A 57,671-nucleotide genomic window follows, 5' to 3' on the forward strand; every position below is an offset into this window, starting at 1 on the left:
GCCGACAACGCAGCCGTCAGCAGCAGAGACAAAATCATCGAACCCGCTTTCTTCTTACGTCCTCTTTTCACATCCATCACCCTTCTCTAAGAATCGATTCGCTGTCCATTATGCCGCCTAATTCTTAGAAATCGCTTAGAGAAGAAGACTCGCGTTCTCTCTGCCGCCTAACCGTTCCCAGCCGGCAACATGACTATCATGCGCGTGCCGGCGCCCGGCTTGCTTTCCGCGCGAATTTTGCCTTTGTGACGCTCAACGATCCATTTGGCGATGGCAAGGCCGAGCCCCGCTCCGCCTTCCTTGCGCGTTCGCGCCTTGTCGCTTCGGTAGAAGCGGTCGAATATGCGGGGCAAATCGTCCGGATCGATGCCGATGCCGGAGTCTTCCACTTCCAATTGCACGGAGTGGGCCAGCTTGCGGGCAACGACACGGACCAGACCGCCGTGGGGCGTATATTTGATCGCATTGTCGATTAGAATCGTAAGCAGCTGATGGATGCGTTCTTCATCCGCGCGCATCTCCACCTGCGAGTCGATTTCCGTATGGAGGATAATATTTTTGACCTCCGCCAGCATCCGCATCTTGTTCGCGCATTCTTGAACGACAATATCGAACCGGACCGGCTTCATCTCCAGCTCGATCCGGTCCGAATCCGACCGCGCAAGCGTCAGCATGCCGTTAACCAGCTTGCTCATCCGCCTCGCCTCCGACAATACGGTCGAAATATGCTTGCTGTCCTGTTCGATCGTGTGGTCCGGATGGCGCAGCATCAGCTCCGAATGCGCTTGAATGACGGAAAGCGGCGTTCTCAGCTCATGCGACGCGTCGGACATGAACTGCTGCTGTTGTTCCCACGATTGTCGGATCGGAATAAGCGCTCTTTCGGCCAAATAGTGTCCGGCGACGCCCGCAATGATCAAACCGAATCCGCCGCCGAACAGAAGTATGTACAGCAAATTTCGCAGCATCCCGATTTCCGCGGAAACGTTGGCGAACAGCTGCATCGCTTCGGGAGCATACCGTTGCGTATTTCCGACGATAATGACGACGTTCGGTCTCTTTAACAGCAGGACGCGAAAATGCTGATCGCCGATTTGCACCGTTTGCGGAGCATCCCCGAAGTTCGACGGACGCAGCAGCCGCAGCTGTTCCTGAGTGAATTCCTGGGTCCCCGGCGTAGGAAACGGCTCGCCGGTTTCTTTCCAGAATAATTGTAATATCGGCCGATCCGACTGGTTCAGGCGCAAAACCGACACCTTCTGTGCTGGCGCGATCAAATTGTCGCCGTTATTCGCCGTCCACATCAACGAATTGTCGACTTGGGCAAAAAGCATCTGTTCCATGAATAAATAAACCGATACGTTGAGCGATATCAAAATAACGGACAACACGGCGGCATTGCGGACGGTGAGCTGAACTCGGGTCCGGGTGAACATTACGCCTTCTCCTTCAACATATACCCGACGCCGCGAACCGTGTGTATGTACCGGTCGCATCCGGACACGGCCAGCTTTTTTCTTACATAGTGCACGTATACGTCGATTACGCCTGGCCCCGCATCCGAATCGATCCCCCACACCCTGTCGAGCATCTGCTCTTTCGTTAAAATCTGCTCCCGGTTAAGAAGCAAATACTCAAGCAGCTCGAATTCTTTCAGCGTCAACTTGAGCGGTTTCCCGTCGGCATACCCTTCCATCGTTTGCCGCCTCACGCCGATTTTCCCGTATGCAAGCTCCCCGTCAAGCGCCGCTTGCGACTGCCTGCGAATGAGCGCCCGCGTTCGCGCCAGCAGCTCCGGAACGGCAAACGGTTTGACCAAATAATCGTCGGCTCCGGTATCGAGCCCTTTCACCCGGTCTTCCACACTGTCTCTTGCCGTAAGCAGCAAAATCGGCATCTTTATTCCTTTGCCCCTCAGCTTTCGCAGCACCGACAATCCGTTCATGCCCGGCAGCATGATATCTATGATCATCATGTCGTGAATGCGCTGTTCGGCCATGTAAAGCCCGTCGATCCCATTCTCAGCTTCGTCGACCTGGTACGCTTCTTCCTTCAGCACCGTAACCACCGCATCAAGCAGCGGCCGGTCGTCTTCCACCACAAGGATTTTCAAAATGGCACGCCCCTTTACACTTCGTTCCTGCGGCACCATTTTACTCCATAAACCTTAAATTTAGCTTAGAGGCCGGCACAAATAAAAAAAAGACACCGTTCAAGGTGTCTCATACCACACGATATCTTCGAACATCTTATTTACCCGGGGCACGAAGCCTTCCTCCCAATCCTCATTATATTGGACAGTGACGCGATAAACACGGTCGCCGTGCTTAAATATGGAGACGATTCCCAAGAGGTGGTGTCCGTCTTCATTTTGCTTTGTGATAAAGAATTCGATATCGGACATGGCAAAACTGTTCGGTGAGTCACCGGTTCTCTCGCTAATCTCATAGCCTTCGCTCTGGAGGGATTGCTTCGCCTCCTCCGTTTGTTCCTCCACTGTCGTCCGCGTTCCCTTGCTCGGTGAGAAAAATTGTACTTTCGCGTCCTCGTTTTTCTTTCCGGCGAAATTCGCGATTACGGTCAACGAATCCCCGTCCTGGCCTGAACCGGCCCCTTCAACAAGAAGATCATTCGAAATATACGTTGAAAATTGCAGCGCCGGATTGTCGTGAAGCGTAAACTCTAACTTTTCCGGCATTCCCTCCAGTTCGATTGTGTCGGTTTTCGTTTCGGGCCGGTTTTTTGCAGCGTTGTCGCTGTCCGCGGCGCCGGTTGAACCGTCTTCGCCGCCATCGCCTTTGCCGGAAGACACCGTTTCATCCGGGTTATCTGAAGTTTGTCCGTCCGTCTGTTGTTCGTCATTGTTTGCAGCCGGTAGCTCGTTGCCGGTTGCCTGCTTCTCGTCTCCGGATTGGGCCTGCTCCGCATTCCCTGTGCCGCCCTCATTCCCCGTATTCCCCAGGCAACCGCTCAGTGCGATCATCAACATTATCAACGTAATGATCCATGCAATGTTCTTCACCTGAAGCTCACCCCAAATCATTGATCTGCTGCCTTACAATGTTGAAAACGACTTTGGCGAGGAAAAGGTTGCATGTTTAACCTGGTATTTTCTGGTTTTATTTACTTTCTCTTATCGAACCGTTTCGCCGGATTGAATTTCAAATTGGGCCGCACCAAATCGGCGACCGGGCTCACCCGCGAACAAACTAGAATACCGCCTTGCGGCCGTCACCGGTTCGAGCACTATCGGAATATTTCGGCTAGCAAGCCTTTTATGCGCTGTTTCGGGCTTCCGAAATTATTACGCTGATTCCCGTACGCACACTCTCCCCTAGCCTCAGACCGTCTGATTCTTCGTTCTGATGCTCTCCCCGGCTTCACCTTCCGTATTCGCCCCTTGCGCACACTATCCCTGTTACTCATAGGTGGATCGACCGTACATTCCACGGAATAGGCATCACTTATTTGCAGGCTTATTGGGACGAGTTTTGCTTTCGGCTCAATCAGACGTATCGCAACAATTCGGTCATAGACGCTTTGTTCGCGGTCTGTATGTCCTCTCAGGCGGGGAGAAACTAGATCGTCACTTGGTTTCGCGCTGCCTCGTTTCTGGCAGCAACCTTTGCATTTTCTGAACGACAGGGATAGTGTCCGCAAGGGAGAGAGTGTGTGTGTATGTGAGTTAGAGAGAGTCTGTGTGTGTTAGAGAAAGAGTGTGTGTGAGTATGAGTTAGAGAGAGTCTGTGTGAGTAAGAGAGAAAGAGTGTGTGTGGCTGTGTGAGTTAGAGAGAGTACTGTGTGTGTGTTAGTATTGCGAGGGAGCCGCCGCCAATTTGCTGTGGGGCATAGGGATAGGACTGCAAAGGGGAGTCGAAAAAGAAGTCATTGCCCATTCGGTCAATCGCCTTAACTGAACCATGGGGATAGCGCTCATAAGGGAATTCGATACGGATATCACGGCGGATACGCTTATCACGAAAAAAAAAGCGGCACCCGGAGCACCCCCGGATACCGCACCTTAAACCTGCAAATTACTCGTAAAGCACAGCTTTGATTTCTTCGCTGTCGATGTTCGACTTGTCGTACCAGAAGAACCCCGTGTCGATCGACTTCGGTACTTCTTCGCCTTTGACCGCTTGAACGGCCGCCTTCACCGTCTCATAGCCGATGCCGATCGGATTTTGCGTGATCGCGCCGGCCATCGTACCGGCCTTGATCGCGTCGATTTGCGCTTTGCCGGAGTCGTAGCCGATAACAACTACCTTGCCTTGCATTTGCATCTCGGTTACAGCGTTCAACACGCCGATCGCCGAGCCTTCGTTTGCGCCGAAGAATCCTTTCAGATTCGGATGCGCCTGCATAATCGCCTTCGCCAAGTCGGTCGATTTCAGGTGGTCCCCGCCGCCGTATTGAATGTCGACGACTTTAATGTTCGGATATTTCTCTTTCATCGTGTTGACGAATCCGTCGCGGCGGTCGATACCCGTGCGGCTCGTTTGGTCGTGCACGATAACCGCCACTTCACCTTCGCCCCCGATCAATTCCGCCATCTTGTCGGCTGCAAGGCCGGCGGCGGCAACGTTGTCCGTAGCGGCGGTTCCGAGCGGAATGTCGCTGTCAACGCCGGAGTCGAACGCGATGACCGGAATGTTCGCATCCTTCGCTTGCTGCAGCAGCGGGATGGACGCCTGGCTGTCCAATGCCGCAAACCCGATAGCGCTCGGCTTCTTGTCAAGCGCGACTTGAAGCATCTCAAGCTGCTTGTCGACTTGCTGCTCCGTCTCCGGACCTTCGAATGTGATTTCCACATCGAACTCTGCAGCCGCCTTCTCCGCGCCCTGCTTCACCGCTTGCCAGAACTGATGCTGAAACCCTTTGGAGATGATCGGAATATACAGCTTATCGCCCGAGCCGCCATCATTGGAGGCAGTTTCACTGGAACTCGAACCCGATTCCGAACCGGACCCGGATGACGCGTCCGAGTTACCGGACGTGGCCGCCGAACCGCACGCGCTCAACGCGACGATCGCCATCAGAAGCAGAAGCACTATTGAAAGCTTTTTCATTTGTAAACTCCCCCTGTAAAATGTGTGTTTTGTATATAATCTCCGCTTGGGAGACCATACCGCGTGTCAAACAAGCATCAAGCCTTCTTACGCCGCAAAATGTCCGCATACACCGCAAGCATGATGACGAACCCGACAACGACCGTCTGCCATTCTTGCGGCACCGAGAGGATGCGCAGGCCGTTCGTCAACACGCTCATGATCAATGCTCCGATCACGGTGCCGACGATCGTGCCTTTGCCGCCGCTGAGCGACGTTCCGCCGATGACGACGGCCGCAATCGCTTCCAGCTCGTAGCCCATGCCGAGCGCCGGCTGCGCCGAATTCAGCCGCGAAGCCATCAGAAGGCCCGCAATCCCGGTAAACGCACCGGTAATCGTGTAGATGACAATCTTCCAGTAGTTCACGTTTACGCCGGACAAGCGGGCGGCTTCTTCGTTGCTGCCGATCGCGAAGTTGTTCCGGCCGATGATCGTCTTCGACAAGATGACGCTTCCGATAATCGCAAGTACGAAGAATATAAGCACGGCGTTCGGAATCTTAAAGCCCGGAATAATCTGTCCGATAAACGAACCGAGCGAAATATTCGAAAATCCCGGAGAGTTCGTGAAGTAAATCGGCTTCGTGCCGGAGATGACCAGCGCCAACCCTTTGGCAACCATCATCATGGACAGCGTGGCGATGAACGGCGGAATTTTCATCTTCGCCACGGCCAATCCGGAGATCAGCCCGCACAAAGCGCCGGTCAATATGCCGCCGAGTATGCCGAACGGCACGAACACCCCGAATACGTCGATGAACGCCGGCACTCCCCATTGGGTGATGATGACCCCCGTCATTACGGCGCTTAACGTCATCACCGTGCCGACAGACAAATCGATGCCGCCCGTAATAATGACGAACGTCGAACCCAACGCGAGCACTCCGATGACGGCCGTTGACAGCAAGATGCCCATGATATTTGAAAATTGGAAAAAGTTGCCCGAAGATAGCGAAAACACGAGAATCAAAATTATTAAGCTGCCGAATGCGAGAAATTGTTGGAACAACCCGGACCCGGACCTGATAGACACAGGTTTTTCGACTGCGACGGTTTTCATCTGGCTCCCCCCTGCTTTTTCACTTAACCCACCCGCTGGGTGGCGTAGCTCATAATCGTCTCTTGGGACACGTTGTCGTTGACCATCTCCCCGGTCACTCTGCCCTCGCACATGACAAGAATGCGATGGCTCAGCCGGAGAATCTCGGGCAATTCCGAGCTGATCATAATGATCGACTTGCCTTCCCGCGCCAAGCTGTCCAGCAGCTTGTAAATCTCGCTCTTCGCCCCGACGTCGATGCCCCGCGTCGGTTCGTCGAAGATAAGAATGTCGCAGTCGCGCGTCAGCCATTTGCCGATGATCACTTTCTGCTGATTGCCCCCGGACAAAAACTTGATCGGTTGATGAATGCCCGGCGTCTTCACCTTGAGCTCCTCAACCACCTTCTCCGCCACCCGCGAAATACCGCCGTCGTCCATCCATCCGGCGCCGGCAAATCTCCGCAGCGACGCCACCGCCACGTTCGCCTTGACATCCATATCGAGCAGGCAGCCGAATTGTTTCCGGTCCTCCGACAAATATCCGATGCCGTGCCGAACCGCATGGTGCGGACTGCCGATTTGCACCTTCTTGCCGTGCACGAATATTTCCCCGGCATCGATCGGATCCGCCCCGAAGACGGCCCGTGCCGTTTCCGTACGTCCCGCTCCGACAAGACCGGCAATGCCGAGAATTTCGCCTTTCCTCAGCTGGAAGCTGACATCCTTCAACACATTGCCCCGGCTGAGCCCTTTTACCTCCAGCACAACTTCTTGGCTTCCGCTCCACTGCTCGGCGCTCGAAGTATGGTAGATCGCCCGCCCGACCATCATCGAGATGATTTGGTCGACCGTAACCTCGTTCGTCATGACCGTATCGATGTAGCTTCCGTCCCTCATCACCGTAATGCGGTCGCATATGCGCTTCAATTCCGCCATACGGTGGGAGATGTACACGATGCCTACTCCCTTGTCGCGCAGCCGCTCGATCATCCGGAACAGTTCTTCAATCTCCGCGTCGCTGAGCGCCGCCGTCGGCTCGTCCATGATCAGCACTTGCGACTCGTACGAAATCGCTTTCACGATTTCCACCATCTGCTGCTTGGCGACGGTCAAGTCACCCACCAGCGCGCGCGGGTCCAGATCTAAGTTCATCTGATCAAACAACGCTTTCGCTTGTTCGTTCATCTTTTTCTCGTCCAAAAATAATCCGAACGCCGTTCTCGGCTCGCGGCCGAGAAAGATATTTTGTGCGACCGTTAAATCCGGAGCCAGATTCAGTTCTTGGTGAATCATGCCGATTCCAAGCTGCTGAGCCGATTTGGGATCCGCGATATGAACTTCATTGCCTCTATAAACGATCCGGCCTTCATCCTTCTGATACACGCCGGTCAACACTTTCATCATCGTCGATTTACCGGCGCCGTTCTCGCCGACAAGCGCATGAACTTCGCCGGAAAGCAGTTCGAATTTGCAATTCTTCAACGCATGCACGCCGGCAAAACGCTTCTCGATCCCCTCCATGCTTACTAAAACCTCTCTCATCGGGTCACCTCTCCCTCCAGCTCGAGTTGCGCGTCGCAGTATTCATTTTACTAGGCTATTGTAAGGGCTTACATAGAATATTTTTTTGAGATGGTCGAAAATTTTACGATTTTGTGTCTGAAAAAAAACTACTGATCCACAAAGGGAAACAGCAGCTTCTGATTTTCTTCGGTATATATGTTGTCTTTGGATATCATAATGGACCCGGTGTCGATGACCGGCGGCACCTTCTCGCCGTTGAGCGCCTGCAAGGCGGTTTTCACGCTCAAGTACCCCATGTTGAAAGGCCGTTGGATAACCGTAGTCTGCATGATGCCCTCTTCAAGCAGCTTCACCTCGTCAACGGAGCTGTCGAAGCCGACCAGCTTTACGGTGCCCGCGAGCCCCAATTCGCGAATGGCCTTGCCGGCTCCGACCGTCGACGCTTCATTCAACCCGACGATGCCCGAGAGGTCCGGATGTTCGGTGAGCAGCCGCTTCATCGTTTCGTACGCCTTCTGTTCAATGCCGTCACTGTAAAAGGTGCCCACGATCTCGATGTTGTCATAAGCGCCAAGCGCCTCCCGCACGCCCCGCTCCCGTTCGATCTGGGTCGACGTGTCTTTCACGTAGCTGCTGATCGCCACCTTCGAAGGGCCGCTGAGCAAGTCCGCCATCGCTTGGCCGGCTTTCTTCCCGGCTTCGACGTTGTCCGTTGCGATTAAGCTGAGCGGCACATCGCTCTTGAGGCTCGAGTCGACGGTCAGCAGCACGATTCCGGCATCTTTTACTTTCTTGGCGACGGGAACGAGCAGATTCATATCCGTCGCGGCCAACACGATGGCGTCGGGCTTCTCCTCGATCGCTTGCTCCACTATGGCGATCTGCCCTTGAATATCGGACTCGGACGGCGGACCGACGACATCGGCCTCGACTCCGAACTCCTTCGCGGCTGCCCGGACGCCGTCTCCCAGCACCTGCCAAAACTCCATGCTGTCCTCCGTAACCTTAATGACGACGGCAATTTTCTTCGGCTTCGTCACCAGCTGATCGCGGAACACCTTCGTACCAAATACCGCGGCTGCCGCAATCAGCACGGACAGGCATGCCAGAATAATCGCGCGCCTTTTTAGCATCCGTCCGGCCATAACTCTCCCTCCTCTCGTTATTCAACTTTAGGGAAGCGGATAACGACGGTCGTTCCTTCCCCCGGAACGCTTTCGAAAGACAAGCCGTACTCGGGTCCGAAATACAGATGCAGCCGGCGATGCACATTCCGGACGCCGACCCCGCGCCCGCCGTCTTGTTCCGGTTCCGCAACGAGCAGCTTGCGGAGCTTCTCTTCATCCATGCCGACACCGTTATCGGTTACGATCAACCGGATGTCCCGCTCCGTCTCTTCCGAACGGATCGTAATCGTGCCCGGACCTCGCTTGTTCTTTATGCCGTGATAAATCGCGTTCTCCACGATCGGTTGCAGCACGATCTTAATCGTCTTGTAATGCATCAATGCTTCCTCGGCGTAAATATGGAAATCCAGTTTGTCTTTGTAGCGCATTTTTTGAATCGTCAAGTAATTGAATATATGCTCCATTTCCGTCCGGACCGGAACAAGCTCTTCCCCTTTGCCGATCGATGCGCGAAACAGCTTGGCGAGCGCGGACGTCATGAGCACGACCTCCTCCGATTTCTTGCTCTCGGCCATCCACACGATCGAATCCAGCGTATTGTACAGGAAATGCGGATTGATTTGCGCCTGCAGCGCGTTCAGCTCGCTCTTTCGTTTAAACTCCTGCTCCCGCACGATTTGCGACATGAGCTCCTTGATTTTGCCGACCATAATGTTAAACGCTCTGGCCAGGCGGGCGATTTCCTTCGTATTTCCGACCGGCACCTGGATGTCGAAGTTGCCTTTCTCCACCTCTTTCATATGCTCCTGCAGCTGTCTGATCGGCTTGGACAACAGTCCCGACAGGAAGACAGAGAGAAGAATAGCGACAATAATGCAAAATGCCCCCAACGCAATGAACAACGTCCGCATTTCCGCTTTATTGCTGACGAGCTCGTCGATATACGACACCCCGACGATTTTCCAGCCGAAGCCGGAATCACGCACCGTGTACATCCGGCTGTGACCGCCTTCGTCGGTCATAATGCTGCCGTTGCCGACGGCCAGCACCTCATCGATCAATTCCGTCTTCAAATTGCTGTAAATAAGCTGCTGCTGCGGATGATACACGATGTTGCCGCCGCGGTCGACGATGAACAAATAGCCGCGCTGCCCGAGATTGATGTCGCTGAATATGTCGTTGATAACGCTGAAATTCAAATCGACGAGCAATATTCCGAGCCTGCGGTCCCCTTCTCTGCTCTTGAGCTCTCTGCTTAGTGAAACGACCCATCTGTATTCGTCTTGAAAGATCGGCTGCACATGCGATGAAGAAATGACGTTCCCGCCTTGAGTCTCCTGCGCTTTGCGGTACCAGGACAGCGAAGAGATGTCGACATGCGGATTCAGCTCGGCGTCTTTCCTGCCTAACACGTACTGGCCGTTATATCCGAACACGTTGATGGAGGCGATATCGGTGCGCGATACGAGAATCGAATGGAAAAATTCCGATATTTTCTCCTCGTAATTTTTTTCTTCCGTCAAGCTGCCGAACTTCCTCTTCGACAAATACTCCTGAATGTCGCGGTTGTTCGCGGCCAAGTCGGAAATGTCCTCCATGCTTGTCACATACGTCCGTATATTCGCGTTGACCTGTTTAATCAGTTCCGACGTATACTCTTCCGCATTTTTCTGGACCGACTCCTCGTACAAATAATACGAAACGAAGCTCATCGTGAGTATCGTTAACAAGATAAGCAGCACGAAGGCGAGCGCGATATGGGATTGAATGCTTTTAAAGCGCCAGCCGTTCACGTTTCATCACTCGCGGACAACCTTCCGGTTGCCTCCTCTCCAATGGTTTTTTGCCGGAATTCCGTCGGCGTGTCGCCCGTATACTTCTTGAACGTCAGACTGAAATAATGCGGGTCGTTGAATCCGACCTGATATGCGATTTCGTAGCTTTTCAATTGCGTCAGCTTGAGCAGCTCCTTCGCTTTCTCCATCCGCACTTGAGTCACGTATTCGATAAATGTTTTCCCGGTATGGCTCTTGAACAGCGTGCTGAAATAACTGGTGCTCATCGACACGTGCTTGCATACCGTCTTCAAGGACAATTCGGCGTCTTGGAAATTTTGTTTCACATACTCCTGCGCTTTGGCCACCTGATCCGTGCTGAAATGTTCCCTCACGCTCATCACGGTTCTGACCGCTCTTCGGCAGACGTCCTGCATCCACCGCTCGATTTCATCCAGCGTCAAATACTTATTGACGTCTGTGAGCGGATTCGTTCCCGGGCCGAACACCGCGGACACGTCCCCGTCCAGTTCGTTCACGGTGTGCATCAACGTGAGCACCAGCCGCTGAATGTAGATCGTGCACGTTTCCATCGTGTAATAATTTTCCCTCAAAGCGGCAAAAATACGTTCGATCAGTTCCTTGATCTCATGCTCGGTGCCGGTTTTCACTTTCGTGCTCAATTGTTTCTCCCACTCCACGGCGGGGAGCGGCGCGGATTTTTGCCGTCTTTCCATATCCGTAATGCTGATCACTTCGTTCTTCCCGAGCAGGAACCGGTAATCGAGCGCCGACAACGCCGATTGGTGAGCGTGAACGATATTGTCCAGAGTGTGGCAGCAGTGGCCGATGCCGACCGAGACCGTGAGCGGAAGATATGATGCGACCGCTTGGCTGAGTCTCTCGCCGATGCCGTACGCAGTATCGATCAGCTGCTCCGGGTTGGCTCCGGACAGCAGCGCCAACACTTTCTCCTCGCGGGTGCGAAAGACGACGGCGCCCTTCAATTCGGCTGCGATTTCTTGAGCGATGTTGTATACGGCGAACCGGAGAAGCTCTTTGCTTTTCTCCGTCGGGGCTTGGCCGTCCATTGCAAAATCGTCGATATCGACCGCCAGCTCCACGAAATACGGACCGGCCCATTCGATGCCGAAAAACTCGAACCGCTCGTCCATTTCGGCCTTCGCCACCGGCGAGGTGACCATTCGTTCCAAAAACCGCTCCTTCAGCAGCGGAAGACTTTCATTCAATTGTCTTCTCAGCAAGTCGAAATCTTTCTTCGTCTTGAATTCCTGATCCATTTCTTCTTTGACTTTGGCGAAAACCTTGCTCAACTCGGAGGCTGTAACCGGTTTCAAAACAAAGTCGCACGCTTTCAACTTAACCGCCTGCTGCGCGTATTCGAAATCGTCGAATCCGGTTAATATGATCACTTTGGTATTCGGATATTTCAGCGAGATTTCCCGCGTCAAATCCAATCCGTCCATGAAGGGCATGCAGATGTCGGTCAAGACGACGTCCGGCCGGAGCTGTTCGACCTTCTCCAGCGCTACCGCCCCGTCCTCGCAATCGGCCACGCACTCAAAGCCGAGCTCCGCCCACTTCATCTGCTCTTTGATCGCTTCCCGAACCAAAGCTTCATCGTCGGCTATAAGAAGTTTGTACATGGCACTCCCTCTCTAATGATGTCGTTGTTAGTAATGTTCCGTCGTACCTTCAACCTAATCCAACCTTCTCTTGTTCGTCAAGTCGGCCGCCGCTTTGGAACTTCTGGAAAAAAGCAAAAACCCGCCTTTCTTTGCGGCGAGTCCTCGTTTACTTTGGAATATTTGGAACATTATTCATAATTCCTTTCATGGTAAAACTTGCGCATGGCATGCCGGGAGAGGTGACAGGATCGTCTCCTACGTACACATAGTTTAATTCATAGCGCTTTCCCTCCAGCAAATATTGCTCCAAGCTGCCCATTTCCGGGTCTATCACCCAATATTCCGGTATTTCAAATCGGGCGTACGTTTTCAATTTATCGAGTCTGTCCCGTTTCAATGTAGAGGGAGATAATATTTCGACCACAACATCCGGCGGTCCTTCGATCCCCCTTCTCGTAATGATGTGTATGCGATCCCTGCGTATTATTACCAGATCCGGCTGGCGCACCTCAGATTGCGACAAAATCAGATCGACCGGGGCATTGAGGATAATAAACTGCGATCCGCAAGAATCAAAAACGGTTCTCTGGATTTCGAAACTGACGAGCTGGTGCCCGACGGACGGCGCGGGGCTCATCAACTCCAGCTTCCCGCCCGCCAACTCATAGCGGTTGCCATCGTCAATGGCAGCGTAATCGTTATATGTCAAGCCATGCTCGCGGACGGCTTCGGGCCGAGGTTTCCGTTCATTCGACATCCCCATGCACACCCTCTCACATTCATTTCACAGCAGAAATATATCTTTGTAAACTTTCCTCGACAGTTTCTGCAATCAATTGGACGAATGGATTCAAGTTTTCGTCTATACTAGCTTCTTCTAAGGCTTCATAGTATTTTATCATGGAGGTATTCTCCGCATCCGGTAACGGCCGGCATTATCATCGTCAATATTCCGAAGAACCAACTGATGGATCGACTTCACCACGTACTCCGTCAACTCAACGTTCCGATTTACAATATCCTGTACATAATTGATGGCTTCCGAGTGATTGATAACCTCAATATGTTCCCGTAACTTTTTACCGCCAATCGTCAATCCTTCTTCTAGAACGAGTTTGGTTTCAAGCAGGGATAGTGTGTTGCCTTCCCCTCCTCCCGGCTCATCTACTACCTCCAGTTTAGCAAACTAATATGATAAAATACACATGATCGAGAGGAGACTGGACATGTGGAATAGACTGATCAAACGCAAACCTTCGAAACAGGAAGAAGCTTTGCACCGTCTGGAACAAACCTGGTTGGAGCAAAGCCAAACGATCGGAGAGCAGCTTGGCAAAATGACCCGCCTGCAATACAAATCTCACCAGGAAACGCAAAGCAAGCTGGACAAGCTAATAGAACAAATAGAAACCGGGCTCGACTGGGAGAAAGCGTTCCGTCTTGCGGAGGCCGAAAGTTCCGAATTGAAAGCGAAGCTAACGCAAGCGGCGGATACGCTCATCCGTTGGTTGGATGATTTGGATGCCGTTCAGTCCCGAATGGAAAGCGAAGAGCACGATGCATGGAGGCAGCTGCTTAGCCAATGGTCGACGCAGTTGATTCACCAGCTGGAGCTGTGGGATATTTGGGAGATTCGAGTGATAGGCCGCACGTTTGACCCGGTGTATTGCGAAGCCGTGGGGACAGCCGCCAGGGACGAGACGAACGCCAACGCCGAACCGTACCAAATCGTGGAAGTCGTGCGCAGGGGATTTCGGCATACCGACGGGAGGCTGCTGCGCAAAGCGCAAGTTATTACACTGGAGGCAAACGAATAATGAACAATATGTCATATCAGGATGCCGCGTTCCGCCCGATTGTCGGAATCGACCTCGGTACGACGAACTCCGCTATTGCGTATATTCGCAATGGCAAGCCCGAAATTATCGCGTCGCCGAAAGGAGAACGAATCATTCCTTCCGTCGTGCTGATCGATCTGAAAGGCAGAGTCGTTGTCGGTCAAGACGCCAAAGACTCGTTAGTCGCCATGCCGGACAGGACGATTGCCGCGGTGAAGCGGCGGATGGGATCGGACGATCCTGTTGAAATTGCAGGACAAGCCCTCCTTCCCCAAGAAATATCCGCGCTTATCCTTAAGGAACTGAAATCGTACGCGGATCGGCTGTTTGGAGACGTAGAGAAGGAAGCGGTCATTACCGTTCCGGCTTATTTTACGGACGAACAGCGAAGAGCGACGAAACAAGCCGGAGAGCTGGCTGGATTTATCGTGGAACGTATTATTAACGAGCCAACCGCCGCCGCTCTTGCTTTCGGATTGGATCATCTGAACGAGGATCGCTATTATTTGGTCTACGATTTGGGAGGCGGCGCATTCGACGTATCCGTCGTAGAAATGTGCTCCGGACTGCTCGAAGTGAAAGCCTCTACCGGCAACCGAATGCTCGGCGGGGAAGATTTCGACTGGAAACTGGTCGATTGGTTTGCAGAACGCATGATCGAAAGGCACGGAGTCGACCCGCGCGGCGATATCCGCGCCAAGGCGCTTCTGAAAGAAGAAGCCGAGAAAACCAAAATCTTGTTAAGCGATCAAGATTCCGTGAACGTCATGCTTCCATTGGTAACGGTAACCGGCAATAAGCCGATCGGCTTGGACATCGAGATCAATCGCGGGCAATTCGTTGGTCTGATCGAAGATATGTTGGGCGAGACGATCGACAGCATCCATGCGGTTATTAAGGAAGCAGGATTATCTTTCAGTGACATTGACGAAGTGCTGTTGGTCGGCGGTTCGACGCGGATCCCCCGCGTTCGGGAACGGATCGCCGGACTGTTCGGCAAACCGCCGCGCAACGACGTTCACCCCGACGAAGCCGTCGCCCTCGGAGCGGCTGTCCAGGCCGGGCTCAAGTCCGGGGCGCTTTCGGACAGCGGCCTGGTGGCGACGGATGTCGCGCCGTTCTCAATGGGAATTGCCGTAATGAAAGATTGGAAGGGAATGGGGGAGCGTCCCGGCGGCTTTGCGGCGGTCATTCCCAAAAACACCACAATCCCGGTCACCCGAAATCAAACGTTCTATACGGCCTTCCCCGGGCAAACAGCGGTATCGATCGAGATATACCAAGGCGAGCACGAGTGGGTGAAGCACAATCACCGGTTAGGCGAATTTACCGGTTGGAGCAAGCCGTGAACGATGCAACCGACCGTCTGATCGATCTCGAAGTTTAGGGAGGATTCCAGTCGTGACCGAGAAAAAAAGAAAACGACGCCCGGCGGGTAAAACAAAAATCGAAAATTATTATAAAGTCCTTGGCGTCCGCGCGAACGCCTCGCCGGAATCGATCAAACAAAGCTATATACAATTGGTGAAGCAGTACACTCCCGAGCAGCACCCTGAGGAGTTTCAACGTATTCGCAGGGCGTACGAAACACTGCGTAATCCCGCAAAACGCAAAGAATACGATTTTACGCGAAAATACGGCGGTTCCGTCGAAGCGATGGCGGATGAAGCGATGGAAGCGGTGGATGCCGAAGATTGGCCGCGTGCGGAAAAGCTTTTCAACAGCATACTTGAAATCTCGCCACAGAACATTTTCGCACGAATCGGTCTTGCGCAAATTTTCTTGCTCCATGACAAGATGCCGGATTTCGATCGTCAGATGGATCTTTTGTATGCCGTTGCCTCCGACAGGGAGGAGCAAGCAAGCGCAACATTTTTAAGAGCAAAAATATTATTGGAAGCGGACCATCCTGGCCAAGCATTAGAGGTGCTGGATCGGTTGCAGCGACAATTTCCGGAGTTTACCGACAGGTATACGCCGCTGCGGGTCCAAACGTTAACCGCACTGGAACGTCATAAAGAAGCGTGGGCGCTAATGAATGCCTCCGTACCTTCCACAGACGATCAAAACCCGGAGAACCTCGGATTCTTTATCTATTGGGTCAACATGATGATTGATCTTGAAAAATGGCAGCATTGGGGCAACATTCAACAACGCTTCAGAAAATTTTTGAAATCGCTGACCGACCCCGACGATAAACAGTTTGCCGTCGACAACTTGATGGATGAATTCGCTGCCTTTCTCGAAGCCAACATGTTTCGTGAAGCGGAGATGTTCGCCGACCTCGCCTATTACATTGATCCGAAGAACGCGGATGTTCAAGAAGCGAGAAAATCGGTTCAGGAAATGGCCCGTCTCAGGAAAGAACTCGATCGCTTGATGAAAGACCAGGATATGTTTCCGCTTGTATCCTTGCATGCAATGCGCTTCTTCTTCGAGGAGACTGGAGACCTCGAGGAGGCCTCAAGCGTATTGGACAGTCTGCCCGAAGAGTTTATGGAGGAACTGCAAGAAATGCGGGAAGAATTCGCCGCCGGCATTAAACGATTGCGCAGCAAGTTCCCTCTTCTCTACAATCGTTTCCGGCAAAATTGGGACAGCTTATATCAGGAACAGACAACCGGCTTGAACCGGCAAGCCCGGAGACGGCTGATGCAATAAAGCACAACTATAAAGGGCTGGGCAGCATGTCATCATCGACGACAAACTGCTCAGCCCAATACATCAAAACTAGAAACTCATTCCGCTATACCCCATCGCTTGATTTCCCTTAATCCGTTTCTTGTACATACTCATTAATATGGGGACCTGTATATCAACATAGTGATATATCTGTACATTTTTCTTATTGCTATGTGTTCGATGCAGCCGTCCTGCGTATCGAAACCGCCTTTAGGAAGAGTATCTTGGTTTGGAAAGAGCCTGTCGTAAGAATCCAAGCTGATCTGATACCTTGATTCCATGGTTTTCGTCAATATAAAACAACCGAGTTTTCTTACAACAGCCGCATTTATCGGTTGATCGAAAAATATCCAAATATGTCCGCCGTTACCGGAGCGGGATCGTTCCAACGCAGCCGGAACATCAAGCTCTTTACATGTTTTCACAGTCGCGTCTTTCTTCCAATTCGCTTTGTCAAAGTCCATAGCAAGAAACCAGCAGGTTTCATCATGCAGCATGGGATAGACTCCAATGGTACGATTCACTTTGGCATCAAGATGCTGAGCGATAAGGCAATTTTTTCGCTCGGAGCAGAGTGATTATGGACAGTTCCCACCGAGGGTTTCACTTCTGGAACCTCAAATCTTTCTTTGGATTCGATCTCGGCTGGTCCGCCGGTAAGCTGCTCAAGTTTCATTTTCAGTTGTCGATTTTCCCGTTTCAACTGTTCAATCTCGAGCAGGGCACGCTCCAGTTGTTTCGCTAGATCTTGTCCCATACTGCCTCCAGGCTAGCTTTTATTGTAGCATATGAATACTCCCGCCACTTACCTTCGCGAACGCTCCGGTTGAAGTAGGGGTTTCTGGTGTATCCATCGTATTACCGAAGGCTTAACACCAGTGGAGTTGACACGTTGACGGTCTGATTACCGTCCAACCCCTCTATCCCATCAGCCGAAGCGTTTGGGACTACTTTTCGCAATATATTCGCCGCACCGTTCACATCCGCATGAATCAGACCCTTCATACTCTGGTATAAGCCGCGTCGGATTCGTTTTCCGGAGAACTTCGGTGCCTTTCCTTCTTCATATGCGGGTAACGGATCGCGATCCAAGAAACTGGCTTGTGACGTATAGGCTTCTTCCGTTACTTGTACGTCCATCCCCTGTTGCGCCGCTTTATACTTGATCATGGAAATCAACAGGTGATGCGGAATATGACAGAACGATTGGTTATTCCGCTTTCCCATATCCGATTCTTGTTTCCATCCCCGATTTTGTCCGACGACGATCGTTCCTATGTTTTGTCCGACAGCCAACCGTACGATTTGGGTGCTCGCTTTATGAAACAGGTCTTTGATTTTTCGGTGTCGGGTTCGATGCAGTCGATCCAATCGCTTGGAAGTATGCGGTCCTTCATGCGGTTGCTTGCCATGACGGAGAATGCTCATAAAATGAGCCTTTCGCTTATTGTAGTACTGATTGATCGCCTTGATCTGCTTGCCCTTCACCAATACCGGTCGTGAACCGGTGGTGGTGACGATGGTTGCAAGATGTTCGATCCCCAGATCAATCGACATGTAACGGTCTTTATCGAATTCTTTCGTTTCCGGCGAACAGGCAAAGATCAATTCAACGACGTATTGCCCGTACTTTGGGAATCACTCGCACCTGACGCAATGTTCCTTGGGTATATCCGAGCTTTCCGATATTCAATCGCAGCTTCGTTTTCGGGAATTTGAGAAACTTTCCGTCTGTAATGACACAATCCTGATTCGTGAACTGGATTTCTTTTTCTTTGTCGCGACAGTATTTCGGAATGCGAGGTTTTCCTTTGTACTTCTCAGGATGCTGGCAGTAGTCTTTGATGCTTGCAAAGAACGATTTCCAATTGTGAAACACGCTCTTGATCACCCATTGACTGCTTTGCGTCGGAAGGGCCCGATAATTCTCGTGTTCCATCACTTTGAACAAACAGTCCAAGAACTCATAATCTACATAAGGATTCTCTTTGGTTGGAAGCTCAAACAACTTACAATGAAGTTCAGGTTGCTTGTCTGCCGGCTTGCGCTGCTTCTTCGCTGCGCGAGACGCATAAGCTTTCTGTTGCCTTTCATTCATCATCTCGATGTATTGAACCAGTGTGTCGAGTACTTCCTTCTGCAAAGGCTCAAGAGGCTTCTGTTGTCGTAACGCGGTGAAGATTTGCCGAACGTAGAAGTTGGTTGTATTATATAAGTTCTTTGCATGCCGGCATGTTTCGTCCAGGTACGTGTATAAGCGATGTCCTTTCTTGATCCAAATCTGAAACGTGTTGTATTGGGCATGCGACATGTTTTCACCTCCACCAACCCAAACATTTGTTCTTATACAGTATAACATATTTTGGGTTATTGGGGTAGGTAATGTATGTTTATCCTTGGCGGTCACCGATTCACCTCGCCACTTAGAAGTGGGAGTCCTCTCGGTGAGGCTGATAGAAATAGGCGCATTGGTGGTTGGGGATACCTGTCCAACTCCTTCTTTTTAATCTGTACCGGTACAGATACCGAAAACGACTGATTTTCGACAACTTCCGCCATGTTTGTACCGGTACAGTTGGTGAGAATCATTCCCAATCAACTGCCAAAAATGTCATCTGTACTGGTACAGATCGCAAGGGAGTGGGTTTTATACACAAAGGGGGAGAGTCAGTGAAGAAGAAAAGAGCCGTTGCCGGCTCCGCTCCGAGAAATAACACGTTCAGTTCCGAGTACTAAGAAAGAAATACCCCGCCGTAACCGAAAGCGCCGACAATGACGAACGCCGGGTGGATTTTGCGAATCTGCATCAAATAGAAGGCGGCCAGCGCAATGCCTGCGCATTGATACACGCCGATCGTCTGCAACGAATCGACCGAGCTGTCCCACGTAGGCAACACCATCATGACGGCGATCACAGGCTGCACGAGCAGCGTAATCCCTTTGATGACCGGGGATTGTTTGTATTTTTGCAGTATTTTCAGCAAAATGACAACCGCCGCCGCAGAGGGTACGACCGTCGCCGCCACCGCAACCAACGCACCGGACCAACCGTACACTTGATACCCGACGTAGGCGTGAATGCGAGTGTAAGCATATATGTATGCGCGCCGCATAAATCGCAAATTGTTTTTTATACCGTATTACAATTATGAAGCCGCCTTGCTTCCCGGAGGAAACGAGAGATTATATCATAGGTTCAAGATTGGAGGTCTGTGTCTATGAAAATTGAGATGATCTCAGCAGCCAAGGGAGAGTTCCCGCTAGATTTGGCGATTACGAATATCAAGCTTGTCAACGTGTTCACCGGCGAAATTTATCCGGCGGCGATCGGCGTTTACAGAGACCGGATCGTCCACGTGACCCAACCCGGAGAGACAGAATTGGAAGCGCGCGCCATCGTCGACGGCAAAGGCAAATACGCCATTCCCGGATTGATTGATACTCATGTTCACATTGAAAGCAGCATGGTTACACCGGGCGCCTATGCGGCGGCCGTCCTTCCGCACGGCACGACTACGATCGTGACCGATCCCCACGAAATCGCAAATGTTTTGGGTGAAGAAGGAATCGCCTATATGATTCAAGCAAGCAAAGGCTTGGATTTGCGCGTTCTCACGTTCCTTCCGTCGTGCGTTCCGTCGGCGCCTGCCGTCGAGACAGCCGGCGCCGATTTCACGGCGGAGGTCGTCGAACGATTAATCGAATGGGACGATATCGACGGGTTGGCGGAGGTTATGAACTATGTAGGCGTAATTGAGCAGCACGAACGAATGAGGGGCATTGTGGAAGCTGCAAGGAAGGCCGGCAAAATCGCTCAAGGGCACGCGCCCACCGTTAGAGGAAGAAGCTTGTCCGCTTATTTGACGGCCGGAATCGATTCCGATCATGAATGCCGCAACGGCGAGGAGGCGCTGGAGAAAATTCGCGCGGGCATGATTGTTGAAATCCGCGAGAGCTCCATGTCTTTCAACGCAGAGGCGATCGTCGCCCATATTCGCGACAAAGGTTATCTCCCTAACGTTACGCTATGTTCGGACGATGTATTTGCCAACGATCTTGTCGCGAGAGGCCACATCAACCATGTCGTCCGCCGCGTCATCGAAGAGGGGGTCGAGCCGGTCAACGCCATACGCTTCGGAACGCTTAACGCCGCCGAACGGCTCGACGCAAAGATTTGGGAGCCATCGCGCCGGGACGCATTGCGGACATCGTTCTATTGGAGGATGTGAGGGCGATGAACGTCTCTGATGTTTTCGCCTCGGGAACGCAGGTCGTATCGGAAGGCAAGCTTATTAAGGAACAGAAAAGATTGGCGCCGCCCGGACATTTTCTAGAAACGGTGATCGTGCCGGAAATAACAGAGGAGGATTTGGCCATCCGCGTTGATGGCCCGGCCGCGGTTTCGGAAGTAAAATGCCGTGTCATTTCCTATCCGGATACGAACAGGCTCCCTACACAATTTAGTGAATTGGTTCTGCCCGTCGTGCACGGCGAGGTCATCCCGGAAAACTATCAGGGGGAAGAGGCGCCTCTTAACTACATAGCGGTTTTCCACCGGCACGGTAAAAACAACAACCGTTCGGTCGGCATATTGAACGGTTACGGCATTACTGCGGGCGCCGTAGTGACGACGATCGCGCACGACAGTCACCATCTGGCCGTATTGGGCACCAACAAGAAGGATATGGCGTTGGCCGCCAACCGGGCGAGAGAAATTCAAGGAGGAATTGTCGCCGCCAAGGACGGGGAAATTGTTGCGGAGCTGCATCTCCCGCTAGCCGGGTTAATGAGCTTGGACACGGCTCACGAGTTCGGACCTAAGTTGAATGAGTTTATTTCAGTGCTGCAAAGTACGGTTCTGCCTCGACAGCATCCTATTATGCGCTTGGTCGGCGTGACGCTGCCTGTCATTCCTCATGCAAAAATAACGGATTTGGGCTATGTTTACGTCGATACGCAGGAGCTTCTCCCGCTGTTTGTGTAGTGTCGAAAAGACCGCTCCGTGCGCGTCGCAACAATCGCGCAGGGAGCGGTTATTTATACCACCCTGCTCATAAAATGCTCCAAAAACCGCTCGGCGTCCACTTCCAGGCAAACATCCATGTTCGGCGGCTTCTTCGGACCGAACCGGCGAAAGGCGACGGTACGGCCTGTAGAATACAATCCTTCGACATCGACCTCCACGTGCAGCGGCTGCGTGCGGCAAAAGCTCGGATCAATAGCCATTCCGACCGCAAGAGGATCGTGCAGGGCGCAGCCTCCGATATCGGGTCTTTTATGCTCATAAGCTTTGATGTAGAAGTCCGTAGCGTCCGCCAGGAAATGCGCCAGCTTGCTGTCCTTGCTTCTCCATTCCTGCAGCCGCTCGCGGGACAGCAGCGTCTTCATCGTAACGTCGAGCCCTACGAGCGTGATCGGCAGCCCGGCTCGAAATACGTATTCGGCCGCCTCCGGATCGCGGTAAATGTTCGCTTCCGCCTGTCCCGTCACGTTGCCGGGCACGGTAACCGCGCCGCCCATGACCAGGACTTTGCCGACAAGCTTCGCAAACTCCGGATCCATCATGACGGCAAGCGCAAGATTGACCAACGTTCCTACCGCGATGATCGTAACTTGTCCCGGCATGCTCCGTACCTGCTCGACCATGAATTTCGCCGCATGCCCAGGACCCGGCTCGCCCTTAGGCAGCGCCGCTCCAAGCGCTCCGCCAAGTCCGTCCTCCCCGTGAATATGCTTCGCGTCGCCCTTCAAATTCCGGCGGAAGAGCGGCTTCCCTTCTCCGGCAATGACAGGAACGTCTTCGCGTCCCAGCAGCTCAAGCAAATATAAAGTATTACGTGTCGCTTCCTCCACGGACACGTTCCCGAAGCAGGTCGTCACACCCAGCAATCGCAATTCCGGCGATTGAGCCGCGTAAGCAATCGCCAGCGCATCGTCAACTCCGGTATCGACATCCAATATAATCGGCTTCATCCGTTCGCTCACCTCGGCTGCATATTTTATTATCGGGCCAGTACTTCCAAGAACCGGTCAATGAACCTGTCTCGGTCGACGCCAACGCATACGGACGCATTGGTCACCGACGGGGGATGCCGAAGATCGGCCAGCGTCGCGCCTCTGGACAGTTCGCCCTTCGTCTCGATCGTGATATAATGGCCCTCCGTGACGACCAACGTCGGATCCTCCGCCACGGCTACGGCGAGAGGGTCGTAAAGAGGGACTTTGTCCTTCAGGCCGTTATGCTTCACATAAGCGTCCGAATAAAACTTCAATATCGAATCGACAAACTCGATCAGCTTCTCTTTCCCTGGACCGGCGGAAGCGGCGAGCTCCTTGAACGTCTCCACCTCTTCATTCAGAAGGAGCGTCTTCATCGTGACGTCCCAGCCGACCATCGTAATGGGCATGCCCGATTCGAACACCCGGTGCGCCGCTTCCGGATCGTCTCCGATATTGGCTTTGTCTATGCCGTTTAGCGCCCCGCCCATCAGCACGAGACGTTTCACCTTCGAAGCGATCGAAGGGTCCTTCGCCAAAGCCACCGCCAAGTTCGTCATTCGGCCCACAAATACAAGCGTGAGCTCTCCGGGCTGCTCGTTGATTTTGCGGACGATGAAATCGGGAGCAAACTCGTCAAGCGGCTTTTGCTTCGGTTCCGGCAGCTCATATTCCCCCAGTCCGTTGTTTCCGTGAATCCAGGGAACCGCCCCCCTCCACTTGCAAAACAACGGCCCGGAAGCTCCCATCGCCACCGGAACCTCATACTTGACGCCTGAGAGCTCAAGTACGGCCAGCGTATTCTTGGTCGCCTGCTCCACGCCTACGTTTCCATAGACGGTCGTAAGACCTTCAAGCCGAATATGTTCGGATTTCAACGCCAGCAATATCGCCAACGCATCGTCAATCCCCGTATCGACGTCGAGAATCATTTTTGTTGTGGGCATTGGTTGGTCGCACCTTCTTTGTATAGTTTGTCAGCCTTTGACCGCACCCGCCGTCAACCCTTCCGTTACATGCTTCTGCAGCAAAACATAAAACAAAACGGTCGGAACGAGCACAATCGTGAAGGCTGCCATTTTCACCGTATAGTTGTTGTCGAATTGTCCGGAGATTAAAGCTAAACCGAGCGGCAATGTTTTCAGCTTCGTCTCGTTGATAAGAACGAGAGCGAACGACAATTCATTCCAATTGTTCAGAAACGTTAGTATGAACGCCGTAGCGAGAGCCGGACGGCACATCGGCAAAATAATTTTGCCGAATATCGTCATGGCCCCGCTTCCATCCATTATAGCCGCTTCTTCAAGCTCTCTGGGGAACGAATTCATGAAGCTGACCAGAATAAAGATGACGAGCGGCAGACCGAAAGCCACATATGGGAAAAGGAGCGTCAACCGCGTATTCAGCAAGTTCAGCGTCTTCATCTCAATAAACAGCGGGACGAGCGTGGCGTGAACCGGAATCAACATGCCCAGCACAAATAACATGAATATAAACGATCTCGCTTTAAATTCAAAGCGGCTTAGAAAGTAGGAAGCTAACGTTCCCGCAATCAATGTTACCAGTACAGATAGCAAACTGATGAACAGGCTGTTGAGAAAATACGCGCCGAGATTAGCCGTCTCCCATGCCTGCGCATAATTGCTCCACAACGGGGTTGAAGGGAGCGCGAACGGATGCAGGTTCAACTCTTGATCGCTTCTTAACGAATTGATCAGTATCCATAGAAGAGGGAACATATTTACCGCAAGCAGAAACATAAACAGTAGCTGCAGCATTCTGTGGGAAGCGGGCGCCTTCATTATCGCAGACATTGATTCCATCACCTCTGCAGCTTTCGTAAGACCAGTCTGCTAATGACAATAAGCAAGAAGCTGATGATGAATACAGCCGTCGAGACGGTGCTGCCGTACCCATATCTCATCGCGGAGAATGTGCTTTGGAACGCGTACGAAGCCATTACTTCCGTTGCGTGATTAGGCCCGCCGTTCGTCATCACATATACATGATCGAACGTGCGCAAGCTGCCGCTGATGCATAATGCGACGGATGTGAATATCGTATCCGATATCATCGGGATCGTGACGCTGCGCAATTTGCGGAACCCGGTCGCACCGTCGATATCGGCCGCCTCCAGTATCTCGTTCGGAACATTTTGCAGAGCCGCCAAAAAAATAATCATGTAAAACCCCGTAAATTGCCAAACGATCGCAATACAAATCATAAATATGGCGATCCCCGGTTCTCCCAGCCAATTGCGGACCCATGCATCCAGTCCGGCGGCGCGCAGCAGGCCGTTGATCAGTCCGATCTCGTAGTTATACATCATGCTCCAAAATACCGATACGATAATGGTGGAGATAACGACGGGAATAAAAAACACCGTCTTGTACAGGGATTTCCGTCTGAGGAGGCGTCCGTTAAGGATGACCGCGAAAAACAGGCCAGCCGGAATTTGAATCAATATCGAAAGGACCGTAATATAAACGTTGTTTTTGAACGAGCCCCAAAATACGCCGTCCCGGATCAATTCCGCATAATTGCCCAGTCCGAGCCAATGGAGCTCGGTGAACCCGTCCCACCGGTAGAAGGAATAATAGAACGAATTGAAAATAGGATAGATTGCAAATACGAGATAGAAGAACAGGGCCGGAAACAGTCCGGCCGCTATCAACCATTTTTTACGGTACAGAATATACATGGGAGTTCTCCTATCGAAGCAGCTTCTGGGCGTCTTCGGCCACTTTGTCCGGAGTCACGCTTCCCAATATCAATCCTTGAAGGGAGTTGTTCACCGCCGTACCTACATCTTTAGGCATGACATTGCCGAATACGGTCGAAATGCCGGTCAGCCGCTGGGTAAGCTCGACCTGCGCTTGGAAATCCGGATCGAGATTGCCAGGGACCTCTACATTCGCAGAAACAAGCGCTCCGCCTTCAAGCAAGCTTGTGAACAATTCGTCGCCGTACATGAACTTGACGAACGTTTTGGCCGCTTCCTTCTTCTTGTCGTCCAGCTTTGCGTTGATTCCGAGTCCTTGATAGGTGGCGGCCGGCAGCGACATCGGGTCGCCTTTGCCTCCTTCGATCGAAGGGAACACGGCCATGCCGAACTCGAAGCCGCTCGCTTTGTTCGCAATGATCGGCTTGATGACCCAGCTTCCGTCAATGTACATGAGGGCTTGTCCGTTGACGAACCGGTCCGTTGCCGCGGCGGCGTCGATATTGTTCGCGTCTTTGTTGAATGCGTTGTTGTCCGCCAACTCCTTAATGATATTCAGTGCGGAGATGAATTCGGGATCGGTCAGCTTCTTCTCTTTGGCCAAAACCTGTTCGATAAAGCCGCTGCCGGCAATCCGGTCCGTTATGACCGACAAGTAAGTAGCCGGGAGGACGGTGCCTGTTTTATTGCCCAGGATGATCGGAGTGATTTTGTTATCGTTCGCGGCCTTGATCAAGGCCAGAAGCTCGGAATATGTTTTCGGAAATTCCGTATAGCCGAGGTCCGCCAGCAGCTTTTTGTTATAGAAAACCATACTCGAGTAGTTGACCTCGGCCGGAATCGCATACTGCTTGCCGTCTACAGCGAATTCCTTCAACAATCCCTCCGGAATCTTCGTGTCTTTCCACTCTCCGATCATATCGTCGATCGGCATCAGCAATCCGGCGCGGGCAAGCGGCTCCAGGAACGTTCCGCCGATAATAAGCTGCATCACGTCGGGGAGTTGGCCGCCGGCGGCCTGGGTTTGCAGCTTTAAGTTATATTCGTTATATGGAATCACTTCCATATTGATCTTAATATTCGGATGCTCGGCTTTGAATTGCTCCATGCGTGCGTAGTATTGCTCCGTGTACGGGTCATCCTTCATCCAGTCCGACCACAATGTAAGCTCGACGGTTTCATTGCTTGGCTCCGATGTGCTTTCGCCGGAACCTGACGTACTTTCACTGGAACCCGATGTGCTTTCGTTGGAACCCGACGTGCTTTCGCTAGAACCCGACGCGCCTCCGCATGCCGAAACGAACACAGTCAACGCCAATACGAGTATTAAAGCCGGCCATTTTCTCTTGTATTTCATAGCAGTTCCTCCATCTCCCGTAGTAACGTAGTTATTTTAGTAGAAAGCGTTATGTTCCGGTTACTTTTACTTTTTTATAGCTGTGTACCTCTCTTTTCCTTTACCTCCCTCACCTACCTGCCTTTTCCACCAGATTCCCATTGTATGTGATGTATTCTATCTCACACCTACGCTATACTGCATAATATTATATAAAACTATATTCATTGCATCGTTTCGTGTAAAGAAACCTATCATAATATTGTCGCAACCGATAATTTTATATCATTCTATTGTGCATAATGCTAGCCGTACGTACACTATCCCTTAGTTTCAGACCGTATGATCCTCCGCTCTGATGCTCTCCCCCGACTTCACGTTTCGTATCCTCTTGCGCACACTATCCCCGTAGCTCATAACACTGTAAATTTGGCACGGCCTTTGCTATTCGGACGCGACCGTCGCCATTTTGTGAACGAAAGAGTTCTTTGCCATTCTTCTGAACGAAAGGGATAGTGCACGCAAGAGAGTTAGTAGTATTGAGAGGGAACCGCGGCCAAATTGCGTTATTGGAAAATGAAGATAGACCTGCAAAGGGGGAGTCGAAATAATATATCGAAAAAGACACCCTTTGCAGGGTGTCCCTTACGAATCTAAGCACGTTTACACTAATAACCATCTACCGGTCTTGGGCAGCCCGTCTGCCGGCCGGAGCAATGTGTGGCGGCGGCGGAGCATCCATTCCTTCGCCCAAATAATAATCAACAAGCGTCGACTGCATATATCCTTTCACAGCCAGCGCATTGCGGTAAGCGGGGTTATGGGCAAGCGTATAGAGCCGCACATCCGACGGAACGTTTGTCGTATACAGCCTTAGTTCCGTGAAGTCTTCGCTCTCAAACAAAATCTCTTCCCGCCAATCGCCTATTAAATCTCCGTACAGCACAGGCGCGTTGCGCGAGTTGACCCTTACACCTTCCGCAGAGAACAGGCGGACGTTCAGGCTTTGCTCATAATCCCACTTGTCGACCGTATTGCGGTCCAGCAGCTCGCTCAACACATCTCCGTCCCACCATATTTTAAAATTAATAGACGGCTTAACGGTGCTTATTTCCTTACCGTCAGCACTAAAGATGCCGTCTGCGTTCGACCACATCTCGTACCCCCGGTACCTCGGATCGATGTCGGCGGCGGTCCCTCTCGCTACGTCCTGCGGAACCGCACCGGTACGAATGAGGGCTCCGGTGGCGGCGTCCGCATAAAACCAAGGAAACTGGTTAAAGTTCCCGTTCTCGGCCTGCTGAATGGCATATTGCTCTAAGCCTGGCCTATCGGGGTCGATATCCGTAATATGGAACCGGTCTCCGTGTACGGCGCCGGGAAAACGGTACAGCGTCTCGCCGTTGTCGTCCAGCGTCCAGCCTCCGAATGCGATCTCGTCCTTGCCGTCCCCGTCTACGTCAAGAATGCGGATCTGATGAAAAAAGTCGCCGTCCGCTCCAAGATGCTTCCAACGCTGCTTCAACTCTCCATCTTCATAATCGTAGGCGAGCGTCACATATTGAAACACGCGGTTGTTGTTGCGGTTTTTCAGCGCCGTTACCAGGCTCGGCCGGACGCCGTCCAAATAAGCGATCCCGAAATGGCCGCTGAGCGGTCCATCGTCCTTATAATCGTTCTCGATGACGGTCCGCGCTTTCTCCGTTCCGCGGCGCCCGTCCACGACGGAAATGTACTGCGTAAGCGAATCCGAGGCCGGAATGACGGAACCGTCGGCGAATGTTACGCCTTCGTAGGTGCGGAGCAGCACCTCCGCCCGGCCGTCGCTGTCCAGATCGAAGACGGTGACATTGTCGTTGTCCCGCCATCCACCCAGCCCGGGAATGCCGAATTCACTTACCGCAGCCGGAGGGGCGTTATAGGTATCGATCGGTTTTATGCTATAAGGACCCATATCGATCCGCCATAAAAATCCTTTCTTCAGGCTGTAGGCTTCCACATACCGATTGCCTCCCTTGAACGGAATACGGGTGACGACATATTCGTATTCCCCGTCCCCGTCCAAGTCGCCGGGCCAGCTGTGATGTACGAAATAGTCGGCCGGATTGTCCGTCACATTTTTCAGCGCAATGCTGAAATAAGGTTTCATCGGCTCATCGGCATCAAGCACGGCTTTTTTGCTGACGTCCTGCAGCTTTCCTTGCCAATACGATTTAACGAAATATTCATTCGTTCGGCTGAGATCGGCATCGGTGTCGATGAAATTCGTTCCTTGCGAGAGGGGTGCGCCGTTGAGCTTCACCTCTTCGCCGTCGGTAATTCTGTATACATCAAAGGTCACATCCTGCGGCTCCGTCGCAAGCAGCCGCCAGCTGACGAAGACGTCGCCGGCCTCCGTTCTCGTCGCGGCCACTCCGCGGCCCAGTGACTCGACGATTCTAGGCTCAGGCACGCTGCCCGCCAATTCCGCCTGACCGGTTGCCATTGCGGCTGACGGCGGAGAAACAAGCAAGACGGCTAAAATAGCCGGTATCCAATTGCATCTCATTAATCATCGACCTCCTATATGCAACGAGTCCTGGCCAGGAATCTACCATGTATTGTATTGCCGTGCGAAATCTCCTGCAATTGCACTTTTTTGCCGAATGTTCGCACAGCCTTTCTACACGCCTCTTGCGTCCCGGAAAAACAGATATTCCTCCCTTCGTTTCGATCCCCATACTGGAGATGGCGCAAAGGAAGGCCGGAAGGAGGAGGGGCAACCCTTTAATCGGGGGTTACGATAGTTTCGTCGAATGTGAGGATGCTTTTAGCTTCTCCCAGAATATTATTTCCCACAGCACTTCTTATATTTTCGACCGCTTCCGCAAGGGCATGGCTCATTGCGGCCTGTTTTTCCAACTTTGAAGACGGCGAGGTTCGCCTGTTTCCGGGTACTCTCGCTCTTGAGCACCAAAGATTCCAGCATTGCTTGATGCTTTGCCTTGTTTTCTACAAAGCAAGCCCACCATTCCATTTCGCTGATCGCATCTTCGATCAAGTGAAACTGTTTGGATTGTTTGTTTCGCTCAAGAACGGTTTCTTTCGAGCTTTCCAGCGTCTCTTCGATATCGTCCAACGTTATCATCATCTCATCGACATCGCCGTTATCGTACATACAAACGATTTCATCGAACAGCTCTTCCGGATATAAGTCGTTGCAGCTGGCAGCCAGATGAGCTTTTACTATTCCGCTGGAATCCTCCAATTGTTCATTAAACAAACTCCGAAAATAACTCAACACTTCATCCCGGTCCAAAACGCCGTTCAACACGAGTGTAACCAAGCAATGAAAGCCTTGTCCGCGAACAAATTCATCGATCTCGGGATTCCGTATCAACTGCCGAATCGGCCGTACGTCTCCATCGAAGACGGAAGCGAGCATGCGGCCCGAACCTTCCGTGACGGTATCCTCCATAATGTTATGCAGTATGTCGCCCGGCAGGCTCATTATGCGGATCAGCCGTGGAAACAGCTCCTTGACGCGAAATTGCGCAAGAAGATACATTGCATACAGATGATCTATCCGAGAGGATTCTTCAATAAACTTCTCTGGACTATCTTGCAATTCATCCATAATCTGAAGAAGTAAAGGAATGGCTTCGTCTCTTCTATCTATAATTTCCAGCAGCTCACTGCGGGGAAATGTTCCGTTGTTGCATCGAATGGACTCAAGCAATTGTTTCATTTGGCGACAACCTTTCCATAAAATCGCTATTCATAAGATTTCTCACAGGAGCAACACCTGCGGCACTATATCATTGTATAGGGCGGTGCAGGGCATGTAAATAAAATTTGAAACGATTAATCTGCACTGTCGCCCACTCTCCGCAAACTGAATAAGATAACCGGAGAAACGAATCTAAGGAGGACGCCACACGGGGACACCTATGGATATCGACCGGACGAAAGTACGGAATCCGTCACATGGAGCCGATGAACATTAAGCTCAATCAGGGAATATCCACACCTTACACGGAAAAGCTGCTGTTCGAAATCCCCGAACAAACAGGCGATCCCGATGTTGCAATAGTGAGGGAAGGGTAGGGATCACGATCCCTGCCTTTTTCTATTTATTGTAAAAAACGTGTTATGATAGAATTGCTTTGCTATAAAGGAGGGGGCGCACGATGGAATTTTTTCGATTTGATAGAGAAGTTGGCAAAAGGGTTACAAAATTCGGTTCCGACTTCATTATGTCCCGCATTATTCAAACTGAGAAAGCCGTTCATATCGGGTGTATGCACCTGAAAGCGAACGGCATCATAGGTTACCACCAAGCAACAACGCCTCAACTGCTCCTTATTATGGTTGGTGAGGGCTATGTTAGAGGTGAAAAAGATGAGTACTATAAAGTTCATGCCGGAGATGCCGTATTTTGGGAAAAAGGCGAGTGGCACGAAACAAAGACGGATACAGGACTAACTGCGATTGTAATAGAAAGTGAAGAGTTGAGCCCTGCATCATTTATGACTCGGAAGTAGCGTGACCTCTATCGGATCCGCCGTAAAGGAAGTACAGTCCTCTATCATAGTGTCTGGGGAGGCAGCCGGGAAAATAAAAGAAGTACAGTGCGTTATTAGCTTAAAAACCCTTATTCGAAGGCAATTTTCACCCAAATAGTGTACTGCTGTTCCTCTTTTTTTCCGCAGACCCGCCAAAAATCGCCAAATAGAGTCCCAGGCTTCCTCTATTTTTCGTGTCACGCCCAAAACAGCAATCCATAAGAAATCCGGCACGCGCGGCTATGATAGGATAGCTGTAGATTCCAGAACAATAAATCGAAAGGATGTTGAACATGGGAACATTGAAGCCTTACATTATATCGGAGGATGCGAGATCGCAAGCCGAGTTTTACACGCAAACCCTAGGCGGAAAGATCGAGTCCATATTGACGCATGAGCAGGGAATGGGAGCACAAAATGAATTTAAAGACAAAATCATGCATATGTGCTTCTCCGTTGCCGGAGAAAATAACATCTTTATGGCTGACGCGGTCGAACCGGTCACTCAAGGAAACGGCATCGCACTAACCATCGAGTACCCGACAAAAGCCGAAGCCGGCGCAGCGTTCTCGAAAGTTTCGGCTGGCGGCAATGTGAGGGCTCCTTTCGAAATGCAGCCTTTCGGCATATTTTACGGGGAAGCAATAGATAAGTACGGCGTAACATGGATGATCACCGCCCAGCCGGAAGAAGAATAAGCCTGCTCCAAGCGACCCACCCGCATTTTTCTTATGAAAGAATGCGGGTTTCATCTGTAAAGAAAGGATGAGCGAAAACGATGAGCAACCAAATACTGACCCGGCAATACGAATGGATTCAGCGCACGAGGGAAGTATTGTTCGATTATTGCGAAACCGTTATATCCGCCACAGACTACGTTAAGGGACTTGAGCAATTCGGCGGCGCATCTATTCGCAATCTTCAAGCGCATGTTATAGACTGCTATCGTTTCTGGTTAGGCCGCTTCGCTCTGCAAAGACCGCTGACTGACATTCGTGCCGAATCGATCGAAAATGTCCAAGAAATGCGCAAAGTTTATATAGAGATAGACCTTCTGGTTAACGATTTTTTGAATGAATTTGAGAGCCAAGCCGATCTCATGATTTCCGGCCGGCCGTCGTGGCAGGAAGAACATATACCGTTAACCCCTCTTTGGTTGTTTACCCATACTATAACGCATGAGTTTCATCATAAAGGACAAATCGTATCGATGAGCAGACAACTTGGCTATATGCCGGCGGTTACGGATCTGTATCACGAAACACGGCCGTAACTTGTATTACGCACGAACTGTTGGCCGCCTCCTTGGTTTCCTTGCTCCTTATACGCGACTACTTCACGTCAACGACATAATCCGCGGTAATCACCTTGCCGTTATGTTGAAATTGCGCCCAGATTTTATAAGTTCCGCTCTCCGGAAAAGTAGTGGCGAACTCGGCGACAGGCCCGGTCGCTTTCTCGTCCAGCGGGTGTACGTGCAAGTACTTCTCCGCGTCTGCAGATAAGATGACGACATGGCCAACCGCGCCTAAATACGGCTCCAGGTTATCAATACCTTGCTGCGTCTTCGCATCTCGAACGTCGAATGTGAGCGTGGCTTCTTCGCCGGCTTTCGCGCCGCTTAGCGCCAGCTTGATTTCTTTGCCGTCGACTTCCTTGACGAGCTTTGAATCGGCCGCGATCGAAACATGTTCGCCTTCCTTGCCCTCCACCTTCACCCATTCGCTTAGCGTCATGGCGGACCCGCCGGACGGGGTGAAATCGGCAAACACTTTGTATTCCCCGCCCGCCGGAAAATCAGTCTCGACCGTAAATTTGCCCTCTCCCTCGTATTCCGGGTGGATGTGACTAAAGAACGACAAATCGTGCTCCACAATGATGAGATGAAGCAGCTTCTCATGATTCACGTCAAAACCGTCTACCGGTTTCCCTTCTTGATCCGTGATTCGGACGGACAATTGTGTCTGCTCATTCGCTTTCGCGGCTCCGGTGTCAAACGTGAACGAAGCTTTGAGATTGCCAGGTGTCTCCTGTGAATCGTGCGCTCCATCGCCGCCGTGATCGTCCCCATGTCCACTGCCTTTTTCTTGCTCATTCGTCTCGCCGTGGCCGTCAGAATGCCCGGCTGTATCCTCGTTATTGCCTGTCTCATGGCCGGAACCGTGTTTTTCCTCGCCCGCGGCATCATTTTGTTTGTCCGCATTGCCGCATGCGGATAATAAAGCTAGAGCGAGCGCCGCCGCGGTAATCCAAATTGTTTTTTTGTTCATCGTTTAAGGCTCCTCATTCGTTTAATTGCCAGGTTACACTACGTCGTAGCCCTGTTCTTCGCAGCTCATGCCTTCTATTTTCAGTGTCACGTTTGTCATTTTAATTTCTCCTTCGCATCATTTTTACAATACTACCCTACCCTATATTTCACTTAGAAAAATAAACAGCATCACTTGCCGCGCCTTCCGGTTCAATATTCATCTCATCAGTTTATTCATCGTCGTCATGAGTTCGGATAATACTTCCGTATCGCCTTCTTATGTCCGATTCCTTAATTGCCATTACACTCCCCTCCCTTTTGCTATGATAATACCATACCCCCCACCCCTATTCAAGCGACCATACGAAATTTAGGACGAAACGAAAAAGCCCCGCTTACGCAGGACTTGATTGCTTCGCCCGCGGTATTCGAGGACGGGCAGCTCATTTTATCCATTCGGTTAATCGAATTAGTGCGGATATGGGTCAATCAAAAAACCCGGTCAACTTTAGTGTATTCCCCAAGGAAGCGGCCCCTCCCGTCATTTCGCGCGCAGCAGTTCGGTCCACATCTCCGCCGGCTCGTAGCCGAGGCGCCATACCGCGATCCCGGCAAGGTCGTATTTCTTGGCAATGGCGATCCGAGCCTTAATCGTGTCCGGCGTCTCCGCCCAAAGTACATATGTGAATCCGTCCTTGACGTAGGTGTACTTAGTCTGGCGGTTATATCGATCATACTCGGCCTTTTCCTCTACGGAAGCGAGCAGCTTCGGCAGGTATTTCATCATCATCGCGCTGGTGCCGACAAGCTTGCCGTTGTCGTCGAGCTTCCACACGCGTATGTAGAACGGAATGCCCAGTATGATTTTGCTCTTCGGGATATCGTAACTGAGGTAATTTGTGACGCCTTCCTCGAACCATGGCAAGCCGGATACCGGGCCCGGCGATGTGCTTCCTTTCCAGTATTGGTCGTAAGCCATAATGACGACGGTATCGACTATACCGGCGAGCTTCTCATAATCATAACCCGATATATCGTTATACTTGAGATGTCCGCGCGGGAGGTCGATGGAGACTGTCAAACCTTTGCGGTGCATCGCATCCGTAAAGTCTTTGACGAAGGCCGTGTACGCATCGCGGTCCTCTGGGGCAATCGCTTCAAAGTCAAGGTTGACGCCGCTTGCTCCGAGTTCCGTCAATCTGTCGGCCAGCTTGTCGATGAACTTCCGCTGTCCGGCGGGGTTTTGCAGGAATGCGCTTGCCAACTCCGAATCGTGGCTGTTAATAACGGCCGGCATGACCTGCGTGCCCCGGGTTTTCAATAGTTTGACAAACGCCGGATCCGACGTATCGATCATCGAACCGTCGGGCGCGGACAGTACGAACCAGGTCGGTGAATCGATGTCCAGACCTTGCGTATCCGCCACCTGAGCGAGCGCCGCTTTTTTGCTTGACGAACCGTTCCAGCCCATGTACAAGAGCTTGCGGGTGTTGTCCCAGACCGGCCTGCCTTCCGCTGTTCGAATGCGGGAGTTTTCAAGCATCCCTGCATAGCGCAGCGCGGCTTTAAGGGTATGGAACGATCGGACAAGACGGTTGCTTTGATAGACCTGCAGGTAAGGAACATTCGTCCACCAAACTTCGCCGCTCTTAACGACTTCCGTTCCAATGAACGACTTGGCATACGCTGCGGCATTGTCGACGCTGAAGAAGGTGCGGATCTCTTTGCCGTTGTGCCTTACGGAATACGGAGGCAGATTGGAATGAACCACCTTGCTCGTGGCGGTATTAACAACCTCGCTGCGGGGAACCGAGGCAGAAGCGCGGATCGCATCCGGCAAGAAAGCATACTTCGTACCCCCGGTGGAAACACCGTCCACAAACAAATCGTAGACAGCCGGTTTTTTCCGCTCCGCGCTTTTCCGATCCGTCGTCATATTGTCCCAAACCCACTGATTGGTTGCCAAATCCATAATGTGCGAGTTGGCCCAAAGCTTTGCCTCCTGTTTTGCTTTGGCCAGCGTAGAGAATCGCCAGGAAGGCAGTGACTTCTCCCCTTGGAACAATTGAAACCTGGCGTGCCGGCTGTACGCCCAGCCCGTCCGCTCCAGATCCCGGATATGGACATCCGTAAGCGTCTTTGCCAGAGCCAACGCATCGGTATAGGATTGAAATTCCCATTCGGGCCGCGTCAGCCCGCTCTGATAAACCACGTAGCGGGGAAGGTTGTCCCAAACCCATTGGCGCGTGGAGATCTTTTCCACATGGCTATTGCGGAAGCGCTTGGCGTAGGCGACCGCCTTAGACAGGGAGGCGAATTCGTGAAGCGCCTTGTCGTTCTGGTAGACGCGAAATGTGGCGATCTCGGCTTCACTGCCGGCTGCGGATGCCTGAATTCCGGGCACGACGGCCTGCACGATCAGCAGCAACGCAAATAAAAGTCCCAGTATTGATTTCATGTCTCTCTAAAGTACTCTCCTCTCTCAATCTACTAAAGACGGAAAAGACACCTAGGGTTGCATCAGGAAGGTTCGACAAAAAGTTACAATTCCCTCTGTATGAAATGAAAACGCAACTTTAGAACCGCAACGCGGCTGGAAACGCCGGGAACTTCTTGTTCACCGGGGTCTTTTGGTATATGTAAAGCAGACTGCCTCTTCCGAATGAGAATGTACCTGCGTCGGCCGCCGGAATCCAAGATGGCGGCATCGGCACCGCATCTGCAATGCAAAAAAGCGGCCGAACAAGGAGCAATTCCTGTTCAACCGCTTTTTCGGTTTAGTCCATAATTGAACCGCAGGTCAGGTTCACGATCGTTCCGGTCATTGTGCTGGCCCGATCGGAAGCCGCGAAGACCGCCGCATTGGCAACCTCGTTCAGGGTCGGGAGACGTCCGAGCGCGGTACCGTTCTCCATGTACGTCCTCACATCATCAGCCGGCTCAGGCCATGTCTCCGGAATGGCATCGGACCGCAGGCAGACGAATACTAAAAATGACCATGCATAGTAGATCACAGCTTCATTCAGAACCCTGTCATTCACTTCAAATATCAAAAAGTATACGCCAATCCCGCTTCCATCGAACTTCACATTAAATAGCTCAATAGACTTCATTACAGCCATAATACTTACAAAAACGCCTATCAGCGATAACGCCGTAACCGTTATCTTCTTCAACCATATCCCCTCCGTCATGGCACTCCAATCAACTATTTTTATATTTAGACGGCTGAATGCCAAAATATTTGCGGAATTGCCGGCTGACGTTTTTTCATTGTAGTAGTAATGTTACATTCCCGTCTGAGCCGTTTCTTCCGCCCCACGTTCGGGATTTAAGCCATTTTCCTGAACCCATGTCCACATAGCGGCAAAAATAGGCTGCAGATTCCGCCCGCGCTCAGTCAGCTCATATTCAACGTGTAGGGGCACCCCGGGATACAGCGTGCGCGTAATAATTCCCTTCTCCTCCAGCATTCGCAGCCGATCCGTTAACGTCTTCGGGCTAATCGGGTGCAGCCTTCGCCGCAGCTCTCCAAATCGCTTGGTGCCGACAAACAACTCCAGCAGAAGAGGAAGGGTCCACTTGGAGTCCAAGATTTCCAGCAAAGGATCAACGGCTTCGATACAAGAGCGATCCATCATCGAGGTTTCCTCCTTAGTTCATTTTATGAAACTATTGCACTTTAATGTAACTACTTTTCAAAATGTACCACAATCCATTACCATTGAAAACAGCGGGAGGGAAAAATATGAAAAACGCATTATAAAGGAGGGAGGCGACAATGAAAAGACCTTTTGAAGTGGACGTGGCTGAGTATCCGTTCAAAGACCGCTGGCTGCCATACCGCGACGGAAATATACATTATATTGACGAAGGAAACGGACCGACGGTTCTTCTCCTTCATGGGAATCCGACGTGGTCATATCTTTACAGGAATGTCATTAAGGAACTGCGTGGTGAATTCCGTCTTATCGCTCCGGATTATCCCGGCTTCGGGATGTCCAGAGCGCCATCCGGCTATGGGTATACCCCGCAAGAGCATTCGGAGGCCATATCGGACTTCATCCTCCGCTTGGATCTGAAAGACTTTATACTTGTTGTCCAAGACTGGGGCGGACCGATCGGCTTTAACTACGCCGTACGGAACCGGGATCAACTGCGCGGCATCGTCGTGATGAACACTTGGGGCTGGCCTGCGACGCTGCTTCCGATGAAACTTTTCTCGCTTGTAATGGGAGGCCGGCCTCTCGGGTATTGGCTGCAGACTCGCCTCAACTTCTTCGCCAAGGTCATCGTACCGCACGGCATCCACCATGCCGAGAAAGTGACGGAAAGCCTGAGGAAAGCTTATACCGCCCCTTTCCCGACACCGGAGTCCAGAATCCCGACATGGATATTCCCCAGACATATTCGCAAGGCCCGGCCTTGGTTGGCGGATATTGAATCGGGACTGCCGTCGCTATCCGATTTGCCCGCGCAAATATTGTGGGGGACGAAAGACAGCGCCGGCTTCCCGCTTGAAGCCATGGCCAAATGGCAGAGCTATTTGCCGATGAACGAAACCGAAATCCTCGACGATGCTTCTCACTATGTGCAGGAGGATCGGCCGGATCGGGTAGCGGCATCAATTCGAAAAATATGGACAAGAACGTCAGGAGGAAAACACATATGAAAACTATTTTATGGGCAACATTAACCGCTAACGGCAATTATGCGCAAACCAGCCCTGATAATCTACCGAAAAAAGAAGCGCTGGACGACTTCGCGACACACGCCAAAGCTGCAGGAAATTTCGTTGTCGGACGTAGAACATTTGAGCAAATGCAAGATCCAGGAAGAGTACCCCACGAGGAACGGGTAAACGCGGACGGCCCTTTTGCCGGGATCGATATCGTTGTTATGTCCAAGAGCATCCAAGACATCCCCGGTGTAACGGTTGTAAGATCTCCTCAGGAAGCCTTGGACTACTTGCAGGGAAAAGGCCACCATACCGCTCTCATTAGCGGCGGTGCGGATATCCACAATTCGTTTCTAAGCCAAGGACTTGTAGACGAAGTGATCTTCAATATAGCGCCTGTACTGGAAGGTAAGGGCCTTCATCTCATGATCGACACAGATCATTATACGTTCAAAGATGTCCAGCTTCTGGATACCAAGCCGCTTGGCGGCGGCGTCGTGCAGATGCATTACGCGGTTAACCGCTAGAGTGTCATAGTAGAATCAAGTGCTAGATTGGCCCTAAAAATGAAACAGCGGCGGGACTACACGAGACCTGAAATCATGCTTATGTTTGGCGGAAATATGGCTAAGGTCCATATTGAGATGAGGCGGCAGGTAAAAAGGTATCCGTAGATACCCAAAACAGGTGTAATTCAGATCGAGGAAGCTGCCCTCATCGAGCAAAAAAACCAAAACGAGAGCAGTGAGGGAATATAGAGCATAGAGGCCGGGATCATTTCCCGGCCTTTTTTCTTTACGAATCGCTACTTCTTTAATCTTTGTACGAATCTTTCTACAAAGTAAGAGGTAATGGCAGAAACAATTCCAACAAACAAACCACTGCCTAGTCTACTAAGGTTAATATCTCCATCTAAATACCATCCAAATAGAACCCAAATAACGAAGACTATAATACCTCTAACGATGTGAGGTAGCATAAAATATCACCCCCCAATATTTACAAATATACCACTTTACAGTTTGATGCAAAAAAGGCCGGGGCTTTAATTCCCTCGGCCTTTTTGATTCAACTTCTCTTGCGAACATCTGATCTAGTGCCTGAAGTAGCTGGCCTTCATTCACAATAACCAGTTCACTAACTACATGCACATGTAGTTAGTTTATTTCATAAGGAGAGTGACAATGAATATTGACCAAGAAGAATAAGTACATACGCATCCTTATATTTCTTCTCGCTGATGTTTTTGTTCAATTTACCCCGAGTGAGGGAACCACGCTCCCGGACCCATGTCAGGACCTCACAGGTCCGTCTCCATANGCTGATGTTTTTGTTCAATTTACCCCGAGTGAGGGAACCACGCTCCCGGACCCATGTCAGGACCTCACAGGTCCGTCTCCATAATCTCCGGAACCATCTCATAAGCAATCGGACGCAACCGTTCCGCGGCGGAAGCCGGAATACTGCGGTACGGCCAGCGCATCCTGCAGCCTACATCGGCCCAGCCGCCGATTACGGACATAAGCTTGTCGCAAGCCGCGTTGCAGTATCCCTGCTCCGTGATGAAAGGAGATATGCAGTGCGCCATGAACCTTTGTATGCGTCTTTCGATATCAAGAGCGCGCTCCATGTCGGAGCTCATCAGATCATACCAGCGCTGCGCACCGAGAGGATTAAGACAAGCCACGTTGGAATAAGCTCCATGGGCACCCTGAAGCAAACCGGTTGCCAAGCAGTGGCCCGGTATAAAAACCGAGATTCCTTGCCCATGCTCCTTCATGGATTCATACCACGACGAATCTCCTCCTGCAGTTTTAATTCCAACCAAGCTAGGCACCGCTTGTTTCAGCTTGCCATACGCCTCCGGCGTTAAAACCCTTTTGGCATGGGGTGGATTGTACAGCACCAAGCCAATGCCGTCAGCCGCCTCCGCCATCCGCTTCAGACAATCAATCGCCTCATCGTCTCTTAGCGGAAACCAATCGGATAAGATGACTTGAATTGCGCTTGGTCTATATTTCACCGCACGCTTGATACGAGCTAACGAGAGCTGCGGGCTCATGTGACTCGCGCCGATTTGAAAAGGTACACCCTTGCGTTCGCATCGGTCAGCCACAATCTCGCTGATGCGGATATACTCCTCATCGCTTTGGGTATGGAATTCCCCGGCGGTTCCATTCGTATACATCCCGTTCAGTCCGAGCGCCGCCATGTAATCGACAACCTGCTCCAACCGAATAAAGTCAATTTGATCATCCTCGTTGATCGGAAGCATCAGCGTTCCCCAATTGCCGAATATCTCATGTGCCGCCATCGGCTTCATAGACTCTCCTCCAAACATATCGGCTTTCCTTCCAACTCATTGCTTCACTTTCAAAACACGACCCTTGATATATCAATGTTATTGACGTATCAAGGGTCATATTCGGATCAAGTTTTCGGTTTCTTCTTGCCCTTCGTTTCTTTAAAGTTTGCAACCAGATGCACGGCTTCCGTTTCCATCGTGAATATATAAGATTCTTTCCTGCTGACTACCTTATCTCCAAGGGTCCAGCTCACGAACTTATAGCCCGCATTGGCCGCAGCCGTCACCTTCACGCTGTCGCCTGCAATATAGCTTCCGGCTCCGGCAACCTTTCCTCCGCCGGACGGATCGGCGGTTATAGTAACAGCGTAAACGCGGACTAAAGCCGAAATAGCGGCCTGCAGATCTGCCAGAACCCGATCGACCCCTGCTTGCGTTATTCCGTCGCTGTCCAATTCCGCTTCCGCTGCCGTCACGGCCGTCTGCATGACCGACCAGCTTTGCGGAGTATAGTCCGCTTGAATTCGCGATTTCGCATCCGCCAATGCCGTATCCAAAGCCGTTGAATCAACGGGCGGCTGTGATGCAAGCGCCACAATTTCCTCTGCGCTCAAACCATAGTTGTACAGACGCACCTCATCTATGTTCCCATTCCACGGGCGGTCGGCGCCGCTTTTCGCTTTACCGATCCTTAACACATTAGAACCGTTGGAAACGTTAAATGAAGAAGTGTCTTTATTTGCCGCTTCTACCCCATTTACATAAATATACAGCTTATTTTGCTTCCTCTGGAATGCGAGATGCGTCCATTCTCCCGGACTTATCGCGCCGTTCGCCGTCCATACGATGGTTTCGGCGCCGTTAAAGCCGGTACTGAACTGCACGGCGGTTCCTGAAGTGCGCGCCCACCATTGGCTGATCGGTGCCGTATTGTTTCCGTACCAGAACAGAAACCGTTGTCCGTCCAATTGATCGGCCCGTACCCAGGCGGTTGCGGTAAAATCGCCTGTACCGAACCGCATGCCGCCGCTATCCGCCCCGGTAATATCGATATGATGGGTCGAGCCGCCGAATCGGACCGCTTTGCCGATATAGCCGGGTACATAGGTTGCGCCGTTGATTATAGCACTGTCATTTCCCATCCCTGAAGAATCATATATGCCGTTGACGTCCGTTTTCTCGAATTTCCAATTAGCGACCAGCTGTTTTTTCTTAAAATGAGCGACGAGATCAACCGCTTCGGTACCCAATACAAAGGTGTAATCCGGATTTTCGCTCACTACCGATCCGCCTTGCGTCCAGTTGACGAATTGATATCCCGTGCCGGCCGCAGCGCTCACGGTTACCTCGGAACCTTGCAAATATTCCCCGCCTCCGGTTACGGTTCCCCCGTATGCCGGGTTCGCTGACACAGACACCATATGGGCGATCGTCGTTTCGAAATGAGCTACGAGGCTGACCGCTTGCGTTCCCATCGTAAACGTGTAAGTCGGGTCCGCGCTCACTTCCGCCCCGTCTTGCGTCCAGTTCACGAATCGATAATCCGGGTTCGCCGAAGCCGTTACCGTTACGCTCTCGCCCTCTTGCGCATAGCCTCCGCCGGTAACGCTCCCTCCCTCCGGCGGACTGGCCGTTACCGTTACCGGACGTCCGGATACAAGAGCCGAAATAGCGGCTTGCAAATCCTGCTCCGCTTGATCGACTCCCGCTTGGGTAATATCATCGCTGTCCAATATGGTGTCGGCAGCCGCCAAGGCAGCCTGCAGATCGGCCCAACCTTCAGGAGGATGATCATCCTCGTTCAATGCTTTGGCCTCAGCGATCTTCGCCTCAAGCTCCGTTGTATCGACAGGAGATTTTGCCGCCAGAGCCTGTATTTCCGTTTGACTCAGTCCGTAGTTGTACATTCGGATCTCATCCATTTTCCCGAGCCATCCGCGGTCTCCCGACTTCGCCCTGCCGACATACAAATTCGTCTCCGGTCCTCTCGATATATCCAGCGGAGTCGAGCCTTTCCTTGTTTTCCTGACGCCGTCCACATAGATTTCCATCACGCCGTTTTTTCTTTGGGTTACGATGTGATGCCATACGCCGGCCCTGATCGGCGCATCCGATGTGGATGCGTTCACTTCCGTTCCTGCGCCTTCGGGTTTATTGCCGGTCGAAAACTCAAGATTTGCCGTACCCGTAGCTGCATTCGGCTTCGTGCGCACCCACCATTGGCTGATATCGCTCAGGTGACGCCCATACCAGAAGATCACATGCTGTCCGTTCATTACATCATCGGCATACACCCAGGCGGTTACGGAAAAATCTCCGGTACCGAACTTGGTTGCATCGATGCCCGGAACATCAAGGAGCTCTTTCTCTTCTAAGGTCGACCCGTTCGGCGAGTTATCGAATTTCAGAGCTTTGCCGATATATCCTTGTTCATAGTCAATGCCCCTGAACGCGGTAACGGCGCTGTTTCCATACCCGGACGAATCGTACAAATCGCCGGCGTCGGACTTTTCGAACTTCCAGTTGGTAACCAATCGTTTCTTGGCAACCCTGAGCGTATATGTGTTCGTTTGATCATTTGCAGTAACCGCAACCTGAATCTCCGCCGATTCGCCGGGCAGCTGCACTTCGAAAGCTTCACCGCTGTTAGCCGGCTGGCCGTTAACGGTAATCGCCGGGCTGCTGTTCGGATAAGCGGTAGGAGTAATATGAATGCTGGAAACGTTCGCATCCACCCTTACGTCATAAGAATAGATTTCGCTGATAAAAGAAGGCGCAAAATCAACCCCGTCTCCGGATATCGTTAGATTATTCAGCTGCGCCATCGGCGGCGGAGACGTGAGCCAGTCTATTCCGAACTTCTTGACGGTCAAATACTTATAGGGGTCCCTTTCGTAGAAAACATATATAGATTTATCCGGCCCCACGGCAATGTCGGAATAGGCCGCGCCGCCCAGCTGCAGGAGCCTTGAATACGCCCATGTCTCGCCGTCATCCTCGCTCATTCGGAGGGTGAGATGCTCTCTGGCCGTTTCGCTGTTCGGATTTACGAACAGGATCCGATTCTCGTCGTAGCGGACCATGCTGCCGAAGCATAACGGGTCGACCAGCTCCTCGTCAAATACAGGCGTTGACCAGTTACTTATCCCGTCAGGACTGACAGAAACCGCTCTGCGATGGCCGGAATCGTTATTCCGCATGTTAATCATGACTCTTCCGTCAGACAGCTCGACCAGCGTCGATTCATTCGGATTCGACAGCTCGGGACTGTTCTCGGCGACGATTTCGCCGATATGCCATGTATTTCCCCGGTCGTCGCTGTAAATGGTCGCCACCGCCGAAGGGCCATGAGCCGTAGGGTTCGCCTCGCCTCCGTTCGCCATCCAGACCGAAGCGAGGAGCCGCCCGTTGCTGAGCTGTATCCCATGGCCCGGACCGGTGGCGATCACCCGCCAATCATAAGCAGATTCGTGGAAAGCGTACGTAATGTCGGCAGGCTTGGACGAACTCGGATCCGTCGGATTCGTCCAGGTCACCCCGCCGTCGGTGCTCTTCAGATGGAACGTCTGCGCGTATTCTTTGCTGAATAGAAAATGCACCGTGTTCGTGTCCTTCTCCGCAATCATCACCGGGTTATTCATCGTGCTCTGGGTGGAAACACCGTCAACAAGCTTGACCGGCGCGCTCCACGTTAAGCCGTTATCAGTGCTCCGGACCATCAGAATGTCGATATCGGCCCAGTCGGAGGTCGTCTTTCTTGCCTCGCAGTATGCGATCAAGGTTCCGTCCTGCGTCACGACAATTCCCGGTATCCTGAATATTTCATAATACTGCCCGTTTATCGTCGATTTCTGGGTAAACAAGTCCGTCATGGTTGCAACGTTATCCGTATTCACGGAAGCCTCCGCCTTCACCGGCACGCTAAACGACATTTGAGTAAAAAGAATACACATCATAACAAGGACGCAAATCCTTTTATTGAAAACTTCGCGCATACTTCTCCTCCTTTTTCAAAAACAGTCCCTATGAATTTTCACGACCAGCTTCACTAGAGGCGCCGCTCCATCCGGATCCGGACTGCAATTCGGACGATGATGCTCCCCCTTTCATCATCCTTTCACCGCCCCTGCAGTCAAACCGCGGATGAAGCTTTTCGAGCCGAGTACGAAAATGAGGATCAGCGGCAATATCGCGAACAGCAGCCCGGTCAGCCTGGCGCCGTAGTCCGTATAGTAAATATTTCCGAGCGATTTGATGCTCAGCGGAATCGTGAACAACGATTCTTTGTTGACCAGCACGAGCGGCAGCATATAGTTGTTCCAAGACCACAGGAAGATGACCATGGATAAAGTCGCGACGGCGGGCTTTATGACCGGCAGCACGATCTGCAGAAAGATTCTGAATTCGTTGCAGCCGTCCACCCTTGCGCTCTCGATCAGCTCCGTATGCAAGGAGGATTTGATGTACTGCGCCATCCAGAACACGCCGAAAGCGTTCGTCGTCCATACCAAAATAAGCGGGACGAGCGAATCCGTCAGATGCAAAAACCGCATTTCAATCAAATAACCGATCATCCCGATTTGCGGAGGGATCATCATCGTCCCGATGATAAAGGCGAAAAAAGCCCCCCGCAGCTTAAATTCGTATTTCGTCAAGGCATACCCCGTCATCGCGCTGATAAACACACATACGGCCGTGGCCGTAACCGATACCAAAATACTGTTCCAATAACTGTGAAAAAAGCTGCTCCCCAGCACCGTTCTGAAGTTGTCCGCGAAATAGGCGCCGGGCAAAAATATTTTTCCTTTAAAGATATCTCCGGTCACGCGGGTCGTCATGACGATCAGAAAGTAGAAGGGCAGGATGGAAATGACAGAAACCAGGAGCAGCAATACGTTCAGTGCCGTTCTTCTCATCACTAATCCTCTTTCTTCATTAATTTATAGCTGACGGCGCTGAACGCCATAATGATCAAGAATAGCGAAAAGGCGACGGCCGACCCGTACCCGAATCTGGAGGTGGCGAAGGTAACATCGTAGAAATGCCATACGACGGTAAGCACCGAACGGTCGGGGCCGCCGACGGACATATTCGCTCCGTCTCCCGCAAACAGCAGCTGCGGTTCGTCAAACATCTTGAATCCGCCGATCAAGTCGGTCAGTATGAGGAACATCGTGATCGGCGCGAGCAGCGGCAAAGTGATCTTGAAGAACGTATTGGCCGGAGACGACCCGTCCACCTTTGCGGCTTCGTACAGCTCCGAAGGTATCGCGCTCATGCCCGCCAAATAGATAGCCATGTGATACCCCGTATATTTCCAAATGATCATAAGCGAAGTCACCAACCGCGCATTTAACGGTTCCCCGAGCCAATTGATCCCTTCCTGAAGCAGGCCCGTGCGGATCAGCGCCGTGTTTACGACACCCGCCGACCAATCGAACAGCAGCGCGAAGATCAATCCGATCGCTACAGGCGTTGTAATATACGGAATGAAGGTTACCGTCTGGAAGAACGATTTGAATCTCGGAAGATTGAAGAGAAACACGGCGAGCAGCAGCCCGAAAACAATCGTCGCCGGAGTCGACATGAGCATGATCAACAGCGTATTGCCGACCGATTTCCAGAAAAAGATGTCTTTCGAAAATACGTGCACGTAATTTTGAAGACCTATAAATTGTTTTTCGCCGATCCCGTCCCAACTCGTAAAACTGATGACGAAGGAGTACAAAATCGGGTAGATTTGGAAAGCGAGATATAACAGCAGGAACGGAGCCATAAACAAATAGGGCCACGCTTTCATGCCGATGCGGACGGGTCCGCCTTTCTTATGCAGAGTCTCCGATTGGGTTCCCATACTTGTATCTCTCCATTTGTCTTTAGTGCGTAAGAAAACTACGACTGACCAAGTAAAACATATAAGTTGTCGAGTCAACTCGCTGCCGAAGGTCCATTTTTGGTAAAAATGTAGTCTATTTTTGCCGCCGGGATGAACGTTTAAAACATTAGGTGTGTCGTCTTGCCGCAGTAGGTGGATGTTCGTTAAATGGTCAGTCGTAGAAAAAGACAGCTATATTCGAATGGATTCTTCTATAGCTGCCGTTTCCGTTGATAATACAGAATTTTTAGCCGTGAAAACCCTTGTCATTAGGCATGAGATGAATCGGCTTCGAGCAAGGACTGCCTGGGGCAGTTCAGTTGCTCGACACTCATCGGTTTGATAAAATAAAAACAGGTGTTCGCTCATTGAAAACAGCATAGATATGAGGTTGCTCGGACGTAAAGTAGACTTTCCGAGCGTAAAATCTATGGAGTCCGTCAAGCACAAGACGTAAAAACATCTGAACGCCCACCTGTGGTAGATGGTAACAGTCTGCCAGCCTAAGATGCTATATGCACTGTCTTAGGACGGGCTGATGGCACAGCCCTGAACTTGGGAGTTGTACGAAGCAGAAATGAACTGAGTATGCTAACTACCCAAGAATCCCACGGCTTTAGCTGTGTGGAGTGTCAATTCACTTCAATGCCCGGCACCTTCGCTTTGATCTCCTCGATCAGCTTCGGAAGAACGTCATCCAGCGTTGCATTCTTATCGGAATTCAAGACGTTAAGCGCAACCTTGACCGAAGGAGTGAGAATCGAGTCATATTCCGAAATTTTCGGCAGGCTGATTTTCGGCACCACGTCTTCCATCCAGAACTTCCCGACATCCTGCCCGGCGAAGAACGGATCGACGACGGAAGAGAATTGCGGGTCTTCATATACCGATTTCAACGGAACGAAGAAGTTTAACGTCTTGCTGATTTCCGCTCCTTCTTTCGTAAGCAGCAGCCATTCGATGTATTTCCACGCCAATTCTTTGTTCTTGCTGTCCTTGTTGATCCCGAATACCGTTCCGCCCCAGGAGAACGGGCCTTCCGGCGGTATCATGAGTCCCCATCTTCCGGAGCCGTCTTTATCGTTCGTCTTGATCACGAATTGCGGGCTCCAGTTCGCCGAGGGATAGAAGATATGCTGTCCGCCCGCGAAGCTGGCGTTCCATTGCGGAGACCATTGCTCAAGCTTATCCACGATTCCGGCGTCTCTGATTTTGATGATCGATTCCAGAGCGATTTTCACCCGGCCGGTTACGTTCAACGCGCCGTCTTGCAGCAATGGCGTCTGGTTTTGGCCCAGGAAGAGATTGTACAAGTCGCCCGTGCTTGCGAACATGAACACTTTGCCGCCGCTCTTTTCCTTTACTTCTTTACCTTTCTCGATCAGAGCGTCCCATGTCGGGAACATCGCTTCCAATTCCTTCGGATCGTCCGTACCGAAGTATTCTTTCGCCAAGTCGCGGCGGTAAGCGAAAGCCGCGGGCGTTACGGATTGCTCGATTCCGACGATTTCCCCCTTAGGGTTGCTTGTCAATGGATGCAGGTAATCGAACACCAAGCTTTTGTCGAAATTGTACGGAGCCGCTTCAAGGTTTTCCCAGACATTCAGGTTGAAAGCTTTACCCCGCCAGCCCATCTCTCCGACCAGAAGGTCCGGAAGCTCTCCTCCGGATGCGATGGTCGTCTGCAATTTCTGCAAATAATCTCTCGCAGCCACGTTCGTTACTTCGAGCTTAATATTCGGGTATGTTTTATTGAATTCTTTGAACGTCGTATCATAATAGTTTTGGTCCCATCCCCAAAGGGTGATCGTTCCGGCGTAATCCTCGGGCTTCTTTTCTGTTTCTGCCGCTTCGCTTTCGCCGGAAGTCTCGGCTGCCGTCTCTTTCGCGGGTTCGGTTGCTTCCGGCGAGCCTTCCGACGCCGAATTGCCCGAATTGCCGGATCCGCCGCATGCCGCCAGCATGGATGCCAGCATGGCCAGCACAACGATCACGGAAAATAAGGACTTGATTGTTTTACTCATTGACAATCCCCCTGCAATAAAGTGTGGTTTGCGGTACATCTACAAAATAACAATTTGAATCCGCTTTCAAAACACGATAATCCGGTTATTTTGTATAAAATCCGGGGGCGCTCAAAGGTATTTCAATCGAGACGAGCGTGCCTTTGCCGATTTCGCTGTCAATCCGAATATCGGATAATGATCCGTAATAGCTGCGAATACGGTCCCTGACATTGGCCAAACCGATCGGGCGCATCCCGGAACCGGGATCGCTGATTTCGTCGCCTCTGCCGAATTTTTCAATTAATGCAGCGTCCATGCCGACACCGTTGTCCGCGATCTTGATCTGAAGACGTTGGTCCGCCCGAAGCAAGGAGATGGATATCGTCCCTTGTTCGGGATTCGGAATAATTCCATGGAACAGCGCATTTTCGACAAGAGGCTGAAGAAGGGTTTTGGGAATCCGCTCCTCCCATACCTGTTCATCCACGCGCCAGTCAACGGCGAACCGTTCCGGATAACGGTAATTTTGAATCGTCAGATAGTCCCGCACATGGCTGATTTCCTCTCTCACGGTCGCGAAATATCCGTCCTTCGCAACGGTAACGGTATCCTGCAGAAGCCGGATGAAGGACTCCATCATCTTCACGATATCGTGATTGCCTTGCTCCCGGGCCATGTAAATAACCGTATTCAAGGTGTTATAAATAAAATGCGGATTGATCTGCGACAGCAGCAGGTCGATTTGCAGCCTCCGCTTGATGTTCTCGTCTTCGATCGATTGATCGATATACTTCCGGATATCCTGCAGCATGCGGTTGAAGCCGTTGCCGAGCAGCTCGATTTCGTCGCCGCTGCGTATGGACACCACGGTATCGAGCTTGCCCATGGCGGCTTGCTTCATGGCGTTCGTCAGCCTAAGGATCGGTCTCGTAATGTTCGCAATAACAGGCGTCAATGTAAGCATGATGAGGAGAATGCTCGCCATAGTCGATACGGTAAAGAAATAATAGACGAAATCGATCTTCTTTAATACGTCTCGTTTGGATTTGAACGTAATCAGCTTCCAATGGTCGAACATCGCTTGGTTGACGTGAACGATTTGTTCGTTCGTTTCCTCTTCGTAGGCGGATCCGGAACCGGCCCGTTCAAGCAGCGGCTCGATCGGCACGGACTCCTTCCCGATTTCTCCGGCGGACAGAAGCGGGCGATTGTTCGCATCCAATAAATAAACCGCATCATAATCGGTTAGATCGGCAGGCATCGCTCTCATCAAGTAATCCAAGTTGATGTGGACGATCAGATGATGCAGCTTGCTGCGGGGATTCAAATCAGGATTATAGTTAATGATGTAGCTAACGGCGTTGATCTTTGCCTGCCCCGGTTTCCAGACGTGCCTCTCGGAAAATCCGGAAAATACGTTCCGATTTATGAAATTTGTATGCCAGTCTTCCTCCAAGCTGCTTGAATAATAGCTGTTGAACAACGGGTTCGAGGATATGACCTTCCCGTCTTTAGCGACCAGAACGACGCTGTCGATATAATCTTTAAGCAGCAAATAGTTTTTCAGTTTCGTGGACAGCCAGTCTTCGCTGCTAAGACGCTCATAGAGGTCCTCCGAGTATAAAGAATTAATGCGCAATTGGATGTCTCCGTCCACAATGATGTATTGGGCCAGCTGCCGGATATCGTCCTGAATGTACCGGATTTGCCCCGAGGCTTGCCTGATCTTGATCGCTTCGTCTTTCATAACCTGGATCTTAAGAATGTTTCGAAAATATCCGCCCGTGAAGATGCCGCTGACCAGAAGGGCGACGGTAATAATCAAAGCCGCGCTGAAGATGATCTTGGCTTTAATTCCCCGCCTCATTTGCCCTTCACCGTGCTTTCCGTAAATTCTTGAGGTGTTAAGCCTGTCCATCTTTTAAACACTTGACTAAAATATTGGCTTGTCTTGTATCCGACCAGCTCGGAGATTTCATAGATCTTGTATTGGCCGGTCATCAGCAGCTCTTTCGCTTTCTCTACGCGGCAGCCGGTCAAATAATCCGAGACCGTTCTGCCGACCTCGGCTTTGAACAGATGGCGGAGATGGTCGCCGCTAACCGACAACGCTTCCCCGATGGTCTCCGCAGTCAGCTCTTCCTTATAATGCTCGTGAATGTAGCGTACCGCTTGTTGAACCTTCTTGGAGTAGGATGCGGCCTGAGATGAATATTCCGTGATGCGGCCGATCTCGTCTATGAACCATTGCTTGATGTCTTCCAAGGAATGCCACCTGCCGCTTTGCGCTGCGCCATGTTTCCGGACTAAATCGCCGTAAGACGGCATGCCTTTGCTCTGCATCTGCCGTTCCATGATGCGGATGAACTCATTGCAAATCAGCTTCAAGCCCTCGGGATGGAAACGATCCGTCTTCATTTCCGCAAATACGGCTTTCAAACAGCGCGCGAGCTCCCTTTCATCGTGTTGATTCGGAAGGTTTCGTATATGTTGGGCTTTGCTCCGCCACTCTTCGAGGAGGCCGCTGTCCGGCAGTTTAAGCTCCTGCGCGTATTTTATCGTTTGTTTGCCGTACAGAATAAATAAAGAGGACTTCTTGTCCAACTCGCGATACAGCTTTGGAAGCGCCTCCATTTTGGTGAATGCTTGGGATATCAAGATCGATACGGACCGGCCCCGCTTAGCCGCTTCAGACTGCAGCATGGATGCGGTTGAATAGGAATCCGACAACAATTGCCTCTCCCCCGAGTACGCTGCGGCTGAATAGAGTACGAGCTGTTTTCCACTATTCAGGACAACAGATTCAATCCATTGCAGTCCACGCGATTCACCATTTCCACATATTTCCCCCCATTCGTCCGCATTCGGAAGTGCACCTGATATAGAATAATCGCCGATATCGAGGACCGGAAACGGAACGTCGGCATGCAAATAAAACAAGAGAAACCTTGTTCCGGATTCTCTCGCGCTTCGTTCCACTGTCTCAAGCACATGGCCCGGAAGCTCGCCGCCTTCCACAACACCCTTCAAGTGCTGCCGGAATACGAACCGCTCCCGCTCCGCTTCAGCCTCCAGCTCCCGCTTCAGCTTGATCAACTGCTCCGTCAAATTGTCGGCATTGGTGTCATGCTTCAGCATATAACCAGATATTCCGATCTCCAACGCCGATTTCGCATATTCAAAGTCCTTATAGGAAGTAAGTAAAATGATCTTTACGCTGCTGTTATTGGCAAGGATCCGCCGGCTCAGCTCAAGCCCGTTCATGGCCGGCATACGGATGTCCATAAAGATAACTTGCGGTTTCACGGCATCCGCCATTTCCAATGCCATGTTCGCCGTGAATGCTTTCGCCGCGACAGTAAAACCAAGCTCTTCCCAACAAACTAAATTTTCAAGATGTCTAATTGCCAATATTTCGTCGTCCACGATCATAATTCGAATCGGTTTCATCACGATCTCCTCTAGTTCCCATCGGTGATTTGTTTGACGATCAGCAGGTACGGAAATATTTCCCTTGAATAGCAGATTGGCCTCATACGGCAAAATGATCTCCACTTCCCCCGGTAATCCAGTTCTTGTCGTAGGGAAGCGGCATTTTGTCAAAATCGGTGCCACTCTCGCTGTTGTATATGACCTTATATGACGGCCTGTGTGCAACCGCTTACAGTGAATGCCGAGCAGATTGCGATCAGCACGATTGTCGGTAAGATTCGTCTTCAGCCGATGCGTTTTATGTGTATCTCCCCCTGTTGAATCTATGAATCTATTTTACATTAGCGTGGGTGTGGGTCAATGTTATGGGACAGAAATGCCCTACTACAAGATGATTAGTAGGGCGGGATCTTGCACATGCACTGAACTGCCGGATAAAATACATGTACTTGCGTATTCAACTACTTGTATACCTTGCAGGTGCTTTAAACACTTCACGAAAATGCCAAGCAACAAAGTGTTCTCGCGGAGCATAATCAGGATGGATCGGACTGCGTATTTCTCTCCCATGATACTTCATTAACCAGTCTTCAAAACCCTGGGTACCACTTGCATCCTCGGCAACAAGCAGTGCTCTTTCAGATGAAATCGTAAAAACTCCACGGTCAAACAGTTTGTGATGCAACGAACAAAGTGCAATCCCATTATCTTCCCGATCAGGTCCACCGGCTTGGTGCCATTGAATATGAGCGGCTTCAACCGCAACAAGATTCTTCCCTAACCGAACATTGAACCCGCAAATCGCACACCTTTGCTCATACGCTCTCAAAACTCTCTCCCGGAAATGCGGATCACGTGATCTTCTCTTAATTAAATTGAAGTTAAGTCCGACCTCCTCAAGTATATCTTCATGCATCGTGTCTGGAAAATGTTCTTCCAACACTTCCATTGCGATCTCCATGACTAACGTTTTGTTTCTATCCAATAGCAAAATAATGTCTTCATTAAAACTACCAGCTACTCCTTCTTGGAGTAGTTTTTTGTCGTTAGGACTTCTTCTATCAACTTCTGTACTGAGTTGCCATATCCCGTCCCCGACTAACCGAACGAACGGCTCTTCTGGGTGGTATGATTTACGAGATGGACCGAACTCAATGAGTAAATTTTTAAGTTTATGTCTTACTTCCTCATATGGCAGTTTTGTTTTTCCATTTAAATACTGCCCCAATGCATAGAGAATTAACAACGGTTTATGAGGAGCTCTTTGCCCGTTTTTCTTCCATATGGTTAGTTTCGTAAGTTTTTCCTTCAGTTCTTGTATATTCATAACGGTCCCCGCAAAAGTTATTAGCCTTTGATAATAATACAACTGCAATATTGTAGCCAACTGAAACCAAATACAAGCAATGCTTCCCAACTCGTCTATTACGAGGCCGTTACTCGGTGAACTGTAATCTGTATCCAATAAGATTAAGAGATAGTAACAGCGATGTTTAAAGAAAAAATTTAAAAATTATTCATACAAGGCAATTGTCCTTATTGTTGGTTCGAATAATAATATATTGCCTTGACTAACAACTCGCTTGACTTCTGTAAAGATGACGAAGGTCCCTACAATTAATGTTCTTAAAAAAACATATTTTGGCTCAGATAGGTGTCTAATCTTTACTATTTGATTAATTGTTGTTGTTGTAACAGATAATGTAATAGTATTCTGTTCAAAATCGATAAAATTACCACGAATACTAACTAACTCACTCTCGGGAAACGAATGATCAAAATATCGGTTACACCGGAATTTGAAAGAACAAATCCTGCAGTTCTGAATTTCAGGATTAGCAAGATCATGAAAGCTCCTGCTAGATGACTCAATTCCTGTGATAATCGAATTTACTTCATTTAATAATTCAACAACTTTTTCAGCAAGGGCATTTGCTTGTTTAATGTCTACAATTTCCTCATATGGTTGGCCTTTAAAAGGGACTATTCTAAAACGTAATCTTTTCTCTGGAAATGCCTTATGCAAGATCGCTGAGTAAAATAACATCTGCTGTTTTATTGAAATTAAAATTCTAGACTCATCATCAAATATTACTCCAGATTTGTAATCTTCAATAAGGATTTCATTTGAGGAGACGAAGACAACCCGGTCTGGTCTCCCCTTGAGTTTTCCTCCAAAAACCTCTATTTGCTTTTCAATAAATTGCCCGCTTGTTCTAATTACTGATCTGTTTGACTTTCTAGCTTGATATAACTTGTGTGTTATTACTTTAAGACGAGCTAAACGCATGTAATATCCTGGCCACTTTTGAGGTGAAGAATATTGAGTCGGGTATATACTATTCTTCGATTTTACAAAAAGATCCGAACATAGCTCATCATATTGTTTATCTATTTCTTCTGCCAACTTTCCTTCTTGAACATCATCAAAATTTCCTCTCCCTAAACTTTCAATAATTCGATGACAGACAGAACCGATCAACGTTTTTGGATTTAGATAAATAAATTCTTTATACTGAGGCGATCTGGATAATACTCCTTGCAAGGCACATTTTCTAAATGTTTCATAACTACTTGGAGTAAAATGTGTAATTTTCTCTGGTAATGGCCAGTCGAGTAATCTCATCTGTCTTGTCCTTCAATCACTTTTTGGATTACCCACGTTGGCCGGCGAATTAAATCAAAAATGTTGAAATGTCTAACTACCCTTGCATTTAGTTCGGCCTCTGCAGTCGCCTGGCTTAACTCACGAGTGAAATAATCCTCATTAGTAACATTCCAAAATGGGTGTCCGAAGAGGACAATAGTTTCATCATCAATATTGAATTTAAGACCGGGAACATCAGAAAACCAAGTAGGTTCGATACTCCCATTAAAACTTTCAGTAAGATTATCAAGTGACTTTTCAACAGACCCCCTCCATCGAATGCTGATTTGCGGAACCTTACCATCTCTTAAAAGTTGAGCAGCATCAAGTCCAAGTCGCCAATCAAGAATGCCGTGGTAATTCATATTTTCATAAGTTCTTAAGCAGTCATAACAAGATGAATCACACTTATGATCTCTGAGTTTAGGTATATAGTTTAGGTCAACACACAGATCATCAAGTATTTTTTTCATAATAGATTCCTGAGCCAAGTATTTTGCATAACCTGCTCCGTTTATTAGACGGTCACCAAGAAAGATTTGACCAGTTAAACTTTGTGCGATGTTATTGTAACTAGATCGGATACCTACTTGTAATTCATCTGCATCCACATCCAAAAGGTTTGTAGCAATCCTCCTGAATAAATAACCGAAAGAGACCAGTCCAGAACGTGCGCCTAGCACAGTTGGATCAAATGTAATCCCTGCTTCAACAGTTTTAGGAGAAATGACAAGTATTTCAGTATTTTTAATTGCAGCAAGAGCCACAGTCTCTTTAACTGAAGATAATGAGGGGGGGATATACTCGTCAGTTCTTGTGCTTGTTTCAATCCAACCTTCAAACTCATTTTGGGCTTTTTGAAAAGTGAATAACGAACCATTTCGGTCATTTATTGTATATACATCGCCTTCTTGGCATGAAAATAATGTGTTATACACTTGACGAGATTGATCGTCAAAATTATTTCCATCCAACGCTAATCTAGGTACAGAGCTTCTTGATGACCATTCAAACTCTTCTGTGTAGTCTCTTTTAATCCAATCACTTCTGAAACCCAAGGGTTCAGATATACGAACGGATTTATATGAGCTTTCAACTGCATCAAGTATCCCTCGGCATGAAGGGCATTCTGCAGGCGGGTTTTTATCAAATAACATATGACAATCTTTACACAAAGCGATTGATTTTACTTCTCCTAGCGGGTTACTTTCAGCCATCACCCTGTTGCCTTGAATCCAATAATGTGCAACACCAACTGCACGGTGTTTCACTTTATCCTTAACAACTTCAGATCCTGGTGCATAGTCGTTAATTGCCATCTCAAGATCTCTGTCTACAGTTTCACTATCCAAATTTTGAACTGAAGTATAGCTACTTTTCCGCCCATGATGCATTAATCTTACCCGTGTCGGGAACCCAAACATTGGCAATAAACCGGCAGCTGCAAGATTCTCACTTAAAGCATTAGAAGAATATCTCGTATCATTAGCTATCCTCGAAATTTCATCAGTGAACATTCCGCTCGTAATAAACATTTTTAAAGTTGTTTTATCTTCTTCAGAAATTTTCGCTTTTATAGAAAGCGCTTGGATTATTGAATCCAAACGCCGCATTCCATCAGAAGATGAAAGATATGTCTGAATGCGGTCTTTAACCGAACTCCAGTCATTCCTGTTTCCAAACTGTCCATGAACACTCTCTCCACCAATATCCTCGCCAGAAATCCCTGTTTCTTTAAACGCATAAAATAAGATTTCTTTGTTTACAACGCGACTGAGTATCTTTTTTGATTGCAAGTCGATATAGGGTTGTGGAGATGGTTCGCCTGTAATTTTATCCAGATTATCAAAATACCAATCATCATGACTTCTGCCACGACATAATGTCAAGCTAACTGACAATGGTGAACCACGGCGTCCGCACCGACCAACACGTTGTTGGTAATTAAACCGCTGTGGAGGCATATTAGACATTGCGACAATACGTAAGGAACCAATATCAACACCGGCTTCCATAGTTGTTGTGACACTAAGAACATCAATTTCATCCACCAGAGGGATATCAGTCGATTCATAAATTCCCTGAAAGAGCTGCTGTCTCTTTAATGCTTCTTCCGGATCAGTTTGCCCCGTCATTTCTTCAGAATGGAAACGACGGACTGTTTTATTATCGATAGATAAGTATCGGTAATAATCGTTCCTGACTGAATCATCAAATGTACTTTCAATTAATGTTGAATAACAATCGGTACACGTACTGCACGATTGATGCAAGTGAATTCTATGACATCTTAGACACGTGAACAGCTTACCGGCATACGGAATAATGTGCAGATGATCCGATTGTAGCAAATAGTGTTTAACACCATGTAATGAAGACATTAGTTTATGTGCACGCTCTAACAATTTCTCTTCATTAATATTATTTACCTTTGCCACTGCTCTCCAATATGCTGTTAACTGTTTCGGAGGCATCTCACTTTGTTTCTTATTTGTATCAAAACGGCGTAAACCTCCCAATATCCTAATGGAGCTATTTACAAGCTCTTTCCAAAAGGCAGGTTCTTTTTCAAGATAATCAATGTACTGTTTATCCAGATCAGAAGTGATTGTTGCTAACGCAATAGATTCTAAGTCCCTTTTTCTCTGAGAAAACAGGACATCTTGAATAACTCTTTCACGCAAGAAATTTTGGATTCTTTCTCGGTAACCTTGTTTATTAGCACTCAAACTGGTTGTAATTGGATAAAGATTATTTCTGTCTAGCCAATTATACATCTCGGTCCAATTAATACCTAAGTATCTCTTTAGAGAGTTTTCCGGTCCTCCTGGATTTATTCCAACCTTAAGCAGTTCAATCTCAATGCTTCCCCACAAATCGCCTAATTTAGGGAAGTTTTCGGCAGATTTTAAAAGTTGCTTTGCTTCTTCTAATCTTGCTGGAGGTAAATTTCTGTTTAATACCAGTCCCTCGATAAGAGTCGCTTCAATAAAGTGTTGGTTCCTAAATGAATCGGCCAATAATTCTTCCTCATTTGTTACCGACTCTCCTTTGACCTGTTTAATAAAACTGCGGACTGCAACATTTTGTTCTCTAACAACTTTCATAACTGCATAACGGATCATTTGCCTGT

Annotated in this window: 45 protein-coding genes and 1 pseudogene (2 of these 46 cut by a window edge); 10 read left to right on the forward strand and 36 right to left on the reverse strand. The window is 50.2% G+C overall.

From position 1 onward, the window contains the following. The 11 genes from JET16_RS20380 to JET16_RS20430 form a co-directional block, all read right to left on the reverse strand. On the reverse strand, nucleotides 1–71 hold the 5' end (the start) of the coding sequence (locus JET16_RS20380; RefSeq protein WP_199619699.1) for an extracellular solute-binding protein. 1,381 nt of this gene lie to the left of the window's left edge; 71 of the gene's 1,452 nt are visible here — the first part of the coding sequence; its start codon is at nucleotides 69–71; the stop codon falls past the left edge of the window. A gap of 96 nt (nucleotides 72–167) precedes the next feature. Next, on the reverse strand, nucleotides 168–1,436 hold the full coding sequence (locus JET16_RS20385) for a sensor histidine kinase (RefSeq protein ID WP_199619701.1): 1,269 nt from the start codon (nucleotides 1,434–1,436) through the stop codon (nucleotides 168–170). Further along, nucleotides 1,436–2,113: a response regulator transcription factor gene (locus JET16_RS20390; protein WP_199619703.1), complete on the reverse strand. Its 678-nt coding sequence runs from the start codon at nucleotides 2,111–2,113 to the stop codon at nucleotides 1,436–1,438. The genes JET16_RS20385 and JET16_RS20390 overlap by 1 nt, the downstream gene beginning before the upstream one ends. Before the next feature lie 99 nt (nucleotides 2,114–2,212). Further along, nucleotides 2,213–3,022, reverse strand: a complete 810-nt coding sequence (locus JET16_RS20395) for a hypothetical protein (protein ID WP_199619705.1) — start codon at nucleotides 3,020–3,022, stop codon at nucleotides 2,213–2,215. A gap of 1,012 nt (nucleotides 3,023–4,034) precedes the next feature. Then, on the reverse strand, nucleotides 4,035–5,069 hold the full coding sequence (locus JET16_RS20400) for an ABC transporter substrate-binding protein (protein ID WP_199619707.1): 1,035 nt from the start codon (nucleotides 5,067–5,069) through the stop codon (nucleotides 4,035–4,037). A 77-nt stretch (nucleotides 5,070–5,146) separates the two neighbouring features. Continuing rightward, nucleotides 5,147–6,169 carry an ABC transporter permease gene (locus tag JET16_RS20405; protein WP_199619709.1) on the reverse strand — a complete coding sequence of 341 codons (1,023 nt, stop codon included), beginning with the start codon at nucleotides 6,167–6,169 and terminating at the stop codon, nucleotides 5,147–5,149. 23 nt (nucleotides 6,170–6,192) lie between these two features. Continuing rightward, complete coding sequence (locus tag JET16_RS20410; RefSeq protein ID WP_199619712.1) at nucleotides 6,193–7,692, reverse strand: sugar ABC transporter ATP-binding protein; 1,500 nt, start codon at nucleotides 7,690–7,692, stop codon at nucleotides 6,193–6,195. Between the two features lie 128 nt (nucleotides 7,693–7,820). After that, a complete protein-coding gene (locus tag JET16_RS20415) occupies nucleotides 7,821–8,819 on the reverse strand; it encodes a substrate-binding domain-containing protein (RefSeq protein WP_233531968.1) in 999 nt (332 codons plus the stop codon). 17 nt (nucleotides 8,820–8,836) lie between these two features. Next, nucleotides 8,837–10,594, reverse strand: coding sequence for a sensor histidine kinase (locus JET16_RS20420; RefSeq protein WP_325176741.1), 1,758 nt, complete (start codon nucleotides 10,592–10,594; stop codon nucleotides 8,837–8,839). Further along, a complete protein-coding gene (locus JET16_RS20425) occupies nucleotides 10,591–12,243 on the reverse strand; it encodes a response regulator transcription factor (RefSeq protein ID WP_199619724.1) in 1,653 nt (550 codons plus the stop codon). Before JET16_RS20425 ends, JET16_RS20420 begins: the two co-directional genes overlap by 4 nt. A 148-nt stretch (nucleotides 12,244–12,391) precedes the next feature. Further along, complete coding sequence (locus tag JET16_RS20430) at nucleotides 12,392–12,988, reverse strand: Uma2 family endonuclease (RefSeq protein WP_325176742.1); 597 nt, start codon at nucleotides 12,986–12,988, stop codon at nucleotides 12,392–12,394. A 463-nt stretch (nucleotides 12,989–13,451) separates the two neighbouring features. Between JET16_RS20430 and JET16_RS20435 the strand changes: the two genes are divergently transcribed. Genes JET16_RS20435 through JET16_RS20445 form a run of 3 tightly spaced genes read left to right on the forward strand, consistent with a single transcriptional unit; the run spans nucleotide 13,452 to nucleotide 16,724 of the window. Next, a complete protein-coding gene (locus tag JET16_RS20435; protein ID WP_199619726.1) occupies nucleotides 13,452–14,042 on the forward strand; it encodes a nucleotide exchange factor GrpE in 591 nt (196 codons plus the stop codon). Beyond that, nucleotides 14,042–15,412: an Hsp70 family protein gene (locus JET16_RS20440; RefSeq protein WP_233531969.1), complete on the forward strand. Its 1,371-nt coding sequence runs from the start codon at nucleotides 14,042–14,044 to the stop codon at nucleotides 15,410–15,412. Before JET16_RS20435 ends, JET16_RS20440 begins: the two co-directional genes overlap by 1 nt. 52 nt (nucleotides 15,413–15,464) lie before the next feature. After that, entirely contained in the window at nucleotides 15,465–16,724 is a 1,260-nt protein-coding gene (locus tag JET16_RS20445; protein ID WP_199619735.1) for a DnaJ domain-containing protein, read from the forward strand. 134 nt (nucleotides 16,725–16,858) lie between these two features. Here the strand turns inward: JET16_RS20445 and JET16_RS20450 are convergent, their stop codons facing one another. From JET16_RS20450 to JET16_RS20465, 4 genes and pseudogenes are all read right to left on the reverse strand, one after another. After that, a complete protein-coding gene (locus JET16_RS20450; RefSeq protein WP_199619737.1) occupies nucleotides 16,859–17,242 on the reverse strand; it encodes a TOTE conflict system archaeo-eukaryotic primase domain-containing protein in 384 nt (127 codons plus the stop codon). A 23-nt stretch (nucleotides 17,243–17,265) separates the two neighbouring features. After that, the gene (locus JET16_RS20455; RefSeq protein ID WP_199619739.1) at nucleotides 17,266–17,502 is read right to left on the reverse strand and encodes a hypothetical protein; all 237 of its coding nucleotides are present in this window, start codon (nucleotides 17,500–17,502) and stop codon (nucleotides 17,266–17,268) included. 101 nt (nucleotides 17,503–17,603) lie between these two features. Beyond that, nucleotides 17,604–19,056, reverse strand: a pseudogene (locus JET16_RS20460) (RNA-guided endonuclease InsQ/TnpB family protein). 421 nt (nucleotides 19,057–19,477) lie between these two features. Beyond that, nucleotides 19,478–19,858: a chromate transporter gene (locus JET16_RS20465; RefSeq protein ID WP_199619755.1), complete on the reverse strand. Its 381-nt coding sequence runs from the start codon at nucleotides 19,856–19,858 to the stop codon at nucleotides 19,478–19,480. Nucleotides 19,859–19,963: 105 nt separating this feature from the next. On the opposite strand from JET16_RS20465, the gene JET16_RS20470 reads away from it, so the two are divergent. Together JET16_RS20470 and JET16_RS20475 are read left to right on the forward strand one after the other, a co-directional pair. Further along, a complete protein-coding gene (locus JET16_RS20470) occupies nucleotides 19,964–20,974 on the forward strand; it encodes an amidohydrolase family protein (protein ID WP_199619757.1) in 1,011 nt (336 codons plus the stop codon). A 5-nt stretch (nucleotides 20,975–20,979) separates the two neighbouring features. Then, nucleotides 20,980–21,729 carry an adenine deaminase C-terminal domain-containing protein gene (locus JET16_RS20475; RefSeq protein WP_199619759.1) on the forward strand — a complete coding sequence of 250 codons (750 nt, stop codon included), beginning with the start codon at nucleotides 20,980–20,982 and terminating at the stop codon, nucleotides 21,727–21,729. Between the two features lie 53 nt (nucleotides 21,730–21,782). On the opposite strand, the gene JET16_RS20480 is transcribed toward JET16_RS20475, so the two are convergent. From JET16_RS20480 to JET16_RS20510, 7 genes are all read right to left on the reverse strand, one after another. After that, the gene (locus JET16_RS20480; RefSeq protein WP_199619761.1) at nucleotides 21,783–22,718 is read right to left on the reverse strand and encodes a nucleoside hydrolase; all 936 of its coding nucleotides are present in this window, start codon (nucleotides 22,716–22,718) and stop codon (nucleotides 21,783–21,785) included. 29 nt (nucleotides 22,719–22,747) lie between these two features. Further along, the gene (locus tag JET16_RS20485) at nucleotides 22,748–23,689 is read right to left on the reverse strand and encodes a nucleoside hydrolase (protein WP_199619763.1); all 942 of its coding nucleotides are present in this window, start codon (nucleotides 23,687–23,689) and stop codon (nucleotides 22,748–22,750) included. 30 nt (nucleotides 23,690–23,719) lie between these two features. Continuing rightward, nucleotides 23,720–24,556, reverse strand: coding sequence for a carbohydrate ABC transporter permease (locus JET16_RS20490; RefSeq protein ID WP_199619766.1), 837 nt, complete (start codon nucleotides 24,554–24,556; stop codon nucleotides 23,720–23,722). Nucleotides 24,557–24,564: 8 nt separating this feature from the next. Continuing rightward, nucleotides 24,565–25,443 (reverse strand): carbohydrate ABC transporter permease, encoded by an 879-nt coding sequence (locus JET16_RS20495; protein ID WP_199619768.1) that lies wholly within the window; start codon nucleotides 25,441–25,443, stop codon nucleotides 24,565–24,567. A gap of 10 nt (nucleotides 25,444–25,453) precedes the next feature. Continuing rightward, complete coding sequence (locus tag JET16_RS20500; protein WP_199619771.1) at nucleotides 25,454–26,821, reverse strand: extracellular solute-binding protein; 1,368 nt, start codon at nucleotides 26,819–26,821, stop codon at nucleotides 25,454–25,456. 658 nt (nucleotides 26,822–27,479) lie between these two features. After that, a complete protein-coding gene (locus JET16_RS20505; protein ID WP_199619774.1) occupies nucleotides 27,480–29,348 on the reverse strand; it encodes a rhamnogalacturonan lyase family protein in 1,869 nt (622 codons plus the stop codon). A 279-nt stretch (nucleotides 29,349–29,627) separates the two neighbouring features. Continuing rightward, nucleotides 29,628–30,527 carry a DUF1186 domain-containing protein gene (locus JET16_RS20510; RefSeq protein ID WP_199619777.1) on the reverse strand — a complete coding sequence of 300 codons (900 nt, stop codon included), beginning with the start codon at nucleotides 30,525–30,527 and terminating at the stop codon, nucleotides 29,628–29,630. A 442-nt stretch (nucleotides 30,528–30,969) separates the two neighbouring features. Between JET16_RS20510 and JET16_RS20515 the strand changes: the two genes are divergently transcribed. The 3 genes from JET16_RS20515 to JET16_RS20525 all read left to right on the forward strand — a co-directional run bounded on the left by JET16_RS20515 (nucleotide 30,970) and on the right by JET16_RS20525 (nucleotide 32,617). Then, nucleotides 30,970–31,323, forward strand: a complete 354-nt coding sequence (locus JET16_RS20515) for a cupin domain-containing protein (protein WP_199619781.1) — start codon at nucleotides 30,970–30,972, stop codon at nucleotides 31,321–31,323. Between the two features lie 314 nt (nucleotides 31,324–31,637). Beyond that, the gene (locus JET16_RS20520) at nucleotides 31,638–32,042 is read left to right on the forward strand and encodes a VOC family protein (protein WP_199619794.1); all 405 of its coding nucleotides are present in this window, start codon (nucleotides 31,638–31,640) and stop codon (nucleotides 32,040–32,042) included. A gap of 80 nt (nucleotides 32,043–32,122) precedes the next feature. Beyond that, nucleotides 32,123–32,617: a DinB family protein gene (locus tag JET16_RS20525; protein ID WP_199619806.1), complete on the forward strand. Its 495-nt coding sequence runs from the start codon at nucleotides 32,123–32,125 to the stop codon at nucleotides 32,615–32,617. 58 nt (nucleotides 32,618–32,675) lie between these two features. Here JET16_RS20525 and JET16_RS20530 read toward each other — a convergent pair whose 3' ends face one another. The 4 genes from JET16_RS20530 to JET16_RS20545 form a co-directional block, all read right to left on the reverse strand. Continuing rightward, nucleotides 32,676–33,614 (reverse strand): hypothetical protein, encoded by a 939-nt coding sequence (locus JET16_RS20530; RefSeq protein ID WP_199619809.1) that lies wholly within the window; start codon nucleotides 33,612–33,614, stop codon nucleotides 32,676–32,678. 522 nt (nucleotides 33,615–34,136) lie between these two features. Next, the gene (locus JET16_RS20535; RefSeq protein WP_199619812.1) at nucleotides 34,137–36,053 is read right to left on the reverse strand and encodes a glycosyl hydrolase family 18 protein; all 1,917 of its coding nucleotides are present in this window, start codon (nucleotides 36,051–36,053) and stop codon (nucleotides 34,137–34,139) included. 319 nt (nucleotides 36,054–36,372) lie between these two features. Then, on the reverse strand, nucleotides 36,373–36,771 hold the full coding sequence (locus tag JET16_RS20540) for an SDR family oxidoreductase (RefSeq protein WP_199619815.1): 399 nt from the start codon (nucleotides 36,769–36,771) through the stop codon (nucleotides 36,373–36,375). Nucleotides 36,772–36,882: 111 nt separating this feature from the next. Continuing rightward, complete coding sequence (locus JET16_RS20545; protein WP_199619818.1) at nucleotides 36,883–37,236, reverse strand: winged helix-turn-helix transcriptional regulator; 354 nt, start codon at nucleotides 37,234–37,236, stop codon at nucleotides 36,883–36,885. Between the two features lie 140 nt (nucleotides 37,237–37,376). Here JET16_RS20545 and JET16_RS20550 point away from each other — a divergent pair, with 140 nt between their 5' ends. Beyond that, nucleotides 37,377–38,267 (forward strand): alpha/beta fold hydrolase, encoded by an 891-nt coding sequence (locus JET16_RS20550; protein ID WP_199619821.1) that lies wholly within the window; start codon nucleotides 37,377–37,379, stop codon nucleotides 38,265–38,267. Next, the gene (locus JET16_RS20555; protein ID WP_199619824.1) at nucleotides 38,264–38,800 is read left to right on the forward strand and encodes a dihydrofolate reductase family protein; all 537 of its coding nucleotides are present in this window, start codon (nucleotides 38,264–38,266) and stop codon (nucleotides 38,798–38,800) included. The genes JET16_RS20550 and JET16_RS20555 overlap by 4 nt, the downstream gene beginning before the upstream one ends. A gap of 857 nt (nucleotides 38,801–39,657) precedes the next feature. Here JET16_RS20555 and JET16_RS20560 read toward each other — a convergent pair. The 10 genes from JET16_RS20560 to JET16_RS20605 all read right to left on the reverse strand — a co-directional run. Further along, nucleotides 39,658–40,596 (reverse strand): dihydrodipicolinate synthase family protein, encoded by a 939-nt coding sequence (locus tag JET16_RS20560; RefSeq protein WP_199619826.1) that lies wholly within the window; start codon nucleotides 40,594–40,596, stop codon nucleotides 39,658–39,660. 107 nt (nucleotides 40,597–40,703) lie between these two features. Continuing rightward, a complete protein-coding gene (locus JET16_RS20565; protein ID WP_199619828.1) occupies nucleotides 40,704–44,474 on the reverse strand; it encodes a LamG-like jellyroll fold domain-containing protein in 3,771 nt (1,256 codons plus the stop codon). A gap of 213 nt (nucleotides 44,475–44,687) precedes the next feature. Then, a complete protein-coding gene (locus JET16_RS20570; RefSeq protein ID WP_199619831.1) occupies nucleotides 44,688–45,494 on the reverse strand; it encodes a carbohydrate ABC transporter permease in 807 nt (268 codons plus the stop codon). A 2-nt stretch (nucleotides 45,495–45,496) separates the two neighbouring features. Further along, entirely contained in the window at nucleotides 45,497–46,432 is a 936-nt protein-coding gene (locus tag JET16_RS20575) for a carbohydrate ABC transporter permease (RefSeq protein ID WP_233531972.1), read from the reverse strand. 653 nt (nucleotides 46,433–47,085) lie between these two features. Then, complete coding sequence (locus JET16_RS20580; RefSeq protein WP_199619834.1) at nucleotides 47,086–48,477, reverse strand: ABC transporter substrate-binding protein; 1,392 nt, start codon at nucleotides 48,475–48,477, stop codon at nucleotides 47,086–47,088. Between the two features lie 85 nt (nucleotides 48,478–48,562). Beyond that, a complete protein-coding gene (locus JET16_RS20585; RefSeq protein ID WP_199619837.1) occupies nucleotides 48,563–50,326 on the reverse strand; it encodes a sensor histidine kinase in 1,764 nt (587 codons plus the stop codon). Further along, complete coding sequence (locus JET16_RS20590) at nucleotides 50,323–51,909, reverse strand: response regulator transcription factor (RefSeq protein ID WP_199619840.1); 1,587 nt, start codon at nucleotides 51,907–51,909, stop codon at nucleotides 50,323–50,325. The genes JET16_RS20585 and JET16_RS20590 overlap by 4 nt, the downstream gene beginning before the upstream one ends. A gap of 439 nt (nucleotides 51,910–52,348) precedes the next feature. Further along, complete coding sequence (locus JET16_RS20595; protein WP_199619843.1) at nucleotides 52,349–53,218, reverse strand: phosphorothioated DNA-binding restriction endonuclease; 870 nt, start codon at nucleotides 53,216–53,218, stop codon at nucleotides 52,349–52,351. Nucleotides 53,219–53,404: 186 nt separating this feature from the next. Next, entirely contained in the window at nucleotides 53,405–54,517 is a 1,113-nt protein-coding gene (locus JET16_RS20600; RefSeq protein WP_199619847.1) for a PD-(D/E)XK nuclease family protein, read from the reverse strand. Next, nucleotides 54,514–57,671: the 3' portion of a DEAD/DEAH box helicase gene (locus tag JET16_RS20605; RefSeq protein WP_199619859.1), read on the reverse strand. It continues 2,467 nt past the right edge of the window; 3,158 of the gene's 5,625 nt are visible here — the last part of the coding sequence; the start codon falls outside the window, past its right edge — the gene reads right to left on this strand; it ends in the stop codon at nucleotides 54,514–54,516. The genes JET16_RS20600 and JET16_RS20605 overlap by 4 nt, the downstream gene beginning before the upstream one ends.

Origin of the sequence: Paenibacillus alkalitolerans, from assembly GCF_016482785.1 — a bacterium.
GTDB classification, from domain to species: domain Bacteria; phylum Bacillota; class Bacilli; order Paenibacillales; family YIM-B00363; genus Paenibacillus_AE; species Paenibacillus_AE alkalitolerans.

Coding starts and splice junctions, on each gene's coding strand:
- JET16_RS20485 (WP_199619763.1), bottom strand. CDS start 23,689: ATGCCCACAACAAAAATGATTCTCGACGTCGATACGGGGATTGACGAT.
- JET16_RS20525 (WP_199619806.1), top strand. CDS start 32,123: ATGAGCAACCAAATACTGACCCGGCAATACGAATGGATTCAGCGCACG.
- JET16_RS20510 (WP_199619777.1), bottom strand. CDS start 30,527: ATGAAACAATTGCTTGAGTCCATTCGATGCAACAACGGAACATTTCCC.
- JET16_RS20600 (WP_199619847.1), bottom strand. CDS start 54,517: ATGAGATTACTCGACTGGCCATTACCAGAGAAAATTACACATTTTACT.
- JET16_RS20570 (WP_199619831.1), bottom strand. CDS start 45,494: ATGAGAAGAACGGCACTGAACGTATTGCTGCTCCTGGTTTCTGTCATT.
- JET16_RS20450 (WP_199619737.1), bottom strand. CDS start 17,242: ATGCTGCATGATGAAACCTGCTGGTTTCTTGCTATGGACTTTGACAAA.
- JET16_RS20490 (WP_199619766.1), bottom strand. CDS start 24,556: ATGTCTGCGATAATGAAGGCGCCCGCTTCCCACAGAATGCTGCAGCTA.
- JET16_RS20505 (WP_199619774.1), bottom strand. CDS start 29,348: ATGAGATGCAATTGGATACCGGCTATTTTAGCCGTCTTGCTTGTTTCT.
- JET16_RS20535 (WP_199619812.1), bottom strand. CDS start 36,053: ATGAAATCAATACTGGGACTTTTATTTGCGTTGCTGCTGATCGTGCAG.
- JET16_RS20400 (WP_199619707.1), bottom strand. CDS start 5,069: ATGAAAAAGCTTTCAATAGTGCTTCTGCTTCTGATGGCGATCGTCGCG.
- JET16_RS20470 (WP_199619757.1), top strand. CDS start 19,964: ATGAAAATTGAGATGATCTCAGCAGCCAAGGGAGAGTTCCCGCTAGAT.
- JET16_RS20575 (WP_233531972.1), bottom strand. CDS start 46,432: ATGGGAACCCAATCGGAGACTCTGCATAAGAAAGGCGGACCCGTCCGC.
- JET16_RS20585 (WP_199619837.1), bottom strand. CDS start 50,326: ATGAGGCGGGGAATTAAAGCCAAGATCATCTTCAGCGCGGCTTTGATT.
- JET16_RS20425 (WP_199619724.1), bottom strand. CDS start 12,243: ATGTACAAACTTCTTATAGCCGACGATGAAGCTTTGGTTCGGGAAGCG.
- JET16_RS20405 (WP_199619709.1), bottom strand. CDS start 6,169: ATGAAAACCGTCGCAGTCGAAAAACCTGTGTCTATCAGGTCCGGGTCC.
- JET16_RS20590 (WP_199619840.1), bottom strand. CDS start 51,909: ATGAAACCGATTCGAATTATGATCGTGGACGACGAAATATTGGCAATT.
- JET16_RS20410 (WP_199619712.1), bottom strand. CDS start 7,692: ATGAGAGAGGTTTTAGTAAGCATGGAGGGGATCGAGAAGCGTTTTGCC.
- JET16_RS20455 (WP_199619739.1), bottom strand. CDS start 17,502: ATGGGACAAGATCTAGCGAAACAACTGGAGCGTGCCCTGCTCGAGATT.
- JET16_RS20515 (WP_199619781.1), top strand. CDS start 30,970: ATGGAATTTTTTCGATTTGATAGAGAAGTTGGCAAAAGGGTTACAAAA.
- JET16_RS20435 (WP_199619726.1), top strand. CDS start 13,452: ATGTGGAATAGACTGATCAAACGCAAACCTTCGAAACAGGAAGAAGCT.
- JET16_RS20430 (WP_325176742.1), bottom strand. CDS start 12,988: ATGGGGATGTCGAATGAACGGAAACCTCGGCCCGAAGCCGTCCGCGAG.
- JET16_RS20580 (WP_199619834.1), bottom strand. CDS start 48,477: ATGAGTAAAACAATCAAGTCCTTATTTTCCGTGATCGTTGTGCTGGCC.
- JET16_RS20595 (WP_199619843.1), bottom strand. CDS start 53,218: ATGAATATACAAGAACTGAAGGAAAAACTTACGAAACTAACCATATGG.
- JET16_RS20545 (WP_199619818.1), bottom strand. CDS start 37,236: ATGATGGATCGCTCTTGTATCGAAGCCGTTGATCCTTTGCTGGAAATC.
- JET16_RS20520 (WP_199619794.1), top strand. CDS start 31,638: ATGGGAACATTGAAGCCTTACATTATATCGGAGGATGCGAGATCGCAA.
- JET16_RS20555 (WP_199619824.1), top strand. CDS start 38,264: ATGAAAACTATTTTATGGGCAACATTAACCGCTAACGGCAATTATGCG.
- JET16_RS20465 (WP_199619755.1), bottom strand. CDS start 19,858: ATGCGGCGCGCATACATATATGCTTACACTCGCATTCACGCCTACGTC.
- JET16_RS20415 (WP_233531968.1), bottom strand. CDS start 8,819: ATGGCCGGACGGATGCTAAAAAGGCGCGCGATTATTCTGGCATGCCTG.
- JET16_RS20560 (WP_199619826.1), bottom strand. CDS start 40,596: ATGAAGCCGATGGCGGCACATGAGATATTCGGCAATTGGGGAACGCTG.
- JET16_RS20440 (WP_233531969.1), top strand. CDS start 14,042: ATGAACAATATGTCATATCAGGATGCCGCGTTCCGCCCGATTGTCGGA.
- JET16_RS20495 (WP_199619768.1), bottom strand. CDS start 25,443: ATGTATATTCTGTACCGTAAAAAATGGTTGATAGCGGCCGGACTGTTT.
- JET16_RS20385 (WP_199619701.1), bottom strand. CDS start 1,436: ATGTTCACCCGGACCCGAGTTCAGCTCACCGTCCGCAATGCCGCCGTG.
- JET16_RS20480 (WP_199619761.1), bottom strand. CDS start 22,718: ATGAAGCCGATTATATTGGATGTCGATACCGGAGTTGACGATGCGCTG.
- JET16_RS20530 (WP_199619809.1), bottom strand. CDS start 33,614: ATGAACAAAAAAACAATTTGGATTACCGCGGCGGCGCTCGCTCTAGCT.
- JET16_RS20500 (WP_199619771.1), bottom strand. CDS start 26,821: ATGAAATACAAGAGAAAATGGCCGGCTTTAATACTCGTATTGGCGTTG.
- JET16_RS20550 (WP_199619821.1), top strand. CDS start 37,377: ATGAAAAGACCTTTTGAAGTGGACGTGGCTGAGTATCCGTTCAAAGAC.
- JET16_RS20475 (WP_199619759.1), top strand. CDS start 20,980: ATGAACGTCTCTGATGTTTTCGCCTCGGGAACGCAGGTCGTATCGGAA.